Origin of the sequence: Bosea sp. (in: a-proteobacteria), from assembly GCA_023910605.1 — a bacterium.
Lineage (GTDB): Bacteria > Pseudomonadota > Alphaproteobacteria > Rhizobiales > Beijerinckiaceae > Allobosea.
This window is the reverse complement of the sequence record JAAVVV010000001.1, coordinates 1640362-1698032: the sequence shown is the minus strand read 5'-3', so window position 1 is coordinate 1698032 and position 57671 is coordinate 1640362. Positions and strand designations below refer to the sequence as shown.

At 66.9% G+C, this 57671-nt stretch carries 47 protein-coding genes and 1 pseudogene (2 of these 48 only partly in view); 14 read left to right on the top strand and 34 right to left on the bottom strand.

What is annotated here, in order from left to right; translation table 11 throughout:
* Positions 1-621: the end of an alanine--tRNA ligase gene (gene alaS, locus HEQ16_08215; GenBank protein MCO4054025.1), read on the top strand. The gene continues 2037 nt to the left of window position 1, outside the view; 621 of the gene's 2658 nt are visible here — the last part of the coding sequence; its start codon lies off the left edge, out of view; the stop codon is at positions 619-621.
* A 99-nt stretch (positions 622-720) separates the two neighbouring features.
* Here alaS and HEQ16_08210 read toward each other — a convergent pair whose 3' ends face one another.
* Positions 721-1935 carry an NADP-dependent isocitrate dehydrogenase gene (locus tag HEQ16_08210; protein MCO4054024.1) on the bottom strand — a complete coding sequence of 405 codons (1215 nt, stop codon included), beginning with the start codon at positions 1933-1935 and terminating at the stop codon, positions 721-723.
* A gap of 218 nt (positions 1936-2153) precedes the next feature.
* Here HEQ16_08210 and HEQ16_08205 point away from each other — a divergent pair, with 218 nt between their 5' ends.
* A complete protein-coding gene (locus HEQ16_08205) occupies positions 2154-2963 on the top strand; it encodes an RNA methyltransferase (GenBank protein ID MCO4054023.1) in 810 nt (269 codons plus the stop codon).
* Between the two features lie 74 nt (positions 2964-3037).
* On the top strand, positions 3038-3826 hold the full coding sequence (locus tag HEQ16_08200) for a 2-(1,2-epoxy-1,2-dihydrophenyl)acetyl-CoA isomerase (protein ID MCO4054022.1): 789 nt from the start codon (positions 3038-3040) through the stop codon (positions 3824-3826).
* 72 nt (positions 3827-3898) lie between these two features.
* On the opposite strand, the gene HEQ16_08195 is transcribed toward HEQ16_08200, so the two are convergent.
* From HEQ16_08195 to xdhA, 10 genes and pseudogenes are all read right to left on the bottom strand, one after another.
* The gene (locus HEQ16_08195; protein ID MCO4054021.1) at positions 3899-4768 is read right to left on the bottom strand and encodes an NAD(P)-dependent oxidoreductase; all 870 of its coding nucleotides are present in this window, start codon (positions 4766-4768) and stop codon (positions 3899-3901) included.
* An 832-nt stretch (positions 4769-5600) separates the two neighbouring features.
* Positions 5601-5894 (bottom strand): helix-turn-helix domain-containing protein, encoded by a 294-nt coding sequence (locus HEQ16_08190; GenBank protein MCO4054020.1) that lies wholly within the window; start codon positions 5892-5894, stop codon positions 5601-5603.
* Positions 5895-6537: 643 nt separating this feature from the next.
* A complete protein-coding gene (locus HEQ16_08185; GenBank protein ID MCO4054019.1) occupies positions 6538-8343 on the bottom strand; it encodes a hypothetical protein in 1806 nt (601 codons plus the stop codon).
* Positions 8344-8455: 112 nt separating this feature from the next.
* Entirely contained in the window at positions 8456-9106 is a 651-nt protein-coding gene (locus HEQ16_08180) for an ABC transporter permease subunit (protein ID MCO4054018.1), read from the bottom strand.
* Between the two features lie 62 nt (positions 9107-9168).
* The gene (locus HEQ16_08175; GenBank protein MCO4054017.1) at positions 9169-9894 is read right to left on the bottom strand and encodes an ABC transporter permease subunit; all 726 of its coding nucleotides are present in this window, start codon (positions 9892-9894) and stop codon (positions 9169-9171) included.
* A 158-nt stretch (positions 9895-10052) separates the two neighbouring features.
* Positions 10053-10826 (bottom strand): transporter substrate-binding domain-containing protein, encoded by a 774-nt coding sequence (locus HEQ16_08170; protein MCO4054016.1) that lies wholly within the window; start codon positions 10824-10826, stop codon positions 10053-10055.
* Between the two features lie 130 nt (positions 10827-10956).
* Complete coding sequence (xdhC, locus tag HEQ16_08165) at positions 10957-11835, bottom strand: xanthine dehydrogenase accessory protein XdhC (GenBank protein MCO4054015.1); 879 nt, start codon at positions 11833-11835, stop codon at positions 10957-10959.
* Between the two features lie 40 nt (positions 11836-11875).
* A complete protein-coding gene (gene xdhB, locus HEQ16_08160) occupies positions 11876-14221 on the bottom strand; it encodes a xanthine dehydrogenase molybdopterin binding subunit (protein ID MCO4054014.1) in 2346 nt (781 codons plus the stop codon).
* A 19-nt stretch (positions 14222-14240) separates the two neighbouring features.
* Positions 14241-14590: pseudogene (locus HEQ16_08155) on the bottom strand (GIY-YIG nuclease family protein).
* A 65-nt stretch (positions 14591-14655) separates the two neighbouring features.
* Entirely contained in the window at positions 14656-16134 is a 1479-nt protein-coding gene (gene xdhA / locus HEQ16_08150) for a xanthine dehydrogenase small subunit (protein MCO4054013.1), read from the bottom strand.
* Between the two features lie 197 nt (positions 16135-16331).
* Between xdhA and ade the strand changes: the two genes are divergently transcribed.
* Positions 16332-18089, top strand: coding sequence for an adenine deaminase (gene ade / locus HEQ16_08145; GenBank protein MCO4054012.1), 1758 nt, complete (start codon positions 16332-16334; stop codon positions 18087-18089).
* Positions 18090-18133: 44 nt separating this feature from the next.
* Here the strand turns inward: ade and HEQ16_08140 are convergent, their stop codons facing one another.
* The 7 genes from HEQ16_08140 to HEQ16_08110 all read right to left on the bottom strand — a co-directional run bounded on the left by HEQ16_08140 (position 18134) and on the right by HEQ16_08110 (position 24798).
* Positions 18134-19180: a DUF2336 domain-containing protein gene (locus HEQ16_08140; GenBank protein MCO4054011.1), complete on the bottom strand. Its 1047-nt coding sequence runs from the start codon at positions 19178-19180 to the stop codon at positions 18134-18136.
* A 126-nt stretch (positions 19181-19306) separates the two neighbouring features.
* Complete coding sequence (locus HEQ16_08135; protein MCO4054010.1) at positions 19307-20278, bottom strand: Ldh family oxidoreductase; 972 nt, start codon at positions 20276-20278, stop codon at positions 19307-19309.
* A gap of 125 nt (positions 20279-20403) precedes the next feature.
* Complete coding sequence (locus tag HEQ16_08130) at positions 20404-21336, bottom strand: hydroxyacid dehydrogenase (protein MCO4054009.1); 933 nt, start codon at positions 21334-21336, stop codon at positions 20404-20406.
* Positions 21337-21345: 9 nt separating this feature from the next.
* Entirely contained in the window at positions 21346-22371 is a 1026-nt protein-coding gene (locus HEQ16_08125) for a putative sulfate exporter family transporter (protein ID MCO4054008.1), read from the bottom strand.
* Between the two features lie 26 nt (positions 22372-22397).
* The gene (locus HEQ16_08120) at positions 22398-22955 is read right to left on the bottom strand and encodes a GNAT family N-acetyltransferase (protein ID MCO4054007.1); all 558 of its coding nucleotides are present in this window, start codon (positions 22953-22955) and stop codon (positions 22398-22400) included.
* Between the two features lie 103 nt (positions 22956-23058).
* The gene (locus tag HEQ16_08115) at positions 23059-24210 is read right to left on the bottom strand and encodes a UxaA family hydrolase (protein MCO4054006.1); all 1152 of its coding nucleotides are present in this window, start codon (positions 24208-24210) and stop codon (positions 23059-23061) included.
* Between the two features lie 300 nt (positions 24211-24510).
* The gene (locus HEQ16_08110) at positions 24511-24798 is read right to left on the bottom strand and encodes a UxaA family hydrolase (GenBank protein MCO4054005.1); all 288 of its coding nucleotides are present in this window, start codon (positions 24796-24798) and stop codon (positions 24511-24513) included.
* Between the two features lie 107 nt (positions 24799-24905).
* Between HEQ16_08110 and HEQ16_08105 the strand changes: the two genes are divergently transcribed.
* Positions 24906-25676, top strand: a complete 771-nt coding sequence (locus HEQ16_08105; GenBank protein ID MCO4054004.1) for a GntR family transcriptional regulator — start codon at positions 24906-24908, stop codon at positions 25674-25676.
* Positions 25677-25739: 63 nt separating this feature from the next.
* Entirely contained in the window at positions 25740-26738 is a 999-nt protein-coding gene (locus HEQ16_08100) for a tripartite tricarboxylate transporter substrate binding protein BugD (GenBank protein ID MCO4054003.1), read from the top strand.
* Between the two features lie 39 nt (positions 26739-26777).
* Here the strand turns inward: HEQ16_08100 and HEQ16_08095 are convergent, their stop codons facing one another.
* The 4 genes from HEQ16_08095 to HEQ16_08080 all read right to left on the bottom strand — a co-directional run bounded on the left by HEQ16_08095 (position 26778) and on the right by HEQ16_08080 (position 31459).
* The gene (locus HEQ16_08095; GenBank protein MCO4054002.1) at positions 26778-27995 is read right to left on the bottom strand and encodes a Gfo/Idh/MocA family oxidoreductase; all 1218 of its coding nucleotides are present in this window, start codon (positions 27993-27995) and stop codon (positions 26778-26780) included.
* Positions 27995-29392 (bottom strand): hypothetical protein, encoded by a 1398-nt coding sequence (locus HEQ16_08090; protein MCO4054001.1) that lies wholly within the window; start codon positions 29390-29392, stop codon positions 27995-27997. Before HEQ16_08090 ends, HEQ16_08095 begins: the two co-directional genes overlap by 1 nt.
* Before the next feature lie 148 nt (positions 29393-29540).
* Positions 29541-30572 (bottom strand): tagatose 1,6-diphosphate aldolase, encoded by a 1032-nt coding sequence (locus HEQ16_08085; protein ID MCO4054000.1) that lies wholly within the window; start codon positions 30570-30572, stop codon positions 29541-29543.
* Entirely contained in the window at positions 30569-31459 is an 891-nt protein-coding gene (locus HEQ16_08080) for a sugar kinase (GenBank protein MCO4053999.1), read from the bottom strand. Before HEQ16_08080 ends, HEQ16_08085 begins: the two co-directional genes overlap by 4 nt.
* 186 nt (positions 31460-31645) lie before the next feature.
* Between HEQ16_08080 and ugpC the strand changes: the two genes are divergently transcribed.
* The 4 genes from ugpC to HEQ16_08060 all read left to right on the top strand — a co-directional run bounded on the left by ugpC (position 31646) and on the right by HEQ16_08060 (position 35911).
* On the top strand, positions 31646-32722 hold the full coding sequence (gene ugpC / locus HEQ16_08075) for a sn-glycerol-3-phosphate ABC transporter ATP-binding protein UgpC (GenBank protein MCO4053998.1): 1077 nt from the start codon (positions 31646-31648) through the stop codon (positions 32720-32722).
* Between the two features lie 31 nt (positions 32723-32753).
* A complete protein-coding gene (locus HEQ16_08070) occupies positions 32754-34031 on the top strand; it encodes an ABC transporter substrate-binding protein (protein ID MCO4053997.1) in 1278 nt (425 codons plus the stop codon).
* Between the two features lie 109 nt (positions 34032-34140).
* Positions 34141-35046, top strand: a complete 906-nt coding sequence (locus tag HEQ16_08065) for a sugar ABC transporter permease (protein ID MCO4053996.1) — start codon at positions 34141-34143, stop codon at positions 35044-35046.
* Positions 35047-35080: 34 nt separating this feature from the next.
* Entirely contained in the window at positions 35081-35911 is an 831-nt protein-coding gene (locus tag HEQ16_08060; GenBank protein ID MCO4053995.1) for a carbohydrate ABC transporter permease, read from the top strand.
* 2 nt (positions 35912-35913) lie between these two features.
* Here the strand turns inward: HEQ16_08060 and HEQ16_08055 are convergent, their stop codons facing one another.
* Positions 35914-36954, bottom strand: a complete 1041-nt coding sequence (locus HEQ16_08055) for a galactose mutarotase (GenBank protein MCO4053994.1) — start codon at positions 36952-36954, stop codon at positions 35914-35916.
* A 114-nt stretch (positions 36955-37068) separates the two neighbouring features.
* Between HEQ16_08055 and HEQ16_08050 the strand changes: the two genes are divergently transcribed.
* Positions 37069-38286, top strand: coding sequence for an MFS transporter (locus HEQ16_08050; GenBank protein MCO4053993.1), 1218 nt, complete (start codon positions 37069-37071; stop codon positions 38284-38286).
* Positions 38287-38304: 18 nt separating this feature from the next.
* On the opposite strand, the gene HEQ16_08045 is transcribed toward HEQ16_08050, so the two are convergent.
* Positions 38305-38745, bottom strand: coding sequence for a lactoylglutathione lyase (locus HEQ16_08045; protein ID MCO4053992.1), 441 nt, complete (start codon positions 38743-38745; stop codon positions 38305-38307).
* A 788-nt stretch (positions 38746-39533) separates the two neighbouring features.
* Here HEQ16_08045 and HEQ16_08040 point away from each other — a divergent pair.
* From HEQ16_08040 to HEQ16_08030, 3 genes are all read left to right on the top strand, one after another.
* Positions 39534-40976 carry a cation-efflux pump gene (locus HEQ16_08040; GenBank protein ID MCO4053991.1) on the top strand — a complete coding sequence of 481 codons (1443 nt, stop codon included), beginning with the start codon at positions 39534-39536 and terminating at the stop codon, positions 40974-40976.
* A 130-nt stretch (positions 40977-41106) separates the two neighbouring features.
* Positions 41107-43743: an aminopeptidase N gene (pepN, locus tag HEQ16_08035; GenBank protein ID MCO4053990.1), complete on the top strand. Its 2637-nt coding sequence runs from the start codon at positions 41107-41109 to the stop codon at positions 43741-43743.
* A gap of 249 nt (positions 43744-43992) precedes the next feature.
* Positions 43993-46290: a PAS domain S-box protein gene (locus tag HEQ16_08030; GenBank protein MCO4053989.1), complete on the top strand. Its 2298-nt coding sequence runs from the start codon at positions 43993-43995 to the stop codon at positions 46288-46290.
* A 12-nt stretch (positions 46291-46302) separates the two neighbouring features.
* Here HEQ16_08030 and HEQ16_08025 read toward each other — a convergent pair whose 3' ends face one another.
* The 10 genes from HEQ16_08025 to HEQ16_07980 all read right to left on the bottom strand — a co-directional run.
* Entirely contained in the window at positions 46303-49251 is a 2949-nt protein-coding gene (locus tag HEQ16_08025) for a bifunctional [glutamine synthetase] adenylyltransferase/[glutamine synthetase]-adenylyl-L-tyrosine phosphorylase (protein ID MCO4053988.1), read from the bottom strand.
* Positions 49244-50596 carry a HAMP domain-containing protein gene (locus HEQ16_08020; GenBank protein ID MCO4053987.1) on the bottom strand — a complete coding sequence of 451 codons (1353 nt, stop codon included), beginning with the start codon at positions 50594-50596 and terminating at the stop codon, positions 49244-49246. The genes HEQ16_08025 and HEQ16_08020 overlap by 8 nt, the downstream gene beginning before the upstream one ends.
* A 107-nt stretch (positions 50597-50703) precedes the next feature.
* Positions 50704-51396, bottom strand: coding sequence for a response regulator transcription factor (locus tag HEQ16_08015; GenBank protein ID MCO4053986.1), 693 nt, complete (start codon positions 51394-51396; stop codon positions 50704-50706).
* An 84-nt stretch (positions 51397-51480) separates the two neighbouring features.
* Positions 51481-52650 carry a PDZ domain-containing protein gene (locus tag HEQ16_08010; GenBank protein MCO4053985.1) on the bottom strand — a complete coding sequence of 390 codons (1170 nt, stop codon included), beginning with the start codon at positions 52648-52650 and terminating at the stop codon, positions 51481-51483.
* 141 nt (positions 52651-52791) lie between these two features.
* A complete protein-coding gene (locus HEQ16_08005; protein ID MCO4053984.1) occupies positions 52792-53244 on the bottom strand; it encodes a cytochrome c-type biogenesis protein CcmH in 453 nt (150 codons plus the stop codon).
* 5 nt (positions 53245-53249) lie between these two features.
* Positions 53250-55259: a heme lyase CcmF/NrfE family subunit gene (locus HEQ16_08000; GenBank protein ID MCO4053983.1), complete on the bottom strand. Its 2010-nt coding sequence runs from the start codon at positions 55257-55259 to the stop codon at positions 53250-53252.
* A gap of 12 nt (positions 55260-55271) precedes the next feature.
* Complete coding sequence (gene ccmE, locus HEQ16_07995; GenBank protein MCO4053982.1) at positions 55272-55721, bottom strand: cytochrome c maturation protein CcmE; 450 nt, start codon at positions 55719-55721, stop codon at positions 55272-55274.
* Positions 55722-55746: 25 nt separating this feature from the next.
* The gene (gene ccmI, locus HEQ16_07990; GenBank protein MCO4053981.1) at positions 55747-56862 is read right to left on the bottom strand and encodes a c-type cytochrome biogenesis protein CcmI; all 1116 of its coding nucleotides are present in this window, start codon (positions 56860-56862) and stop codon (positions 55747-55749) included.
* Positions 56863-56951: 89 nt separating this feature from the next.
* On the bottom strand, positions 56952-57344 hold the full coding sequence (locus HEQ16_07985) for a hypothetical protein (GenBank protein ID MCO4053980.1): 393 nt from the start codon (positions 57342-57344) through the stop codon (positions 56952-56954).
* 57 nt (positions 57345-57401) lie between these two features.
* Positions 57402-57671, bottom strand: the end of a protein-coding gene (locus HEQ16_07980) for a sensor histidine kinase (GenBank protein MCO4053979.1). 1110 nt of this gene lie beyond the right edge of the window; the window shows 270 of its 1380 coding nt (coding positions 1111-1380); its start codon lies off the right edge, out of view; the stop codon is at positions 57402-57404.

Sequence of the window (57671 nt, the reverse complement as noted above, 5' to 3'; positions counted from 1 at the left end):
CACGCCGCCGCCACCGGCGACATCGGGCTCATCACCATCGTCAGCGAAGGCGCGGTCGCAGCCGGCGTGCGCCGCGTCGAAGCCATGACCGGCGAGGCTGCCCGCCGCCATCTTGCGGCGGAAAGCCGCCGTCTGCACGAGCTGGCGGGCCTGCTCAAGACCACGCCCGGCGAGGCGGCGGAGCGGCTGGGCACGATCATCGAGGAGCGGCGCAGGCTGGAGCGCGAGCTTTCCGAGGCGCGCAAGAAGCTGGCCATGGGCGGCGGCGCGGGCAGCGCGGATCCGGAGCGCGAGATTGCCGGGGTGCGTTTCATCGGCCGCGCCATCTCGGGCGTGGAGATGAAGGATCTCAAGAGCCTCGCCGATGCCGCCAAGGCTCAGCTCGGCTCCGGCGTCGTGGCCATTGTCGGTGTCGGCGCCGATGGCAAGGCCGGCGTCGTGGTGGGCGTGACGGACGATCTCGCCGAGCGCTTCGATGCCGTGGCGCTGGTGCGCGCCGCGGCGGAAGCGCTCGGCGGCAAGGGCGGCGGCGGCCGGCGCGACATGGCGCAGGCAGGCGGGCCGGAGGGCGCGAAGGCGCCCGAGGCCATCGCCGCCATCGAGGCCGCGCTCGGCGCCTGAGCAGGGCCGGCCTGGGAAAGGCTGTCAAACCATTGGCCTCACCTCATGAAAAAGGCCGGCTTCGCGCCGGCCTTTTCCAGTTCTGCCGCGTGAGGGCGATCAGGCCGCCATGGCGCGAGTCAGGTTCTCGGAGATCTTGTCAAGGAAGCCGGTTGTCGACAGCCAGCGCTGATCCGCGCCGACCAGCAGCGCGAGGTCCTTGGTCATGAAGCCGCTTTCCACTGTGTCGACGCAGACCTTCTCGAGGGTCTCGGCGAAGCGGGCGAGCTGGAGGTTGTTGTCCAGCTTGGCGCGATGCTTGAGCCCGCCGGTCCAGGCGTAGATCGAGGCGATGGAGTTGGTCGAGGTCTCCTTGCCCTTCTGATGCTCGCGATAGTGGCGCGTGACCGTGCCGTGCGCGGCCTCGGATTCAACGATCTTGCCATCCGGCGTCATCAGGACCGAGGTCATCAGGCCCAGCGAGCCGAAGCCCTGCGCAACGATGTCGGACTGCACGTCGCCGTCATAATTCTTTGTGGCCCAGACATAGCCGCCGGACCACTTGAGCGCCGACGCCACCATGTCGTCGATGAGGCGGTGCTCGTAGGTGAGTTTCAGCGCCTCGAACCTGGCCTTGAACTCGGTGGCGAACACCTCCTCGAAGATGTCCTTGAAGCGGCCGTCATAGGCCTTGAGGATCGTGTTCTTGGTGGACATGTAGACCGGCAGCTTGCGGTTCAGCCCATAATTCAGCGAGGCGCGGGCGAAGTCCCGGATCGAGTCATCGAGGTTGTACATCGCCATGGCGACGCCGGCGCCAGGGGACCTGAACACCTCGCGCTCGATGACCTGCCCATCCTCGCCGACGAACTTGATCGTCAGCGTGCCCTTGCCGGGGAAGCGGAAATCGGTGGCGCGATACTGGTCGCCGAAGGCATGGCGGCCGACGATGATGGGCTGGGTCCAGCCCGGCACCAGGCGCGGCACGTTCTTGCAGATGATCGGCTCACGGAAGATGACGCCGCCAAGGATGTTGCGGATCGTGCCATTGGGCGACTTCCACATCTGCTTGAGCTTGAATTCCTCGACGCGGGCCTCGTCAGGCGTGATGGTCGCACACTTGACGGCCACGCCATGCTTCCTGGTGGCGTTGGCCGCGTCGATCGTGACCTGATCGTCGGTTGCATCGCGGTGTTCGATGCCGAGGTCGTAATAGTCGAGCTTGATGTCGAGATAGGGGTGGATCAGCTTGTCCTTGATGTACTGCCAGATGATGCGGGTCATCTCGTCGCCGTCCATTTCGACGACGGTGCCTTCAACCTTGATCTTGTTCATGAGGAGCGACCTTCCCGGGGGCATGTGATTGGCTGTGTCAGGCGCGCGGCACGGGGACGCAAGCCGTTCAGCGCTGTCTAGCGCGCGCGCGCCATGGCCGGCAAGCACGGCTTTGGGCTCAAGGTTACAGCTTCTTCAATCTGTCACCATGTGTCCTTGCGGCGCGTCCAGCCCAGCCGCCTCTCGCCTTTGGCTGCGTGCTGCGCTATGCGCGGGCCATGACCGGCGCAGGCACGAACCACACATTGATCAGCCGCGAGGGGCCTTCCCCGGCCATCATCCTGGTGGAGCCGCAACTGGCCGAGAACATCGGCATGGTGGCGCGCGCCATGGCGAATTTCGGCCTCAGCGACCTGCGCCTCGTGAAGCCGCGCGATGGCTGGCCTACGGGCGGCGGGCTGCCCAAGGGCGCGCATCAGGCGGCTTCGGGCGCCGTGCATATCCTGCAATCGGCGCGGCTCTTCGCCGATGCGCGCTCCGCCATCGGCGATCTCAACCTCGTCTTCGCCACAACCGCCCGCAATCGCGGCCAGATGAAGCGGGTGTTCACGCCCGCCGAGATGATGCCCGAGGTGGCGAGCCGGGTGAGCGCAGGCCAGGGTGTCGGCATCCTGTTCGGGCGCGAGCGCACCGGGCTCGAGAATGAGGAGATCAGCCTGGCCGACGCGATCGTGACCTTTCCGGTCAACCCGCAGTTCGCCTCGCTCAACCTTGCGCAGGCGGTGCTGCTCATGGGCTATGAGTGGTTCCGTGCCGCGCATGGCGACATCAAGCCGTTCGATCCGGACGCGCAGCTCCCCGCGGCGCGCGAGATGATCGTGTCCCTGTTCGATTATCTGGAGGATGAGCTCGACCGGGGCGGCTTCTTTCCGCCCGACAAACGCGAGATCATGGCCCGCAACCTGCGCGACATCCTGCACCGTCTGGCCATGACCGAGCAGGATTGCCGCACGCTGCGCGGCGCTTTCCACGCGCTGGCGGAAGGGCGAAAGCGCCGCAGCAAGGACGGCCCGCCACCCGCAGACTGAGCGCCCGCTCCTTGGAAAACGGCAAGGCCTGGGGCATAGTTCATAACTAAACCAATAAGCCCGGAAACGCCGCCATGACCGATGCCGCCCTTTATGCCGCCGCGAATGGCGTCGCCACCATCACGCTCAACAGGCCTGAGAAGCTCAACGCCTTTTCGGCGCAGATGTTCGAGGGCATCCGGGCGGGGCTGGATGCCGCCGAAGCGGATGAGGCGGTGCGTGTCGTCGTGTTCACCGGCGCCGGCCGGGCGTTTTCATCCGGTCAGGATCTCACCGAGAAGCTGCCCATGGACGCCGACGGCAAGCTCGATCTCGGCCCGCCGCTTGAGCGCGACTACAACCCGCTGGCGCTGCGGCTGATCGACTATCCCAAGATCACCGTCGCGGCGATCAACGGGCCTGCCGTGGGCGCGGCCGCCAACCTCGTGCTCTCCTGCGATCTCGTGGTGGCGGCGCGCTCGGCCTATTTCCAGGAGGCCTTCGCAAGGATCGCGCTGCTGCCCGACGCCGGCGGCACCTGGCTGCTGCCGCGCATCGTGGGCATGAAGCGGGCGCTGGCGCTGTGCCTGACGGCCGACCGCGTGAGCGCCGAGGAAGGCCAGGCGATGGGCCTGATCTACAAGGTGTTCGACGACGCCAGCTTCGCCGGGGAAGTGGCCGCCTTCGTGAAGCCCTTCGCCACCGGCCCTGCCCTCGCCTACCGCATGATCAAGCAGGCGCTTGCCAGATCCCTCGACAACGACTTCGCCGCCCAGCTCCAGCTGGAAGCGGACCTGCAGCGCCAGGCCGGCCGCACCGACGATTTCCAGGAGGCGATCATGGCCTTCATGACGAAGCGGCCGCCAGCGTTCAAGGGACGGTGAGGTGATGACTGACGCGGCGCTTTTGGCCGCGCACGTCCATCACGGCCTTGCGCTGCGTCAGCCCCTGAGCCGTCACCTGTTGAGCCGCGCCATCAGGCTCGACGTGTCCCAACGCGCGCCGCCCATCTTCTGCACTTCGGCATAGAACTGGTCCACCAGCGCGGTGACTGGCAGGTTCGCGCCGTTGCGGCGGGCTTCGGCCAGCACGATGCCGAGGTCCTTGCGCATCCAGTCCACCGCGAAGCCAAAATCATATTTGCCGGCGTTCATGGTCTTGTGGCGGTTCTCCATCTGCCAGGAGCCGGCTGCGCCCTTGGAGATCACCTCCACCACAGCCTCGATGTCGAGCCCGGCGCGCTGGCCGAAATGCAGACCTTCGGAGAGGCCCTGCACCAGCCCGGCGATGCAGATCTGGTTGATCATCTTGGTGAGCTGGCCCGCGCCGCTTGGCCCCAGCAGCTTGCACATGCGCGCGAAGCTGGCGATCACCGGCTCGGCTCTGGCGTAAGGTGCCTCATCCCCGCCGCACATCACGGTGAGCACGCCATTGTGCGCGCCCGCCTGCCCGCCCGAGACGGGCGCATCAATGAAATCGAAGCCGCGCGCCTTGGCCGCCGCGTGAAGCTCGCGCGCGACATCCGCCGAGGCTGTGGTGTGGTCCACGAAGATCGTGCCCTTGCCCATGGCGGCAAAGGCGCCGCCCTCGCCGATGGTGACGGCGCGCAGATCGTCATCATTGCCCACGCAGGCGAAGACGATGTCCTGCCCGGCAGCGGCCTCGGCCGGCGTGCGGGCAGCTTTCCCGCCATGCTCCGCCACCCAGGCCTCCGCCTTGGCGAAGGTGCGGTTATAGACCGTGACGGCGTGACCGCCCTTGCGCAGCAGGTGACCTGCCATCGGATAGCCCATCACGCCAAGGCCAAGGAATGCGACGTTCATCAGGGTTCTCCGTGAAGCAGGAAAAAAGGCTTCCCGCACTAGCGCAACGGAACGCCCCGCGCCAGTGCGGCGCGCGCCCACGGGCTGTGCAGGCGCGGGCGCGATGACGCCGATTTGAGCGCAGGGAACCCCGCGCCGTCACCGTTTTGCTATTGGTTGTTAACCCGACTCACACCACCTTGTATCGGTCGGCAAAGTCGCCGGCTTTTTTCAGAAAGGAGGTGATCCAGTGTCTCATTGTCATCATTCGCGGTCTCAAAAGGGCTGGGTCCTCTCTGCAAAGAGGCTCGGCGTCTGATCGGGCTCGCGTTCGACAATGCCAACGAGATCGGAAAGGGGCGGCGCAAGCTGCCCCTTTTCATTTGGGGGCGGTGGCGCCGGCCATGCTCATCCTGCCGCCAGTCTGGCATCTTGCGAGCCGGGATCCTCCCCATGCGGATTTCCGCCAGTTCCGCGCGCCGCAGAGGTGCCTTAGGTCCACATCGCCACGACAGGCAGCGTCTGCCGGCGCTCCCCTGCTCCCCGGAGCCGCTGCTGGCGTTTCGCTGTCAACGGTCCGCGACTTTGAGAAGGGCCGTCGAACGCCCATTCCGGCCACCCTAAAGGCAATTGAAGCTGCCCTTGCCGTTCGAGGTATCGAGTTTCTTTCCAAGGACGGGAAGGCATGGGGCGTGGCCTGGAGCTTCAAACCTTGAAGCCAACTAGACGGACATCAACGTTTGTCATATGAATGGTGGACCGGAGGGGGATCGGACCCCTAGCGAGCCAGTGCAAACCCGACTGCTGGAACCATTCCCCGGCCCGAAAAGCCGCCCGTTTGGGCGGCTTTTCTATTTCAAATAGCGAGAGCTCGCTTTACCATCTCAGGGTCGCGGTCAATCAACGTCAGCAAAACGCGAGCGGTCGCATCTGGGCAACGTTTGTCTTGCTCCCAATTCCTCAACGTATCCAATTTCAAACCGAACCTCGCGGCAAACTGGCGCTGCGTCATCCCAAGCTTATCGCGCACCCGACGAACATCGATGCTTGTCGGAGCCTCCCATTTGAGAATGCGGGCGGCCGACTGATCACCCTCGGTCCAAGCGAGCACGTCATCGAGCCCCTCAATTATCTTGTGACCGTCGTTCATGGTTCTCTCCTCGTACATCTAAGCTTGCCGGTTTGGGACCCGGATAAATCCGGTGGACCAACACATTCGTTCTAAGACCAAGGCAACTTTTGCCTCGATTTGCCTGTAGTTCTCTCGGGTAAGGTCCATTTTTTGGCCCTTCGAATAAACAGCAAGCAAGAAAAGCGGGAAATTCAAGTCTCGGAAATAGTAAATGATCCTAGCGCCACCACGCTTTCCTTGACCTTTTGCCGTCCATCGGAGCTTGCGGAGGCCGCCAGTGCCACGGATGACAGCTCCTTTGTCTGGGTGAGCCGAAAGGTAGTTCACTAAACCAGTACATTCATCCGGCGACAAAACATTGGTACAGTCACGATCGAATGATTTGGTCATCACGAACTCGATAGGGTGTCCTTGAGCCCGAAACGGAATTACATTTTCGACTTTCTGCATTACCACCACCTGCAAAGCGCTCCCAAAGCACAGCTTGAGCCAGTGGCAATCGCTGCACAAAGCACCTGTAGGCCAATGGCCTACCTGTGTCAACGACCAACTTTGCGTTGGTGCATTTGCTACCTAATGCCGGAAATGCCCATGGCGGCATGCCAAGCGATCCCGAGGCCATCATCTCATGCACTTGCAGGGCGCTTCCCGCGGCCCCGCGTCACACCATCGGCTGAGCCCTGCCATCCGCTCCGGCGGCGTGGCGGGCGGCGGTTGCGTCGTTGAGCGGCTGCCGGCCTTCGTGCGTGATGTCCCTGTGTTTCAGCCTGAAGGACAGGCGCACGCGGAGCCGCAGGTATAGCTCGATGGAAGCGTGCATCACCCTCGGCAGGAGGGAGGCTCGCGCCGATCGCGCCAATGAGCCCGTGTACCAGCTTGACACCGTGCGCCGCGCCCGTTTGTCGACCAGATGGCGGAGAAGATCGCCGCTGGTCACGAGCGGAGCCAGATCCTTGGCGACCTCGTGCGTGACGCCGGCGTGGTGGGGGATCGCGCCATAGGCTTCCGCCTCCGCCGGGGTCGGCGACAGCCTGAAATGGCGGTGGGCATCGATGGCCGCCGCCTGAAGGGCGGCCTGCATCTCCTGCGCGCTGAACAGCTCCGGGTCCACAGCGCCCAGCAGATTGTCGACGAAACGCAGCGCCACCTCCTGCTGCACGAGGGCGCCCCATTCGATCAGAACGGTGTTTTCGCGGACGGGCGGCGAGCAGATCGGCTTGCCGTCCTGCGAGAAGGCGAAGCCCTTGACGCTGGTGTGATCCGCGGCGGCCATGACCTCCAGCAGGCCGACATTCCAGGGAATCTCGCTCGTCCATGCCTGATGGCTGTCGTTGGCGCCAAGCACGGGATTGTTGATGCCGATATAGTATCCATGCAGCTTCACGCGGCTTCCGAGCAGCTTCTGCATCCGCAGTTGCGTGGTCCCCCGCCACCCGAAATCGACGATGCAGGCTTCATCCGCATCCAGCAGCCCGGCCTCCCCGAGATAGCGCAGCGCGGGTTCCCGGGCCTCGCGCGCCCGGCCTTGCAGCGGCTCCAGGAGGGACGGCGCCAGCAGCGCGCCGACAAGGGCGCGCCGCTCCTCCGGCGAGAGCGATGCTGATGTCCGGCTCATCTCGAAGGGCAATTCTCCGGCAACCGATGCGATGTCCGCGGGGCTGTACTTCAGCACGGTGAGCGCTTCACCGAGCGTGACGACGTCATAGTAGGCCAGGGCCAGCGCCTCTTCGACGATGGCGGGGCTCTCCACCGGCAGCGCCGGCAGCAGGAAAGCCTGCCGCGATGCGTAGACATAGCGCACCTCGACATCGAGCTTGAGCCAGCGCACCAGCCGCTCGCAGATCCTGGCCAGGATCTGGCCGTCACGGGCGAGGAAATGGATGGCGCGGCCGCCGCGCTTCAAGACATCGAGCAGGACCCATAACGTGTAGGCCATGAACAGCGGCCCCCCGACGCTGGCAGACGCCGTCACGATGCCTTCCTTGCCTGACTCCGGCTGAGCCAGGCGCGCGGCCCGGGCAGAGCCTGCGATGGCGGAGGCCAGAAATTCGCCTTGGCCAGAGGCCGCCAGCATGCGCTCGCGCGTCGTTGGGTGCGATCCGGTGAAGAATTCGGCGCCCCGGCCCCGGGCATTGCGCACATCGGCGACGACATTGCTGCCCAGATGCCGGAAGGAGGACGGGGCAACGCCACGCTCCGCCGCGACCTCGTCATCGAGCGTCCCCTCGGACTTGCTCTTGCAGCGTTCGCTGGAGGCCCCGACCCGGCAGGGAGCATCGATGCCGGCTTGCCGAAGCAGCGAGGCGACGAAAACGGGCGTGCAGCAGGAGCTGATGCCTTGCCTGAGCAGCTTTCTGCCAACGATCAGGTGAAGGTCCTCGGGCGAATGCACCAGCCGGCACAGCGTCGTATCGAAGACATCGAAGGTGAAATGCGGCGGGTTGCCCAACGGAGCGCCCAAAGCCATAGCCTGCCTCCTTGCCTCGTGTGGAGATCGGATTACGCCATGAACTGGCTGGCAAATGGATCAAGACCCCGCAGACCTCGATCACTGTCTAGGCGGCGATTGTGGCGAAAGTCTATCTGACCACCACATGCCGCGTCAGCCTGCGCTCCATCACATCCCAGAGCCGGCGGATGATCTCCACCATCGCAAGGTAGAGGAGCGCTGCGTAGAGGTAGATGCTGAGATCGAAGGAGCGGGCGAAGGCGAGGCGCGTCGCGCCCATCAGATCGAACAGCGTGACCAGCGAGGCCACGGACGATGACTTGATCATCACGATCAGCTCGTTTCCCAGCGGGCGCAGCGCCACGATCATGGCCTGGGGCAGCACCACATGGCGCAGCGTGGCCCAGCGGTGCAGGCCGAGCGCGGCGGCGCCCTCGAACTGGCCCTTGCCAATGGACTGGATGGCGCCGCGCAGCACCTCCGCCTGATAGGCCGCCGTGTTGATGGTGAAGGTGAAGAGCGCGCAGTAATAGGGCTCGCGGAAGAACCACCACAGGCCGACATCCTGCCAGAAGGGCCGAAGCTGCCCGAGGCCGTAATAAACCAGGAAGAGCTGGCAGAGCAGCGGCGTGCCCCGGAAGAAGGTGGTGTAGCCGCCAACCAGCGCTCCCGACCAGCGCGGGCCGTAAAGCCGCGCCAGAGCGAGCCCGAGCCCGATGACGAAGCCCAGCGACACCGAGATGGCCACAAGCTGAAGCGTGATGCCGAGGCCCGTGGCCATGCGGCAGCCATAATTCTGCAAAACCTCGGAGCCCACCCAGTAGCCGGGATGATCGCACCACCTCACCGCAACTGCCCCCCGAAGGCGGCCTGGCCCCGGTTGGAGCGGCGCTCAAGCCGAACGAAGAGCCACGAGGAGATCAGCGAGAAGAACAGGTAGATCAGCGCTGCGGCGGTAAAGAACAGCAAGGGCTCCTTGGTGTTGGATGAGCCGCGCTGGGCGATGAACATGATGTCCTGCAAGGTGATGACGGAGACGAGCGAGGTCTCCTTCAGCAGCACCATCCAGTTGTTGCCGAGGCCCGGCAACGCCACGCGCATGAGCTGGGGAAAGACGATGAACCGGAAGACCTGCGCCTTCGACAGCCCCAGCGCCGCGCCGGCCTCGCGCTGGCCCTTCTGGATGGCGTTGAGCGCGCCAGACCAGACCTCGGACGAAAAGGCTGCGAGCACGATGCCGAGCGCCACCATGCCGGCCACGAAGGGGTGGATCGAGAAGCCCTTGATGCCGATGGTTTCCAGCATGCGCTGGACCACGATCTGCACTCCGAAATAGATGATGTAGAGCGTCAGCAACTCCGGCACACCGCGGAAAACCGTGGTGTAGACGGTGGCGAACCAGCGGGCCACGGCGCTTTGCGAGCGCGCCATGAGCGCGATGACGAGGCCCAGACCCAGCCCGAAGGGCAGCGTCGCCAGCGCGATCGAGATGGTGACGCCCGCCCCCTGCAGCAGAGCCCAGCCCCAGCCGCCATCGCCAAACCCGAGATAGTGGAGGTTGCTGAACATGGAGGGCGGAGGCTCCGGGATGGCGGATCGAAGCGGAAGGGAGGCGCCATGTCCGGACGCAGCGAGGCGGAGGGGAAGGGAACCCGGCGCCCTGACGGCTGGCCCGATACCCTTCCCGGCCCTTCAGGCCGCCGGGGGTGACGCCGTCTTTCGCGGCCTCACATCACGGGGAACTTGAACCACTTGGCGGCGATGCGGGCATGGGTGCCGTCAGCGAGGGACTCGGCGATGGCCTTGTTCAGCATGTCCTTGATGGCGGCGTCCTCCTTGCGCACCGCCATGCCGACGCCAGGGCCATGGATCTGCGGATCGCGCTGGATGTCGCCCACAAGGCGGCAGCAATCCTTGCCGCGGGCGGCGAGGAAGTCCTCGAGCGCGAGGCGATCGGCCACGATATAGTCGAGGCGGCCGTTCAAGAGGTCGAGGTTGGCATCCTCCTGCTTGGGATAGAGGCGGATGTTGGCGTCCTTGTAGTGCTTCTCCAGCCAGTTTGCGTGGATGGTGGAGCCCTGCGCGCCGATGGCCTTGCCCTTGAGGGCGGCGGGCGACATGTCGTTAGATGTCACAGACTTGGCGGTGATCATCGAGATCGGCGTGCGGGTGTAGACGGCGGTGAAGTCGACGCGCTTGGCGCGCTCTTCGGTGGCGTTCATGCCGGCGATGATGACGTCGTACTTCTTGGCGAGCAGCGCAGGGATGATGCCGTCCCAATCCTGCACCACCCAGGTGCACTTCACCTTCATCTTCTCGCACAGCGCGTTGCCGTAATCGATCTCGAAGCCGACAAGCTCCTTGTTGGCGTTCAGCGCGTTGAAGGGCGGATAATCGCCCTCGGTGCCAAGCCTGAGTTCAGTGATGGCCTGCGCCTGCACGCCCGCGGCGCCGGCAGCGAGGAAGGCCGCAGCGGCGGCCCATCTGGCGAATGATTGCATGTCGAAACCTCCCGTATTGTTCTGTCTCCTCCAGCGCTTGCGGCGGAACCCGCGCCAGCCGGGGATTGCCCGACAGCTTGCGCGACCGGTCGGCGGGCCGCAAGGGGGGTCCACCGCGATGCTGCCCGATTTATGGGCGGGGACGTGGAATGGCGGCATCAGCGCGCGTTGCCGCCCGGTGCTCCTCCATCACGGACAAAAGCTGCGCCGCAACGCTGGCAGCGATCACGGCGGGCTCCTTGCCTGCGATGCCGGGCAGTCCGATGGGGCACGCAAGGCCCGCGATGCGATGCTCGGTGAGGCCCAGTTCGCGCAGGCGGCGCTGGAAGCGCGCCCGCTTGGTGGCGGAGCCGATCAGCCCCACGAAGGGCAGATCATCGCGCGACAGCGCCGCGGCGGTGATGGCGAGATCCAGCGCATGGTCATGGGTCAGCACCAGCACGAAGCTGCCGGCCGGCAGCGCCGCCACGGCGGCGGGCGGATCGCCGGTCAGCATAGCCTCGGCATTGGCCGCCAGATGGGGGGGAAAGGCGTCGTCGCGCGAGTCGATCCAGCACAGGCGGAAGGGCAGCGGCGCCAATGCCAGCGCCAGCGCGCGGCCGACATGGCCCGCGCCGAAAAGGGCGAGGGGCTGCCGGCCATCGCGCGCCTCGGCCTCAAGGCGCAGCCGCGCGAGCTCCGCCGCATCGGCCGCGGTGAACACCCTCAGATCGAGGACAACGCGCCCGCCGCAGCACTGGCCAAGGTCGGGGCCCAGCGCGCGGTCGATGCGCCGGGTCAGGCCCTCGCCAGCCCTGGCCAGTTGCCGGGCCAGAACCTGCGCCTCCCATTCCAGCGCGCCGCCGCCGATGGTGCCGAGATAGCTGCCATCCCTGAGCACCGCCATCATCGCGCCGGGCTCGCGCGGGGCCGAACCTCTGGTGTCGGCCACAGTGACGAGCGTGGCCGCGCCATCGCGCGCCACGATGCCGGCGAGCCGCCCGAGCAACAAGGCAGCCGGTGTCGTCATGGTGCTGTCGCCCATGTGGTCCGGCGGGGCGGCTGCGGCTTCAACGCGCCCCTCCCATCGGCCGGCCCCTGACCGCTTCGCAGGCGCGCAATATGGCTTCGGGCGTGGCCGGCGCATCAAGCGGCACGCGCGCGGACGGGTTCAGCGCATGGACGGCATCGGCCAGCGCTGAAAACACGGCATTGGCCAGCATCACCGGAGGCTCGCCCACGGCCTTGCTCGCATGGACGACATCGGCGCGGTTGGCGTTGGGATAGAGCGCGACGCGAAAATCGGCCGGCACATCGCTGGCGACGGGGATCTTGTAGGTGGCGGGCGCGTGGGTCAGCAGCTTGCCCCTGGCATCGAACACCAGCTCCTCGGTGGTGAGCCAGCCCATGCCCTGCACGAAGCCGCCCTCGATCTGGCCGATGTCGATGGCCGGGTTCAGCGATTTTCCGACATCGTGCAGAATGTCGACGCGGCGCAGCCTGTTCTCGCCCGTCAGCGTGTCGATCTCGGCCTCGGCGCAGGCAGCGCCGAAGGCATAGTAAAGGAAGGGGTTGCCGTGCTTCTTCGCGCGATCCCAGGTGATGCCCGGCGTCGCATAGAAGCCCGCATGGGAGAGGTGGACACGGTCGAGATGCGCCTTCCTGGCGAGTTCGCCAAAACCCATCGACTCGTTGGCATGGAAGACGCGGTCATCACGGAAGGCGATCTCCGACGCCTCGCAGCCCCAGAGCGAGGCTGCATGGTCCGCCATCCGGCCCCTGATCGCCTCGGCGGCGTTCAGCGCCGCGCGGGCGTTGAGATCGGTGCCCGATGACGCAGCCGTGGGGCCGGTGTTCGGCACCTTCTCGGTGGTGGTGGCGGTGATGCGCACGCGGGCGATATCGACGCCAAAGCACTCGGCCACAACCTGGGCCACCTTCTGGTAGAGCCCCTGCCCCATCTCGGTGCCGCCATGGTTCAGCTGGATCGAGCCGTCCTGATAGACATGGACCAGCGCTCCCGCCTGGTTCAGCGCCTTCAGCGTGAAGGAGATGCCGAACTTCACCGGGGTGAGAGCAAGGCCTCGCTTGATGTGGCGGGATGCTTCGTTGAACGCCGCCACCTCGTTGCGCCGGGCGCGGTAATCGGCCCTCGCCTCCAGCTCACGGATCAGCGCGTGCATCGTGTCGAGTTCGGTCACGGTCTGCCCATAGGGCGTCACATCCTCGCCCGGCCGGTAAAGATTGGCATAGCGCACATCGAGCGGATCGCGCCCGAGGGCCCAGGCGATCTCGTCGATCATCCGCTCGGCCATCAGCATCCCCTGCGGGCCGCCGAAGCCGCGGAAGGCGGTGTTGCTCACCGTATTGGTGCGCAGCCGGCGCGTGTTGATGCGGGTGACCGGCAGCCAGTAGGACGAATCCGAATGGAACATGGCGCGGTCGACCACACCCTGGCTCAGATCCGCCGAATAGCCGCAACGTGCAAGATAATCGACATCATAGGCCTCGATGCGACCATCGCCATCGAAGCCGATGCGGTAATCGCAGCGGAAGTCATGGCGCTTGCCTGTGGTGGCGAAGTCATCATCCCGGTCGAGCCGGATCTTGCAGGGGCGCTTGAGCTTGTGCGCGGCCAGCGCCACGATGGCGGCCCATTGCGTGGCCTGGCTCTCCTTGCCGCCGAAGCCGCCGCCCATGCGCCGCACCTCGCAGATGACGAAGGCATCAGGCAGGCCCAGCACCTTGGCCACGACATGCTGCACCTCGGTGGGGTGCTGCGTGCTGGAATGGACGAGGACCTCGCCATCCTCCCTGGGGATGGCGAAAGCGGCCTGCCCTTCAAGATAGAAATGCTCCTGCCCGCCGATGCGGAAAACGCCCTCGACCCTGTGCTGCGCGTTCGCCAGCGCGCCCTCTATGTCGCCGCGCTCGAAGCTGTAATCGTCAAGCACCTTCTCCCCCGTCGGCCCGGCGTCGTCGACGGTGACCAGCGGCGTCTCGGGGTCGATCTCAATCCTGGCGAGACGGGCGGCCCGCCGGGCAGCGTCCCGCGTTGTGGCGGCCACGGCGAACAGCACCTGGCCATGGAACAGCACGCGGCGCTCGGCGAACATGGGATCACCCCCGATCGAGGGCGAGACGTCGTTGACGCCCGGCACATCCTCGGCGGTGAACACAGCGACGACGCCGGGATGTGCCAGCACGGGGGACAGATCCATGGCCTTGAGGTTGCCGCGCGCCACGGGCGAGAGCCCGCAGGCGAGATGCAGCGTGCCCTCCGGCTCGCGCAGATCGTCGACATAGGCCGCGGAGCCCTGCACATGCAGCGTGGCGCTGTCATGGGCAAGCGGCTGGTGCACATGGCGCAGCGGCTCGGGCGGCGCACCGGCAATGGTGCGGATGCTGGCATTCATGGGGTGAACCGCTCCGTCATCACGGGGCGGCGCGAGCGCGCCGGGCCTGTGATCCATGACCATAATCCCTGGTCCATTGCCGCGCCAGCTCCGGGAACAGATCCAGACAATCCGGGTCGTCCTTCTCGATCAGACTGATCTTCCACTGGCGCCGCCATTTCCTGATGTCCGTTTCGCGCGCGACCGCAGCGCGATGTCTTCGAAAACCCCGAACCAGACCAGACGCTTCACGACATAACTTGCCGTGAAGCCCCGGATCGGCGATTGCCGATGCAAGCTCGCCCGGCGAACGGCATCAAGGCTCACCCCGAGATAGAGCGTGCCGTGCCGGCCGCTGGCCATGAGATGGACATGACCGCCCCTCGCCATGGATCGTTGTCATGGTTTCCGGGCTCTGGCTGCGCCAGCCCCGGAATGAGGGAGTGCAGTGGCCTTCATCCTGCCGCCTCAAGCCTTTGCGCGATCAGCCGCATTCCGTCTTGGCCCGCGACCTCGCTCAACGCTTTCAGCAGGAGGTTGCGCGCCACGGTGGTGCGGTATGCGCTGGTGGCGCGCTGGTCGGTGAGCGGCTGGTAATCCTCCGTGATGGAAGCGAGCGCGGCTGCCCAGCCGGCTTCGTCCGAGACCGACACGTCCCTGAGCGCGGCCTCTGTCGCCGGGGCCCTTTTCGGTGTGCCGGCCATGCCGCCGAAGGCGATGCGCGCGCCGGCGATGCGGCCATCCGCGAGTGTCAGGCAGAAGGCGCCCATGACGGCCGAAATGTCCTCGTCGAAGCGTTTGGACACCTTGAACGCGCGAAATTGCTGCCCCTCGCCCAGTTTCGGCACGATGACGGCGCTGACATACTCCGCCTCGCGGCGGTCCTGCCTGCGATAGGCAATGAAGAAATCCTCGAGCGGCAGCGTGCGGACCTCGTCACCCCGCCGAAGCTCGACACTCGCGCCGAGCGCGATGAAGCAGGGGGCGAGATCGCCGATGGGCGAGCCATTGGCGATGTTGCCGCCCACAGTGCCCGACGCCCGCACCTGAGCGGAGCCGAAGCGGCGCATCACCTCGCCAAGGTCCGGGTCGATGGCGGCGAGCCTGGCGTGGGCATCCGCATGGCTGACGCCGGCACCGATCCGCAGTTCGCCATCCTGATCGGTGATGGCATCGAAGCCGTCGATCCGTCCGAGCCAGATGATCTTCGGCAGATCCATGAGCGCCTTGGTGATCCACAGCCCGACATCCGTGGCTCCGGCGAGCAGCGTCGCGTCAGGGTGCTGCGCGTAGAGCGCCGCCAGCGCGCCCTGTGTGCGCGGAATGGCGAAGAAGCCTTCATCCGCAGCGCCAGGGCCCACCATCACCGTGGCGGCGTCCGTCGCCAGCGCGGCCAGCATGGCTTCTGTGGCGGCGCGCGCGGCCACGAAGCGGTCTGCCGCCTCGGCCGCGCAGGCATCGAAGGCAGCGTCCACAATCGGACGATAGCCGGTGCAGCGGCACAGATTGCCCGCCAGCGCGTCGCAGATCGCCTCGCGCGTCACGGGGCGCGCGCCCTCATGATACAGCGCGAACAGGCTCATCACGATGCCGGGAGTGCAGAAGCCGCATTGCGAGCCATGATGCGTGACCATCGCCGCCTGCACCGGATGAAGCGCACCATCCCGGGCAAGGTCATCGATGGTTATGAGCTCGCAGCCATCGAGCTGGCCGAGCAGCAGGATGCAGGTGTTGACCGGCTCATAGACGAGGCGGCCCTGCTTCAGCCGGCCGATCACGGCCGTGCAGGCGCCGCAATCGCCCTCCGCGCAGCCCTCCTTGGCGCCGGTGAGGCGCATGTCCTCGCGCAGCCAATCCAGCACCGATCGGCGCGGCGAAAAGGCCCCCAGCGCGACCAGCCGGCCGCGATGCACGAAGCGGATGGCTTTTCGCAAGGATACGGGCATGCTGAAATCGTTCATGGACGGATCATGCCGCGATGCAGCGCGGAACGGAAGAGGGGCGAAGCCGTGTCGATGTGTAGCAAGCTGATCATTGACGGTCGCGATGGGGGGTCCGAACCGTTGCAAAGCCATCATGGCGAGCGCAGCGAAGCCCTGACCGGCGGCGGGCATGGGCCGAGGCGTTCAACATGATCTCGCCTGGCACCCTCGCTTCCCGCATCGCGGCCGGCACGGGCGATGCGCGCGCCGATCTCGTCATCACGAATGCGCGGCTCTTCTGCCTCGTTTCGGGCGCGCTGATCGACACCGACATCGCCATCATGGGCGACACCATCGTTGGCACGCATGGGCGCTATCAGGGCCACCGCAGCATCGACGCCGCGGGCCGCATTGCCGTGCCGGGCTTCATCGACACGCATTGCCATGTCGAATCGTCGCTCATCACGCCCTTTGAATTCGAACGCTGCGTGCTGCCGCACGGGGTCACCACGGCCATCTGCGATCCGCACGAGATCGCCAACGTGCTGGGCGCTGACGGCATCCGTTATTTCCTCGCCTGCGCCGAGCGGATGGTGATGGATCTGCGCGTGCAGCTCTCGTCCTGCGTGCCCGCCACGCATCTCGAGACGGCCGGCGCAGCGCTCTCGGCGGCCGACCTGGTGCCGTTCATGGATCATCCCAAGGTCATCGGGCTGGCCGAGTTCATGAATTTTCCGGGCGTGCTTCACCGTGATCCGGGCTGCCTCGACAAGCTGAGCGCCTTCTCGGAACGGCACGTCGACGGCCACGCGCCGCTGCTGCGCGGGCTGCGGCTCAACGGCTACCTCGCCGCCGGCATCCGCACGGACCACGAGACGACGAACGCCGACGAGGCGCGCGAGAAGCTCGCCAAGGGCATGCACATCCTGATCCGCGAGGGCTCCGTCTCGAAGGACCTGCACGCGCTGCTGGAGCTGATCGACAGGGACACCTCGCCGTTCCTCGCCTTCTGCACCGATGACCGCAACCCGCTCGACATCGCCGAGGAAGGCCATATCGACTACATGATCCGCACGGCCATCGCCCATGGCCGCGATCCGCTCGCGGTCTACCGCACGGCCACGCTCTCGGCGGCACGGGCCTTCGGGCTGAGCGACCGGGGCTTCATCGGGCCGGGCAAGCGCGCCGACATCGTGCTGCTCGACGATCTCGCCGACTGCCGCGTCTCGCTCACGCTGGCTGGCGGGAAGCTGGCGACAGACGAAGCCTTCGCGGCGCGAGGGCCGGTGGCCAGCGTCGGCAAGGGCAGCGTCAGGTCACGCAAGCTCGTCGCGCATGACTTCCATGTCGCGGCAGCCAGCGGAGAGACATCCGTCATCGGCGTCGTGCCAGGCAAGATCATCACGGAGCATCTGAAACGCTCGCTGCCAACCAGCAGCGTCGTCCCGGATGGCGCCGGAGGCGCCGGGGATCACAGCCGGAGCCTTGCCGCAATCGACCTGGCGCAGGACATCGTCAAGGTCAGCGTCATCGAGCGGCATGGCAGGACCAACGGCATCGCGACGGGCTTCGTGCACGGCTTCGGCATGAAGCGTGGCGCCATTGCCTCGTCGGTGGGCCATGACAGCCATAATCTGTGCGTGGTCGGCGTGGACGAGGCCTCGATGGCGGCGGCGGCGAACCGGCTTGTCGCACTCGGCGGCGGATTCTGCGTGGCGGATGAAGGCGCTGTGCTGGCCGAACTCGCCCTGCCCATAGCCGGCCTGATGAGCGATGGCAGCTTCGAGCAGGTGCATGACGCGCTGATCCCGCTGCGCGCCGCCGCCCAAGCCCTCGGCGTGGCGCTGGCCGAACCCTTCCTTCAGGTGGCGTTCCTGACCTTGCCGGTGATCCCGCACCTCAAGATCACCGACAAGGGGCTGGTGGACGTGGACCGCTTCGCGCTGGTGGAGGCCGGGCCGGGGTGACGCCGGCAAGGACGCCGCCATCGGCTGCGGCGAACCCGGCGTCTTCAGGTCGGCCTGGAGCCGTGTTCGGCCAGCAGCGAGGCAACCCGCCGCGCATCATCGACAGCCAGGCGCTGGAAATCGGCCTGCGAGCGCTCGAGGCGCGGGGTCACATGTCCTGCCGCATAGCGCTTCATCAGGAAGCGCAAGGTCGTGTCCCAGGTCAGCGGCACGGCCCGCGCGTAGGTGAGGAAGCCGCCATGGATGTCGAGAGAGAAGGCCTTGGCGACCGGCTGGACGTTGAAGCCAAGCTTATGGGCCAGCGCGCCAATCGCGGCGTCGATCTTGTCCTCGGCCAGCAATTCGCGCAGCAGCCGGTCGGTTTCCGGCACTTGAGGGCCAGAGCCTGCGCGCAGGGCGTCTGCCGGCTGAGGGGCGGGCCATTCGTCGCCCTCATGCGCCGCCGGCATGTGCGCCGATGGGATGAACCCAGCAGGCGTGGGCTGACCCTGCCAGAGGCCGGCTCCATCGCCAGCCTCCAGCCCATTGGCGAGGTCCTCGCGCTTCACGACCACATCATAAAGCCCGCCATCATCAAGCGCTGCCTCGGCGAGCTTCATGCGACCGCGCTCGGAGAACCGGGCGCCGGCATTGGCGGCCAGCGCCACCATGATCTCGCCGTTTGCGCGCGAAAGGATGACGTCTGTGACGCGGCTGGCCAGGCTGGCGCGCTCGCACATGGCGAGCAGATGGGCCGGGCTCTTCACCGTGGCGAGGGCCAGAAGGTGCTCGTCGAGCAACAGCGGCGACAGCCGGATCACCGGCCGGGCGACGAGAATGGAATCATCGAAGGCGAGGTGCCGGATCACCACGCCGGGCGCGCGCGGGTTAGGCGCGATGGCGTCCGAAAGATGCGCCTTGGCCTGCTCCGAGCAGACCGGGATGAGGGACACGAAGATCAAGCCGAAGGTGTCGACGCTGCCCTCATCGAGCAGATGCGACACGCCCTCGAACAGATCTGCGATCTTGACGAGGATGTCGTCGCGCCGCCCTTCGCCAGCCGCGGCGAGGCTAACCTTCAGTTCGCCCATGACTGCCGATGATTCGGTCATTGCGCCTTGCTCAGGGACCATCATCCGCCACGGCACGATAGCCGTTGCGGATCAAGCATGGCCGATTGTCAGCCGACGTCAAGTTGTGGTCAGAAACCCTGAACGAATTGCAAATACATGCGTATTTTAGTCAAATTCCGGCATTTTCATGCCGTCATTTTCGGATTTCATACGCAATAACGCGCGTCGTGAGCCGGGAAGGCGCGTGCCGGGCTGCCTCTCGATCGCTGCGGCGAGCGCAACCATCCGCGCGGCGAACCCGTCGCCGCCCATGGCGACGGGATCGATGGCGAGGATCAGCTGGCCGGTGCGGGACGGGCCGCCCTTGTCATCCATGAAGGACGAGGCCTCGAAGGCGAAGTTCGCGCCCACCAGCGCGGCGGCGAGGATCTCGACCATCATGGCGAGCGTGGCGCCCTTGGCGTCGCCGAGCGGCACCATGGTGCCCGCCAGCGCCTGGGCCGGATCGGTGGTGGGTTTGCCGCCGGCGTCGAGAGCCCATCCTTCGGGGATGCTCTCGCCCTTCTGCCTGGCCGCGATGATCGGCCCGCGCGCCACCTTGGACAGCGCCATGTCGATGACCACGGGCTCGCGGCCCTGAAGTGGCGCGGCGAAGGCGATGGGGTTGGTGCCGAAGACGGGGCGCGAGCCGCCCCAGGGCGCCATCGCGCCCGGCGTGTTGGCGAAGAGCAGGGCCACGAGGCCAGCATCGGCCAGCTTCTCGACATGCAGGCCGGCCGCGCCGCAATGGCTCGATCGGCTGATCGGGGCGATGGCGACGCCCTGCGCGCGGGCAACGGCCGGCAGCCGGTCGATGGCGAGATCGATGGCCGGATAGGCGAAGCCGTCCCTGGCATCGATGGCGAGCACGCCGGGCCGGGGCTGGGTCGCCACCGGCACGGCCTTGCCGTCGATCTTGCCGTTGCGGGCCATGGCGAGATAGCTCGGCACGCGCGAAAGGCCGTGACCCTTGAGGCCGTCAGCCTCGGCCATGACCAGCGCCGTCGCCACGGAGCGTGCATTGGCGGGGGACACGCCGGCCTGCGTGAAGAGGGCTGCGACATGGGCGATGGCGTCGGGGATCGAAAGCGTGGTCATGGCATCATCTCCAGTGTCATCCCGGCGACGCAGCGAGCATCGGGAAAGGGATCCGGTAAAGGGCGCGATGAGTCGGCAAGGGGTTCCCTTCCCGCGCCCCGGACAAGCCGGGGACAACAGCCCGGCTATCCGGCCAGCGCCCGCTTCACGTTCTCGACCGTAACCCAGCTGACGCGCACGTTGGATTCTTCCGTCACGCCGGCGATGTGGGGGGTAAGGATGAGGTTGGGGCAGCCTGCAAACAGCGCCGCCTGCTCGCCCTTCAGCGGCTCCACATCGAAAACATCGAGCGCCGCGCCCGCGATGACGCCGTCCTTCAGGGCAGAGACGAGCATGGGCTCGTCCACCACCCCGCCGCGCGCGGCGTTGATGAGGATGGCGCTGCGCTTCATCGAGGCAAGCGCGCCGGCGCCGATCATGCCGCGGGTGCGCTCGGTCAGCGGCACGTGCAGCGAGACGACATCGGCCTCGCGCAGCAGAGCGGGCAGCTCGGCCGGCGTGGCGCCGAGCCGGGCCCAGGCCGGATCATCCGCCCTCAGGAAAGGGTCATGCGCGACGACCTTCATGCCCAGCGCCCGCGCCCGCATCGCCGTCTCGCGGGCGATAGCGCCGAAGCCGACGAGGCCGAGCGTCTTGCCCGAGATCTCGCAGCCCATCAGGTCGTTGCGCGGCCACCCGCCATTCGCGACGCGGTCGGTGGCGAACCAGGCGCGGCGCAGCAGCACCAGCGCGGCGGTGATGACGTATTCCGCCACCGAAACGTCATTGGCGCCGGTTGCGGGATGGACCGCGATGGACCGGGCGGCGCAGGCCACCATGTCGATGTTGTCGAGCCCGACGCCGAGGCGGCCGACCACCTTCAGCTTCGGGGCTCCAGCCAGCAGCGGCTCGCGCACCTGGGTGCGGTTGCGCACGATGATGGCGCGCGCGTCCCCCAGAAGGCTCGCCAGTTCCTCGGGCTTGTCGACGAGCTTGGGGTCATAGACCACGTCATGCCCCTTGAGGCCTTCGGCGATCGCGGCCTCGTCCATGAATTCGGTGATGACGATGTCGGGCATGTCTGTCCCTCAGGCGAGAAGGCGAAGGCCCGCCAGGATGACGAGCAGGATGACCAGCGTGGCGCCCATGAACACGGCCATGTGGCGCCAGCCGATGGTGAGGATGGATTTGAGCGAGGTGCCGAGCCCGAGCGCGGCGATGGCGACCAGAAGGCCCCATTTGGAAGCCTCGCCAAGCACGGATTTGATGACGGGATACCCCACCGGAGCAGAGAGCGCAGGGCTCGCCATCATCACGCTGTTGAGCAGGCACAGGCCCAGGAAGACGAGCGCGAAGACGGGCACCGGCACCTTGGCCTCGCCGGTGGCCTCGCCTTGCCGTACGAAATACCAGCCGATGGCGAGCACCATCGGCAGCAGCAGGAAAACGCGGAAGAGCTTGACGATGACGGCTGTGTTGCCGACGCTCTCCGACACGGCATAGCCCGCGCCGACCACCTGCGCCATGTCATGGATTGTGGCGCCGAGCATGATGCCCGTGGTGCGCGCATCATGGCCCAGCCAGATGCAAAGCGGCGGATAGGCCAGCATCACGATGGTGGAGATCGCGTTCGCCATCACCACCGTGAAGGCGATGTCCGCGCTCTTGCGCTTGTAGTCGGGCACCACTGTCGCCGCCGCCAGCGTCGCGGATGCGCCGCAGACCGCATTGGCCGCACCCGCGAGCGCGCCGAAACCCACATCGCGGTCCAGCACCCTGGCGAGCCAGATGGCGGCCACGACCGTGAGGATCATCGAGGCCACGACCAGCATGGCCACACCGAGGCCGAGGCCAATGATGTCCCCCAGCGCGATGCGCAGGCCCAGCAGACCGATGGCCCAGCGCAGCAGCTTTTTCACACAGAAGGTCATGCCCGGCTCGAAGCGAGGCGTCATCACGGTGGAATGCAGCGCAATGCCGATGATCAGGGCGATCACCATGTCCGGTAGCGCGAGGCGACCGCCGGTCAGCGATTTGAGCAGCGGCGCGGCGAGATAGGACGCAATCGCCACCGCCAGCGACAGCAGCATGCCTGGGGCGAGCTTCCGGACCATGGCGGCGGATGGCAGGCTCAAGGTCGTCATGGCGCCAGATCGATCGTGTAACGCAGCTGCGGCCTGTCGCCGTAGTGCGGGTTGACGAACTCCTCTACGAAACGGCCGCCATGCCCTTCAATGATGCGACGGGAAGCTTCGTTGTCGGGATGGGTGGTGATCTCGACCTTCCCAAGCCCCACGGACCGCGCCTCGCAGAGGATCAGGCCGAGCGCAGCGGTCGCATGACCCATACGGCGTTTCCAGGGCACGACCGTATAGCCGACATGGCCTGCTACGTAGGGCGGCAGCGCGTCCGTGCCCTTCTGCCAGCGCAGGTTGACCGCCCCACAAAAATCGCCGTCCCACATCCAGCGCATCTTCATCGGCAGGCGCGGCCGGCTCGATCCGTCAGGCAGGGTGATGACGCCGCCCTCGACCCGGTTCTGGTCGAGGATGAACGCCTCGGCGTCCCTGCTGATCGCATCAAGATGCTCGCGGGACACGTCGCGCGCGGCGAAGGGCGACCAGCCTGTCCTGAGCGCCGCCGTGTAAGCATCCAGATGAGTGCGAGACGGCGCAACGAGTTGAAGCTGCGGTGTCATCACGCCAAACTGTCATTGCGAGCGCAGCGAAGCAATCCAGAACGGCGCTTGCCGCAGCTGGATTGCTTCGTCGCTTCGCTCCTCGCAATGACGATCATGGGCATCACGCGCTGCGATAGAGCTTGGTCATCGAGAATTCGCGATGACCAAGCGCCTCGGCTGCGGTGAGGCGGCCGTTCGAGGTGCGCACGATGTTGGCGATCAGGGCGTCGCCGGCTTCGGGGATGGTCATGTCGCGGCGCAGGATGCCTGACACATCCACGTCGATGTGCTCGGGCATGGTGCGCATGGTCTGCGGATTGCCGGTGATCTTGATCACGGGGACGATCGGGTTGCCGATGACGTTGCCCTGGCCGGTCGGGAAGGTGTGGACGACATAGCCGCCCGCCGCCATCAGGGTCACACATTCGGCAGCGGCCGAAGAGGTGTCCATGAAGTAAAGGCCGGGGCCCTTCTGCGGCGTCTCGGCTGGCTGGAGAATGTCGATGAACTTCGACTCGCGGCCGATCTTCTCGAGGTTGCCCAGCGCCTTTTCCTCAATGGTCGAGAGCCCACCCTTGATGTTGCCCTTGGTGGGCTGGCTGTCCGACAGGTCGGAGGTCTTGAACTGCTCGATCACGTCGGTCTGGTAGGCCTGCCACATCTTGTACCAGCGCTCTCCGACCTCCGGCGTGGCCGCACGCGCCTTGCACAGGTGCTCGGCGCCGGTGATCTCGGAGGTTTCGCCGAAGACGCCGTGGATGCCCTTGGGGAGCAACTTGTCATACATGTTGCCGACGGTGGGGCAGGACGACAGGCCCGTGGTGGTGTCGCTCTCGCCGCACTTGGTGGAGACCCAGAGATCGCCGATGTCGCACTTCTCGCGGGTGAGTTCGGAGGCCCACTGCACGAATTCCTTGGCGACATAGCTGGCCTTGGCAATGGTGCCGATGTCGCCCACGCCCTCGATGCCGAAGCCCACGACCGGCTTGCCGGTCCTGGCGATGCCGTCGACCACGATCTTGGTCCAGCCATCCTCGATGCCGATCACGACCACGGCGGCCACGTTCGGGTTCGAGCCCGCGCCGATCAGGGTGCGGAAGTGGATATCGAGATCCTCGCCGAACTGGAGCCGGCCATAGGCGTGGGGGATGGCGAGCGTGCCCTTGATGTTGTTGGCCACGGCCTCGCAGGCGCTGTTGGACAAATCATCGAGGGGCAGGATCAGCACATGGTTGCGCACGCCGACGCGGCCGTTCTCGCGGCGCCAGCCCATGAAGTTGTCATGCCTGGCCGAGGAGCGCTTCTTCAGCACCGGAGACTTGAAGCCCGGCACGTCGATCTTGCGGCCCTTGATGTTGGCCAGGCGGTTCTTGTTGAGTTCGAAATTGGCGACAATGGTCATGATGTCATCTTTCTCGTCAGGGAGCCGATGCCGCGTCATTCCGGGGCGACGCCTCGGCGTCGGGCCCGGAACCCATGAACACCGGTTGCTTGGGGCGGAACATAGGCTGAATGCAGGTGGTCCTCGGTTCCGGTCTCCGCCGCGCGGCCCCGGAATGATGGCGTGCCGCGCTCACCAGCGCTTGGTCTTGAGGTTGTGCACGTGCACGTAGTCCCCGACCTTGGCGGGGCCGACCATCTTGCCGATGTCCTGGCCATACTTGATGGCGGTGTCGCCGGCCTTGAGGTCCTTCAGCGCGACCTTGTGGCCGATCGGCACATCGGAATTCGCCGTCAGTTCGAAGGATGAATTGTCGTGGGTGACGACGCACAGCATCCTGACGCCGGCCTTCAGGCCTTCCACCACCACCACGCCGACATTGTCCTCACGCTCGTGCACGAGCAGATGCGGAGCAGACATTCATTCCTCCCGGTTTCATGTTTCATCCAGCGACCGCCCCGGTCCGCCGCGAACAATCCTTCGCGGCCCCCTCGACGGCTCCGATGTTTTGGTCTTATATAAGACATATGACTTCTGACAAGCCTGAAATCGACGATCATGGTTCGGGAGCGAGCGCAGCGGCGCCGGTCCCTGTCGGATTCCGGCCGCTCTACCGGCAGGTCAAGGACGCCTTCGTGAAGCGGATGGTGGACGGGGTCTGGCCCGCCGGCTTCCTGCTGCCAAGCGAGGGGCAGCTCGCCGCCGAGATCGGCGTCAGCCAGGGCACGGTGCGCAAGGCGCTGGACGAACTCGCTGGCGAGAACCTGCTGGTGCGCCAGCAGGGACGCGGCACCTTCGTGGCGCAGCACGACGAAAAGCGCATTCTCTTCCAGTTTTTCAAGCTGGTTCCGGATGACGGCATCGCGCGATTCCCCGAAAGCGTCGTGCTCGAGGCTGCGGTGCATACAGCCACCGCCACCGAGCGCGAGCAGCTCGGGCTCGAGGCGGGCGCCAAGGTGGCTCGCGTGCGCCGGATGCGCGCCATCGACAATGTGCCGATGATCATCGAGACGCTGTCCCTGCCCGATGCGATGTTCCCCCGCATCACGGACGATGCCGTGCCGAACAGCCTTTATGCGTTCTATGCAGAGCGATACGGCGTGACCATCGCCCATGCCCGCGAGAAGCTGAAGGCGGTGGCGCTGACCTCGCGCGACGCCGAGGCGCTGGGCAAGCCGCCGGGCCATCCCGCGCTCATGGTGCAGCGCCTGGCGCTGTCGCTCGATGCGCGACCCGTCGAATGGCGGGTGAGCCTGTGCCTCACCGATGATGCGCACTATCTTTCGTTCATGCGCTGACAAGCCATTCGCCGGGGTCTGATGATCCCGGCGTCCAGCAAAACGAACCTTGGGAGGGTACACATGTCACGAACCACCACATCCATCACGCTGACGGCTGCCGCTGCGGCCGGGCTTTGCCTGCTGGCCGCCGCGCCCGCCGCAGCGCAGGGCTTCCCCAACAAGCAGATCACGCTGATCGTGCCGTTCGCCGCCGGCGGGCCATCCGACGTGATCGGCCGGCTCGTCGCCGAGCACATGGGCCGCACGCTCGGCCAGCAGGTCATCGTCGAGAACGTGGCCGGCGCGGGCGGCACGGCCGGGGCCTCGCGCCTCGCCACTGCGGCGCCCGATGGCTACACCATCCTCATCCATCATCTGGCGCTGAAGGCGGCGCCCGCGCTCTACAACAACCTGCGCTACGACACCGCCACCGCCTTCGAGCCGCTGGGCATGATCAACACCGGCCCGATGGTCATCACCGGCAAAATGGCGCTGCCGCCGCAGAATGCGCGCGACTTCTTCGCCTATGCCAGGTCGCAGGGCGACAAGCTGACCATGGCCCATGCCGGCGTCGGCTCCAACTCGCACCTGTGCATCATCCTGATGAGCCAGGCCGTCGGGGCCAAGCCGACGCAGGTCGCCTATCGCGGCACGGGCCCGGCCATGAACGACCTCGTCGGCGGACAGGTGGATGCGCTGTGCGACCAGTCCACCACGGCCGTGCCGCAGGTCCAGGGCGGCAAGATCCGCGCCTATGCAGTGACCTCGGCCGAGCGGCTGGACGTCATCAAGGATGTGCCCACCTCCCGCGAGGCGGGCACACCGGTGGAGATGACCATCTGGCATGGCCTCTACGCGCCCAAAGGCACGCCGGCCGAGGCGATCGCCCGGCTCAGCACGGCGCTTCAGGCCGCGATGAAGGACCCGGCCGTGAACGAGCGTTTCGCCTCTTTCGGCACCACCTCCTTTCCCGAGTCCCAGCGGACGCCGGCAGCCCACAAGGCGGCCTTCGAGGGCGAGGTGGCGAAATGGGCCAAGGCGCTGCGCGAAGCGGGCGTCGCAGCCGGCGCGGTGAACTGACGTCAGGGTCGCCTGGCCGGGATCATCCCGGTCAGGCGCTCAATGCCCGGCCAGGCCAGATCCTTCCGGGCCAGATCCTTCCGGGCCAAAGCCTTCCGGCCCAAAGCGTTCCGGGCCAAAGCGTTCCGGGCCAAAGCGTTCCGCACCAAGGCCGCCACCGCCGCGCCAGAGAGCGACGGGCACGCTCTCGCGGATGGATCGCTCGGCGGCAAGGCCGATGCGAACCGCCATGAGCCCGTCAGCCATGGTGACCTCCACGGCGCCGCCCTGCCGCACCACGCGATTGAAGCCCATGTGCTGGTAGTAGGTTGAGCCGTGATGGTCGCCGGCCATCAGAATGGCCTCGTCAACATGCACCTGCCGGCGCACAGGGTTCTTGGGCTCGCGCGGCGACACCAGGATCTCGCTCGCCCGCTCGCCGCCGCCCGGCCAGAAGCGCGCCGGGCCCGGCACGAAGGCTTCGACCTTGCCAGCCGAGCCGGTCGCCGCAAGCTCTTCTTGCCAGTAGCTGCCCTCGGCAAACATGCACAAGTCGAGCATCGCCCTGATCCCTGAGCGGAAATCGACGATCACGAAGGCATTGTCGAGGATGTCGGGCACGCGCCCGCCATAGCTCTCGTCGCGATGGTTCACGTCGGCTGCGCCCGAGGCATAGACCCGCACCGGCTCGTCAGCCGCGACCAACCGCATCAGGTCGAAGAAATGGCAGCATTTCTCGACCAGCGTGCCCCCGGTGCGCTCGGTGAAGCGGTTCCAGTCGCCCACCTTCTTGAGGAAGGGAAAGCGGTGCTCGCGGATCGCGAACATCCTGAGCCGGCCCACCGTGCCGGCGCGGACCTCGCGCAGCAGCTCGGCCACGGGCGGCATGTAGCGGTATTCCATCGCCACCCAGATCGGCGCGCCATAGGCGGCGGCGGCCCGCTCCAGTCCATCGCAGTCGGCCAGCGTCGTGCAGACAGGCTTTTCCACCAGGATCGGCAGGGCCTTCGGCGCTGCGAAGATGTCCCCGAGGATGGCCATGTGCGTGTCGTTGGGGCTGGCGATGACCAGCGCGTCGACGAGGCCTGACTCAAGCAGATCGCGGTGATCGGCGAAGGGCTTCGCGCCGCCGGCCGCCGCAGCCGACATGGCGCGCTGGTCAGCGTCGGGATCGGAGACGGCAGTCACGACCGCGCCGGGCACCAGCGCCAGGTTGCGGATATGCTCGCGCCCCATCATGCCGGCGCCGACCAGACCATAGCGAACAATGTCCGTCATCACGCCAGCTCCACCACGGGCAGGCCCATTTCCTCGCCCAACGCCCTGAGCGTGCCCCGATGCTCGCCATAGACGATCGCGACATGGTGCTCGAGGCCGAACTCCATCATGGCCTCCATCACATCATCCGCGGCGCGGTCGAAGCGCACGACGCCGGAGGTTCCGGTGAAGCTCATCGGCGCGCGCAGCATCTCCCCGCCCGCGAGGATCATGCTGGTGCGCCCCTTCGCCTGGCTGATGCGGCAGATGGTGACGCGGCCGGGCTTGAGGGTGAACTCCTGCAAGAGCGGCATCTTGCGGTTGGTGTGTATCTGGGCGCGGGGCCTCACCTCGGGATCGGCCATGGAGAGCGGCGCGGAGCCGCAATGCCAGAACACGGCCGTGTCGTCCTTGCCGTCAAAGTCCACGACATCGACCAGCCAGGCCGGGGCGCCCGACACTTCCTGAAGGATCATGCCGGTCAGCGCGCCGTAGACATCGGCCTCGCAGGCGCAAGGCGTCTTGCCCTCGGTGAGCAGGCCCATGGGGCCGCAGGCGGCGCAGCCATGATCGGTGAACAGCTCGGGCCAGCAGCGCACCGCCATGGCCGAACAGCCCTTCGCATCCCGCAATGCGCCGAGCGCGTGGTAGACGCCGAGGCTGCGCTCGAGCTGGGGCTGATCCACGGCGTCGAGCCCGTCGAGCCGGGCCGCGACCATGGCGCGCGTGGCCGCGATGGCGTCGGCCGGCACGGCGCGCGCCGTCTCGAACAGTTCGGGCAACGCAATGCGCCGGACATCGACGCCGGCCAGCGCCGCAAGGCGCGCCGGATCATAGGCGCAGGTGTCGAAGCCTGCGGGATGCTCGCCGACAAGGCCGATCGACTGGCCCGAAAGGGCCTTCATCACGCGCCTGGCCTGCTCGCGCTCCACCAGCGAGGGCGCAGGCCCGGCCGTGAAGGCCACATCGCGCTCCTCGCCGACCACCAGTCCGCCAATCGCGTCACCGATCATGGGCGCGTCGGGCGCGCTGTAGAGCCAGCGCAGCGGCACGCCGGCAAGGCCGAGCGCATGGGCCGCGAGGTTGAGGCCGCAGAAGGCGTTGAGCCGGAGCCGCCCGCCCGCGCGCGGCTCCGGCATCGCCCAGATGGCGAGCGGCGCAAGCTGCTCCCTGGCGATGCGCACCGTCATGGAGGCATCGGTGAAGGTGACCTGCAGGATCAGCAGAAGGTCGATCTTCTGCATCCTGAGCTCCGCAAGGGCGGCTTCCGTCGCCGCCGCGTCGAAGAGCAGGGCGCGGGAGCCGATGATCATGTGGCCGGTGGCCTCCAGCGCCTTGAAGCAGGCTGCGGCCATCTCCTCGGCATAGGGCACATCGAAGGTGGGCCGGGCCAGGGGCAGGATGCCGATCACGGGCATGGGTTGAACCTCTTCTCGCGCCTTGATGTCATCCCCGGCCGGAGCGCTGCGGAGGGGATGGGGATGCATTTGCCTGCGGCCGGCGGCCCCACCTTGTCGGCCCTGCTGGCCGGCGGGGATGACACCGGCATTTTTCGGCGTCCGGACATCAGCCTGCCTTGTAGTGCAGCCGGAAGCTGTCATCGGCATGTTCGACGGCAGCCTTGCCGCCATAGAGCGGGTGATCGAACCAGGCGGTGCCCTTCCGGTCGGTCAACGCATTCAGTTCGGCCATGTAGGGGACGGAACGGCTGCGCAGGCCATCGCGGATCGCGTCCCAGTCGGGGAAAGCCCTGAACGGCTCCGCCCAGATGGCGCGGCCCGCGAGATAGCCCGAGGCGCCGGCGGCGTAGGCGTGCTCCATGACGATCCTGAACTCGGCCATGGAGGCGCCGGCCGAGAGCATCACCCAGGGGCGGCCGCTGAGCGCGCCCATCTCGTTGAAGAGCGCCTGCGTGGCGGCGCGGTCGGCAGCATCGATGCCCTTGGCCGGCACCGGACTCTCGAGCTTGAAGACATCGATGCCGTAATCGGGCCTGGCGAATTCGCGGACGCTGTCGAGCACGTGCCCAGCGTGCTTGCCCTGCATCTCGACATAATCTGTGGTCTGGTGCTCGTCCTTCGCCAGCGGATAGACCAGCAATTCGAACAGGAAGGGAATGTCGCAGCGGGCGCAGGCCTCGCCGATGGCCTTGGTGAAATCCTGCTGGGCGCGGTTGACGGCCACATCGGCATCGGGGCGATACCAGGCCAGGACCTTCACGGCGTCGGCGCCTGTGCGCTTGATCTTCTCGACGGACCAGTGGTCGATCTGGGACGACAGCCGCCCGCCCGGCGTCTCGCGGAAGATCGAATCCTCCAGCGTCACGATCAGGCCCTTGGCGGGCGAGAGCAGGGAGAGCCCCCTCGGCAGGGCGAAATGCGGATCGAGCAGCATGGCCGAGGCATGGGCCTGCAATTCCTCGACGAGCATGAGCTTGAAGCCGGCCACATCATCATAGGGCGCCTCGGCGGCGCCGCGCGCGGCCTTGATCGGGTTCTTGATCGGCGGGCGCTGGTCCACCGCCACCATCTTGAACAGGCCAGCCGCGTCGGCCATCCGGCGCAGGCCCCAGAGCTTGCCGGGCGAGAGCGTTGTCATGAGCGTTCCTTCAGGAAGAGTTCGACTTCGGCGCGTGCCGGCGCGCCTTTCCGCCCGCCGAAGCGGGTGCACTTGATGGCTGCGGCCGCATTGGCGAAGCGGACGGCCTGCATTTCCGGCCGGCCTTCCGCCAGCGCCAGCGCGAAAGCGCCGTGCCAGACATCGCCGGCCGCGAGCGTGTCCACGGCCTGTATGGGAAAGGCCTCGACATGGGTGATGCTCCCGCCCTCGCGGACCCAGACGCCGCGCTCGCCAGCAGTGACGGCCAGCCAGCGCGCGTCGGCCTTGACGCCGAGGAGCGCACGGGCAGGATCATCAAGCCCGGTGAGTTCCTTCAGCCCCACCTCGCTGAAGGCGATGTGGCTGGCGGCATCGAGAAGCGCGGGGTCCATCGGCTTGCGGTCGCCATCGAGAAGGGCGGGCACGCCAGCGCTCCTCGCCAGGCGGAACAGGTGCAGCGCGCCCTCCTCCCAGCGGGTGTCGCCCAGCAAGCAGCCGACCCCTGCGGGCAGGGCGGCGGGCAACCATTCGGGCATAGCCGGCAGGGCGGCGTCGGAATAGGATACGATCATGCGCTCGCCGCCGCGATCGACCATCACGGCGCTTACGGGCGAGCGTCCCCCCGCCAACGGGCGGCACAGGTCCAGATCGACATGCTCATCGGCAAGGCCGGCCCGGATCGCATCGCCAGCGATGTCGTCGCCAAGGCGGGTCACAAGCGAGGCTCGCCCGTCCAGCCGGGCCACGGCCACGGCTGCATTGGCCGCGATGCCGCCGCCAAGCACCTCAAGCGCGGCGGCGCGATACTTCCGGCCCTCGGTCGGCAGGCTTTCGACGCCATAAATGTAATCAAGCGTCGCAATTCCGACGCACAGGACGCTCGCCATGCCTGAACCTGATGGATCTCCGAGGGTGGACCGAAGGCCCGGTTTAGACCCGGACCACGAAAACCTCAAGGGTCTTGTGTCTTATATAAGACTTGGGCATAAAGGGAACTCTGGCGTTTCGGACGTCAGCAAGGCACGATCAGGCGAAGGCGCCCGTCAGAGGCAGTCATTCCAGGGGAGAGACGCGTGGCAGCGGTGACCATCCGCAAGGTCCGCAAGGTTTTCGGCAAGGCCGAGGTGATCCACGGCATTGACCTGAGCTTCGGCGATGGCGAGTTCGTGGTGCTGGTCGGCCCGTCCGGCTGCGGAAAATCGACCCTGTTGCGCATGATCGCGGGCCTCGAGTCCGTGACCGGCGGAGAGATCGACATCGGCGGCACGGTGGTGAACGACCTGGCCCCGCGCGAGCGCGACATCGCCATGGTGTTCCAGGATTATGCGCTCTATCCGCACAAGAGCGTCTACGACAACATGGCCTTCGGGCTGAAGATGCGGGGCGCAGCGCCCCAGGAGATCGCCGAGCGCGTCAAGGAAGCGTCGGAGGTGTTGCAGATCGGCCACCTGCTCGACCGCAGGCCGGGGCAGCTCTCGGGCGGGCAGCGCCAGCGCGTGGCCATGGGCCGCGCCATCGTGCGCCGCCCGCGCGTTTTCCTTTTCGACGAGCCGTTGTCGAATCTCGACGCCCAGCTGCGTGCCGAGGTGCGCATCGAGATCAAGAAGCTGCACCAGCGCTTCGGCACTTCGATCGTCTACGTCACGCATGACCAGGTCGAGGCGATGACGCTGGCGGACCGCATCGCAGTGCTGCGCGCGGGCCATCTCGAACAGTTCGCGACGCCGGACGACATCTACAACAAGCCGGCCTCCAGGTTCGTCGCGGGCTTCATGGGCTCCCCGCCGATGAGCTTCGCAAGGCTCACCGCGAGCGCTGACGCCCGGATGCTGGCCATGCCGTCGGGGCTCGCCTTGCCGGCGCGCGCGGGGCTGAGGCCAGGCGCGCGCTATGATGCGGGCTTCAGGCCCGAGCATGTGAAGCTGGGGCCCGACGCCCTGCCCGGCGGCGTCAACGCCAAGGCGCGGGTCGAGATCCTGGAGCCTCTGGGCGCGGAGACGCTGGCGCTGCTCAGCATCGGCGGCGCCACGCTCACGGGCCGCTTTCCGCCGCAGTCCGGCGTCAAACCCGGCGACGAGGTCACCGTCTCGCTGGGCGCCAGCGACATGCATCTGTTCGACACTGAAACCGGCGGGGCGCTCGCCGCCTGAAGCCACAACCTGTCCAAGGGAGGACAAATCCATGAAGAAGCGGACTTTCCTGAACCTGTCGCTGGGCGCCACGCTCGGCTTCGCCCTGAGCGTCGGCGTGTCCAGCCTCGCCATGGCGCAGACGACCCTGCGCATCTTCACCGGCGGGCAGCAGCGCCCCGACGTGATGCGCAAGATCGCCGATGAATACGAGAAGCGCACGCCCGGCGTGAAGATCGAGGTCGAGGTCGGCGGCGCCACCTCCGAGCAGCAGCAGCAATACCTCAACACCGTGCTGGCCTCGAAGGATTCCGCGCTCGACGTGATCCTGATCGACGTGATCCGGCCGGCGCAGTGGGCCGCCGCACAGTGGGCCGAGCCGCTCGACCAGTTCCTGGGCGCCGACAGGGACAAGATCATGGCGCGCTATCTGCCCGCCTATCGCGAGGCCAACATCGTGGGCGGCCGCGTCATCGCCCTGCCCTACTTCGCGGATGCGCAGTTCCTCTACTACCGCAAGGACCTGCTCGAGAAGCATGGCGTGCAGCCGCCAAAGACCTGGGCCGAGCTTCAGGCCGGCGCCGAGAAGATCATGAAGGCCGAGGGCAACCCGAACCTTTCGGGCTTCCAGACCGCGGGCGCGCCGATCGAAGGCACCGTCTGCACCTATCTTGTGCCAATGTGGGGGGCCGGAGGCTCGCTCACCAACGCGCAGGGCCAACTCAACCTCGGCTCGGCGGAAGCGCGCCGCCCGTTCCAGCTCTGGGCTGACATGAAGGCTGCGAATGTGACGCCGCCGAACCTCGCCGAAATTCCGACCGACCGCATCCGCCAGAATTTCCAGGCAGGCAATCTCCTGTTCGCCATGAACTGGGGTTATGTCTGGCAGCGCACCCAGAACGATGCCGACAGCCAGATCAAGGACAAGGTCGGCGTGGTGCCGCTGCCCGGATTTACGGCCGACAGGGCCGCAACCTGCATCGGCGGCTGGCAGCTTGCCGTCTCGGCGTTCTCGAAGAACAAGAAAGCAGCCTTCGATTTCGCGATGTATCTGTCCTCGCCGGAAGTGGCTAAAGCACAGGCCATTGCCGCATCGCACCTGCCGGTGTTTGCAGAGACCTACAGCGATCCGGACGTACTGAAGGCCAACCCCTGGTTCGCGCAGGCGCTGCCTGTGGTGCAGACCGCGCGCTCGCGCCCGGTGACGCCAGCCTATCCGCGCGTGTCGGAGATCATCCGCACCAACATGAACGCCTTCCTCGCCGGCTCGAAGAGCGCCGACGCGGCGCTCGCGGACATGACGCGCGACCTCAGCCAGGTCATTCGCTGACCGCCTGAACCACATTGAAGGGCGCGGGGCCGCTGGCCCCCGCCCGCCCCTGCAGCGACGCGCATCCCATCCGCCTCCGCGGGCCAGGGCGCAGGACGGAGGCACGCCCATGACGCCGAAACTCTCCTCGCTGGAACGCGCCGAGCGCCGGCTCGGCATCGCCCTGCTGGCGCCGGCCTTCCTGCTGCTGGCTGGCGTGGTGCTCTATCCCATCGCCACGCTGATCCGCTCGTCCTTCACCACCAACAAGCTGACCGAGCCCTGGATGGCCCGGCCCTGGGTCGGCTTCGAGAACTATGTCACGGCGCTGGGCGACCACCGGCTTTGGGAAGCCACCTGGCACACGGTGCTTTACGTCATCGTCACGGTGCCGGGCGCGGTCGCGCTCGGGCTCGGGCTTGCCCTGCTGGCCAATCAGCCCTTCCGCGTCAAATGGCCTGTAAGGCTGGGGCTGCTGCTGCCCTGGGCGCTGCCTCTGGTCTTCGCCGGGCTCATCTTCCGCTGGTTCTTCGAATACCAGCAGGGCCTCGTGAACAATGCGCTGATCTGGATCGGGCTCTCGCCGGTCAACTGGCTGACCCAGGAGGGACCGGCCTTCTTCGCCATCTGCGTCGCCATCATCTGGAAGACATCGAGCTTCGCGGCGCTGGTGCTGCTCGCGGGGCTGCAGACCATCCCGAAATCGCTCTACGAGGCGGCCGAGGTCGATGGCGCCTCGAAATGGAACCAGTTCATCGAGATCACCCTGCCGATGCTCAAGCCCGCGATCATCGTGGCGCTGATCTTCCGCACCATCACCGCGATCCAGACCTTCGACATCCCCAAGGCCATGACCGATGGCGGACCGGGCAACGCCACCGAGACGCTGGCCATGTACATCCACAAGACCACGATCGACAGCCTCGACTTCGGCTATGGCTCGACGCTGGCGGTGCTCATGTTCATCGTCTCGGCCATCCTGACCTCGGTGTATCTGCGCCACACGCGGCGCGACCCCAGCGGCGGGCGGCACTGATGGAACCGGCGCCCGCAACCACAGGACCGCAGCCATGATGAAGTTTCCGTCTTCTCGCAAGATGACGCTGATCGCCGGCGCTGTCGTCGCCATCAACGGCTTCTTCCCGGCGCTCTGGATCCTGTTCACCTCGCTCAAGACCGAGAGCGAGTTGATGCGACTGCCGATCACGATCTGGCCCGACGCGCCGACGCTTGGCAATTATACCCGCGTCTTCACCGACCAGCCGATCATGCTCTTCATGTGGAACAGCTTCGTCGTGGCCGCCTTGTCCACCCTGCTGTGCGTGGTCGTGTCCGCGCTGGCGGCCTATGCGCTGGTCAGGCTGCGGATTCCGGCGCCGAACCTCATCCTGTCTGTGCTGCTGGCGGTGGCGATGTTCCCGCTGATCTCGCTGATGGTGCCGCTGTTCTCGGTGATGCGGGACCTGTCATTGCTCAACACCTGGTGGGCGCTGGTCTTCCCCTATGCGGTGCTGTCCATGCCGGTGTGCACGCTGGTGCTGATCTCCTTCTTTCAGGACATTCCGCGCGACCTCGAGAACGCGGCCATGATCGACGGCTGCTCGCGGCTGGGCGCGCTGTGGCATGTGGTGATTCCGCTCACGGCTCCGGGCGTGTTCACCGCCGGCATCCTCGCCTTCGTCAATGCCTGGGATGAGTTCCTGCTCGCGCTCACGCTGGCGCCGCGCGTGGCCAGCCGCACGCTCCCCGTCGGCATCACGCTCTACCAGGGCGAGTTCTCGTTCCCCTGGCCGATCATCTCGGCTGCGCTGATCATCGCCATCGTGCCGATCTGCATCATCATCGCCGTCTTCCAGGAGCGCGTGGTGGGCGGGCTGACCTCGGGCGGGGTGAAGGGGTAGCCTCACCCGAACCGATACTCCGTCACCTGTCGGTAGACCTCGCCGGGCCTCAGCACGGTGCTGGGGAAATGCGGCAGGTTGGGGCTGTCCGGCACGTGTTGCGGCTCCAGGCACAGCCCTGCGGCGGCGCCATAGGGCGCGCCGGTCAGGCCCGGCACGGGCGTGCCCATCTTGAAGCCGTCATAGAGCTGGATGGCGGGCTCGGTGGTCCAGACCTGCATGGCGAGCCCGTTTCTCAGGCTGCGCAGCGTGGCGGCATGGGCCACTTCCAGCCCCGGCATGCTGGAGGCCTCGCGGCGGTCGCGGCGCAGGATGAAGTTGTGGTCGTACCAATGCCGCGAGCCATCCGGATTGAGGCGGCGCACCGGGCGCGGCTTGCGGAAATCGAAGGGCGTTGCGGCGACGGAGGCGACTTCCCCGCTGGGGATCAGGTCGCCATCCACCGGCGTCATCAGGTTGGCGCGCAGCTCAAGCTCGTGGTCGAGGATGTCGGCCGAGCCGTCGAGGTTGAAGTAGGAGTGATGGCACAGGTTGACGATCGTGGGGGCGTCGGTGGTGGCCGTGAGTTCGACGCGCAGCGTGGCCGGCTCCGCCAGCGTGTAGCGGCACAGCACCGTCAGCGCGCCGGGATAGCCATGGTCACCATCGGGCGAGAGCAGAGCCAGCGTCACGGAGGCGGCGTCATGATGCAGGATGGTCCAGGGCCGCTTGCCGAAGCCATCGCCGCCGCCATGGAGAGAATGGCGCCCATCCTGATTGAGCTTGAGCTGGTGCGGCTGGCCGTCGAGCGTGAAGCGCCCGCCCTCGATGCGGTTGGCGAAGCGCCCGGCGATGGCGCCGAAATGCGGCGAATGCCTGAGGTAGTGATCCAGCGTCTCGAAGCCCAGCACCACGCGCTGCGGCTTGCCATCCGCCGGCACGCTCATGTCGCGCACCACCGCGCCCCACTCCATGATCGTGGCGGAGGCGCCGGCCGCCGAGCGGATGGTGACCTCGCGGATTGGGTGGCCGTCTACGAGTTTGCCAAGAAGGGTGAGTGTCATCGGAAGGTCCATTCCAGGTGCATGCTCGCGCACCTTTCCGCGCCGCGCGCCGGCGCGTCAATCTCGCGATCGTCATCAAACCATCATGCGGCTAGCCTAGCGGCGCATGACGCCATGACTGCAGTCACCCGCATCTCCCTGTCCGCCATTGCCGGCGGCCTCAACGACCGCACGATCCTCGCCATGGGCCTGACCCAGACGATCGGATACGGCACGCTCTACTACGCCTATGGCGTGCTGGCCCCGGCCATAGCGCGCGAGTTCGGGGTCGGCCTCGACTGGCTCTTCGGCGCCTTCACGCTCGGGCTGCTGCTGGGCGGGCTGGTGGCCCCGATTGTCGGGCGCGAGCTCGACCGGCGCGGCGCGCGGCAGGTGATGAGCTTCGGCTCTGTCATGGCAGCGGCCGGCCTCGCCGCCTGCGCGCTCGCGCCGAATTTCTGGGCCTTCTCGGTCGCCGTGATTCTCACCGAGGCTGCGACCTGCCTCGTGGTCTATGAGGCGGCCTTCGCCGGGCTGACCCAGATCTACCGCCACGAGGCGCGGCGCGGCATCACGCTGGTCACGCTGATGGCGGGGTTCGCCTCAACGATCTTCTGGCCGCTGACCCAGTGGATGCTTGGCGCCTTCGACTGGCGCTGGACGCTGGGCGCATTCGCGATCGTTCATCTCCTGGTGTGCGCGCCGCTCCACCTCACGGTGCTGCGCCGCGCCATGCCGGCCAGCCATGCAGCGAGGCAGGAGGCGCCGGCCAACGAGCCGCCGATGCATCTGGGCGACGAACGCCGACGGGCGTTGATCCTGTTCGCGCTGGCCATCGTGGTGTCCGGCATCGTCACCTCGGCCTTTCCCGTGCACATGCTCAGGATCATCGAGAACGAGGGATTCAGCCCGCATGCCGCGGCGCTTATCGCGATGGTCATGGGGCCGGCGCAGGTCCTTGCGCGCTTTGTGGAGGTGCTCGGCGGCCACCGCTTCGATCCGCTGATGACCGGGCGCGTGGCGCTTGGCGCGCTCGTGGCTTCGGTGGCGATCCTTCTCGCCCTGCCAGCCTCTCTGGGCACGGCGGTTGCCTTCGCCGCGCTTTACGGCGCGGCCCAGGGCCTTGTGACGATCGCGCGGGCGACCGTGCCGCTTCAGCTCTTCGGCGCGGCCGGCTACGGCACGCTCATGGGGCGGATCACGGGCCTGCGCTTCCTCGCCAATGCGGCCAGCCCGTTCCTCTTCGCCTTCGCCATGACGCATCTGGGCACCGACGCCGCCCTGTCGGCCAGCGGCGTCATCGCGTCAATCGCCTTTGGCCTGTTCCTGATGCTCAGGCCGCCCCGGCGCTGAACCGGCCGGCCCGGCGCCTCACCAGCTGCCGGTGTTGGGCATCGAGGCCCAGGGCTCGCTCTTCTGCAGCGGCTCGCCCTTCTGCAGCAGTTCGATGGAGATGCCGTCGGGCGAGCGCACGAAGGCCATGTAGCCATCACGCGGCGGGCGGTTGATGGTGACGCCGGCCTTCATCAGCCGGTCGCAGATCTGGTAGATGTCGTCGACGCGGTAGGCGAGATGGCCGAAATTGCGCCCGCCGGTGTAGTCATGCTCATCCCAGTTGTAGGTCAGTTCGACCAGGGGCGCTTTCGTTTCGGCGGCCCGGGCCGCGTCGCCGGGGGCGGCGAGGAACACCAGCGTGTACTTGCCCTCTGGCCTATCGATGCGGCGGACCTCGACGAGGCCGAGCTTGTTCACATAGAAATCGAGCGCGGCCTCCAGATTGCCCACGCGCACCATGGTGTGCAGAAATTCCAAAACACGCTCTCCTGTTTTTTTTCATAGCGATTTCAACTACTTAGCGAATACTGTACCACGCAACTCCTATGTAGAAAAGAAATATCGGTGTCAGATAATTCTTGACATAAATCTAGGTATATATTCTTATTCTTGCAGTCTCGCTGCGGCGCTGAAAGTAGAAGCGCGCGGTTGCTGAAAAACGACCCACCTATGCTATAGTCTGCTTGTTTAAGGCGGTGGGATAGCAGGAGTAACGCCCTGCCAGCGAGATTATTATTTTAACTTAAAGTATGCTAGAATTAAACCGCAAACAGCTATTATAGTACCAATAACCCATTTCCATTCCTTTGAGAGAAAATCTATAATTGCGCGCGCAAGTTTTGCCGTCCAATGCCGCTTGTGGTGCCCACCCATTACGACAATGCTGCCGTCGTCATAGGCTGGATAAGTGACAAACTCGCCTCGATACCACGCCTTCACAGCACTCTTGAACCGCTTGAGCATCTGCCCTCCTATGGCAAGAAACTGGCAAGTTTCGAGTCCCACGCAAGTCCTACGCAGGCTGCGCAATCATATGCATCGCTACCCGACTTTAGAGCCAAAAACTGCCCGAAACAGCCCGTTATCCACGCCCTTAACCGCTATGCACCGCTAAAACGCACCGTGTGCAGAAATTCCATGTCATTGCTCCTTCTGGCCGCCTGATTGATCGGCACGGTTGATCTTCAAGCCTAGATCGGGGCAGACAGGGCCCCAATGCAAGGGCCAGCGACGGGCTTTTGCGCAGCCCCAACCCCGTGTGATGCATGAACGGCATGATTTCCGGCGAGACGCCAGCCCAGCGGGTCAACCGCATGAAGGAACGCGCGGCCATCGTCTCGGTGGGCGCCAGCGTGGTGCTGACGCTCGGCAAGGCCTTCGCGGCCTATGTTTCAGGCTCGCTGGCGCTGTATTCGGAGGCCGCGCACGGGCTCATCGACATCGCCGCCACGCTGACCACCTGGTTCGCCATCCGCGCCGCCGACAAGCCCGCCGATGACGAGCATCATTACGGCCACGGCAAGATCGAGTCGCTGGCCGCGCTGGCGGAATGCGCGCTGCTGCTGGCGCTGGCCGGGGCGGTGGCCTGGGAGGCCGGCAGCCGGCTCTGGTCGGGGGTGCATCCGCCGGTCGAGGTCACGCCTGTCGTCATTGGCGTGCTCGTGGTGGCGATCCTCATAGACGGCACCCGCTGGCGGGCGCTGCACCTCATCGCCAAGGCGACCCATTCCGAAGCGCTCGCGGCCGATGCCCTTCACTTCGCGTCAGACCTCGTATCCTCGGCCCTTACGCTCATCGGCCTGCTGATGGTGCTTGCAGGCTATGCGCATGGCGACACAGCGGCGGCGCTGGGCGTTTCGCTCTTCATCTTCAGCGCGGCGATCAAGCTCGCCCTGCGCACCATCGGCACGCTGGTCGACACCGCGCCAAAGGGCATGCGCGAACGGCTGGAGGAAACGGCGCTGGCCGTGCCGGGCGTGGCGGAGGTGGAGTGGCTGAGGCTCAGGCCCGGCGGGGGACGCATGCAGGGCGAGCTGGGGGTGAAAGTCTCGCGCACGCTGGGCCTGGAGCAGGTTTCGGCGATCAAGCAGGATCTGGCCGGCGCGCTCGCCGTGGCCGCGCCCAACGCCGACATCACCATCACCGCCAACCCGATGCAGACAGAGGATGAGAACGCGCTTGAGCGGGTGATGATGATCGCCGCCCGCCTCAGGGTTCCGGTCCACCACTTCACCTTGCAGAAGGTGGGCGAGCGCAATTGCATCAGCCTCGACATGGAGGTGGATGCGCGCATGCCGCTCGCCGCCGCACATCAGCTCGCGACGCATCTCGAGGCAGCCATACGGGCAGATTTCGGCCCCCTGACCGAGGTCGAGACCCATGTCGAGCCCCTGGCCATGACAGCTGGTGATGGCGAGGATGCAGCGCCTGCCATCGTGGCGGAAGTCGCGGCCATGCTCGCCGGCGCCTGCGGCGACGGGGCGGTGCGCGACATTCACAATGTGCGGGTGCGCACCACCGAAGCCGGGCTGATCGTCAATTTCCATTGCCGCGCCGATGGCGCGATGGACGTCGCGGCCGTGCATGTGGCTGTGGACGAGATCGAGCGCGCACTGCGCCAGAGCCGCAGCGACATCGCGCGCGTCGTTGGCCATGCCGAGCCGCTGCAGCCCGGCGGCGCCACGGCGGCCGGGGCCGCTCCCGCCTGAGCGGCGCCAGAGGCGGCTGGGGCGGCGGAGGCGGCGGAGGGGACAAATTCGCGCGAGCGTGAGCGGCACGCTTGCCAGAGGCCGCAAAGCCATGACTTTGCTTCGGGCCATGCGCACGGACGATTCACACATGACCCGCGATTCCCAGACGATCCGCCTCGAGGACTACCGCCCGTCCGATTATCTGATCGACACGGTGAACCTCGACATCCGGCTGGACTCCACCGACACGCTGGTGCGCTCGCTGCTCAGCATCCGGCCCAATCCGGCCGGCCAGCCTGGCGCGCCGCTGCGGCTCGATGGCGACGAGCTCCGGCTCGGCAAGCTGCTGCTGGACGGGGCCGAGCCTGATGCGGGCGCGTTCGTGGTGGCGGCTGACGGCCTGACGCTGCTGCAACCGCCATCCCGGCCCTTCACGTTGACGATCGAGACGCGCATCAACCCCTCGGCGAACACGAAACTGATGGGGCTTTATCGCTCCAGCGGCGTCTACTGCACACAGTGCGAGGCCGACGGCTTTCGCCGCATCAGCTATTTCCTCGACCGGCCCGATGTCCTGTCGGTCTACACGGTGCGGCTAGAGGCCCCGAAGACCGAGGCGCCGATCCTGCTCGCCAACGGCAACCCCATCGCCACAGGCGACGTTCCGGGCACGGACCGGCATTTCGCGCTGTGGCAGGACCCCTGGCCGAAGCCTGCCTATCTGTTCGCGCTCGTCGGCGGGGATCTCGGCGCGGTGCATGACAGCTTCGTCACCGCCAGCGGCCGCAAGGTGGCGCTCGGCGTCTATGTCGAGAAGGGCAAGGAAGGCCGTGCGGGCTATGCGATGGACGCGATCAAGCGCTCAATGGCGTGGGATGAGAGCGTGTTCGGGCGCGAATATGATCTCGACGTGTTCAACGTCGTCGCCGTGTCGGACTTCAACATGGGCGCGATGGAGAACAAGGGCCTCAACATCTTCAACGACAAGTATGTCCTGGCCAGCCCGGACGCCGCGACCGATGGCGACTACGCCAACATCGAGGGCATCATAGCCCACGAGTATTTCCACAACTGGACGGGCAACCGCATCACCTGCCGCGACTGGTTCCAGCTTTGCCTGAAGGAAGGGCTGACGGTCTATCGCGATCAGGAGTTCACCGCCGATGAGCGCTCGCGCCCCGTCAAGCGCATCGCCGATGTGGTGCGGCTGAGGCTGACCCAGTTCGTCGAGGATTCAGGGCCGCTGGCGCACAATGTCAGGCCGCGCGCCTACAAGGAGATCAACAACTTCTATACGGCGACGGTCTATGAAAAGGGCGCCGAGCTCATCCGCATGCTGAAGGTCCTGATCGGCGATGGGGCGTTCCGCTCGGGCATGACCCTGTTCTTCGACCGGCATGACGGCACCGCAGCGACGATCGAGGAGTTCATCGCCTGCTTCGCGGACGTGTCGGGGCAGGATCTTGCCCATTTCGCGAAATGGTATGACCAGGCCGGCACGCCGCAACTTGTGGCATCGGGCCGCTATGACGCCGCGGCCCGCCGCTACACGCTCGATCTGGCGCAGAAAACTGCGCCGACGCCGGGGCAGGACGAGAAGCATCCACTGGTGATCCCGATCCGGCTGGGGCTGGTGGGGCAGGCTGGCGACCTGCCGCTCAGGGCCAGCGGCGAGATCAGGCTCGACGGCGACGTGCTGATCCTGGAACGGACCGCAGCAAGCGTCACCTTCGAGGATGTCCCCGAAGCGCCGGCTCTTTCGCTGCTGCGCGGCTTCTCCGCGCCGGTGCGCCTCGAGACGCAGCTGGGCACCGCCGAGTTGCTGCGCCTTGCGCGCGTCGACAGCGATCCGTTCAATCGCTGGCAGTCGCTGCGCAGCGTCATGACGAACGAGCTTTGCGCAGCGGCGGGCGCGCTGCGCAAGGGCCGCGCCGCCAGTTTCGATCCGGCGCTCATCGAAGCGATCGGCGTCGCGCTCGAAGGAGCCCAGGAGCCGGCCTACATCGCCCAGCTCATCAGCCTGCCCACGGCAGGCGATATCGCCCGCGAGATCGCCACCGATGTCGATCCCGACGCCATCCAGCAGGCTCTGGCCATGCTGGCGCGCATGAACGGCGCCGCGTTGTCCCAGGCTCTGGCGGCGGTCCGCGAGCGTCTGGCGACAGAAGCGCCCTACAGCCCCGATGCCGCCAGCGCGGGCGCGCGCGCGCTGCGGAACACGGCGCTGAGCTATCTGTGCCATGGGCTCGGCGGCGAAGGGGCCAGGCTCGCGCTGACCCAGTTCGAAAGCGCCGGCAACATGACCGATCGGCTGGCGGCGCTGAGCGCGCTCACCCATGCGCCTGGCGTGGAACTGACCCAGGCGCTCGCCGCCTTCGAGGAGCGGCACAGGGATGATCCGCTGGTGCTCGACAAATGGTTCGCGCTGCAGGCGACCATGCCCGGGCGGGAGACGCTGGGGCGCGTCAAGTCGCTGCTCGATCACCCCAGGTTCTCGCTGCGCACGCCCAACCGGGTCTATGCGCTGTTGTCCTCGTTTGCCCATGCCAATCCGAGCGAATTCCACCGCCCGGATGGGGCCGGATATGACTTCGTGAGCGACATCGTGGTGGCCGTGGACCGCATCAACCCGCAGGTCGCTTCGCGCCTTATGTCCTCGTTCCGCACCTGGAAAACGCTTGAGCCGGGCCGCCAGGCGCTGGCGCTGGCCGCGATCAGGCGGGTCGCCGACATGCCCGGCCTGTCGCGCGACATAGCCGACATAGCCGAGCGCGCGCTCGGCTGAGAAGGCTTGAAGAGAGCTTTCGGTTGCCTTTCAGAACGGCAGGCCTGCGGCGTTCCGGAGAAGGTTAACAGAACATTGCGCGCATAGGATTCGCGGCTTTTGGCCATGCGCGTAAAGGTTGTAAAAATCCATGCAGACTCACTTAAGGTCTAGACAGCGGGATTCCCTCGGATTCATAGTGAAGTCGATTCGGGAGGGGCAGAGCGTTCTCCCGCAAGTCGCGTCAAATGAAACCGGGAGGAGCCATCCATGGCGCGTGCAAACGCAGCCAGTGATTCTGCGCGCGTGGACACGATCATGGGCGTCGCCCGGTCCGTGTCGCATCCGCTCCAGATTGCGCTGCACCGCTCGGAGCCATGGCTCAAGCTCGCGATACCTGTTCTTGTCGGCGTCTTTGCCGCAATGCTCGGCCTTGCCGGCGCGCTCTTCGTCGCGGCCAGCCAGCGCGACACGCTTGAGGACTCCGCCAATGATCTCGACGTGATCGCTACGCTCGTAGCGCGCGAGATCGGCGCCTCGCCTGCCCTCCAGAGCCGGATCTCAGGGTCCAGCCTTCAGATCGGCGGGCTTCACGCCGTCACCTTCGCCATGGGCCGCCAGCTCATCGTCACCAACGCCGACGGCGCGATCGCCGCGAGCGAGCCGCGCGTGCTGCCGGGCCAGACCAGCCTGCTCGATGTGCTGGGCATCAGCCAGCCGCTCACCACCTTCGCCGACAAGGCCGGCGTGATCGCGCTGACGACGCCGGCCGGGCCGGTGCTCGCCACGGTGCGCAACCTGTCGGCTCCGCTCGGCCAGATGGCCATGATCCAGCCCGTCGGCGCAGCGATGCAGACCGCGCAGCGGCGCAGCCATCTCGTGCTGCTGCTGCTGGGCGCCTCTGTGCTGGTGCTCGGGGCGCTCACGGTGGCCTTCCTGATGCAGACCGGGCGGGCCCGCGCCGCCGACCGCGACTGTGACCGCGTGCGCCAGCGCATCGACGCTGCGCTGAACAGCGGTCGCTGCGGGCTCTGGGACTGGGATCTCGGCCGGGGCACGATCTACTGGTCAAATTCCATGTATGCCCTGCTCGGCTACGAGCGCACCGGCGAATTTCTCTCCTTTGGAGAGGTCAATACGCTGGTCCATCCCGAGGACGCCGATTTCTACGAAATCGCCAACCTGCTCTCCGAAGGCCGCGAGAACGAGATCGCCCATGATTTCCGCCTGCGGTCGTCCTCCGGCGACTGGATCTGGATGCGGGCGCGCGCCGAGATGGTTCTGGACACGGCGAGTGCCGGCAAACACCTCGTCGGCATCGCCGTCGACATAACCGAGGAACGGCGCATCGCGGAGCAATCGGCCACCGCCGACATGCGCCTGTGGGATGCGATCGAGACCCTGCCGGAAGCCTTCGTGCTGTGGGATGCAGAGCAGCGGCTGGTGACCTGCAATTCGCGCTTCCAGAAGCTGCACCAACTGCCCGACCACGCCATCCGGCGCGGCCTGTCCTATGACGAGGTGATGGCCCATGCGACGCCGCCGGTGATCGCAGAGGACATCCTGCGCCAGAACAATCTCGAAAACCGATCGCGCCTGAGCGAGGTGAAGCTGGCGGATGGGCGTTGGCTGCAAATCAGCGAGCGCCGCACCAAGGATGGCGGTTCGGTGTCCGTCGGCACGGACATCACCATCATCAAGGAACATGAGCACAAGCTGATGGACAGCGAGCGCCGGCTGCTCGCCACCATCACCGACCTCAAGTCCTCGCGTCGCCAGCTCGAAGCGCAGGCGCAGCAGCTCACCGACCTCGCCGAGCGCTACTATGACCAGAAGGCCGAGGCGGAAATCGCCAGCCGCGTCAAGACCGAGTTCCTCGCCAACATGAGCCATGATCTGCGCACCCCGCTCAACGCCATAATCGGCTTTTCCGAAGTGATGCAGAGCGGCATGTTCGGCTCGCTCGGCTGCGAGCGGCACATGACCTACTGCCGTGACATCAAGACGAGCGGCGAGCACCTGCTCTCGATCGTCGACGACATCCTCGAAATGTCCCGCATCGAGACGGGCAAGGTGCAGATCGCGCCGCAGAGGCTTTCGGTCCTGCCGCTCATCAGCGCGGCTGTCGCCAGCACGCGCCCGAGCTTCGAGAGCAAGGACATCGAGCTGATCTATGACATCGCCGATGAGCTGTCGGCCATGGCGGACGCCTCCGCCATCAAGCAGGTGATCGGCAACCTGCTGCAGAACGCCGCGAAGTTCACGCCCGAGGGAGGCTCGGTCTCGCTGAAGGCGCGCGCCGCCGGCGACAGGCTGCACATTTTCGTCGCCGACAACGGCATCGGCATCCCGGCGGAGCGGCTCAGCCGCATCGGCAGGCCGTTCGAGCAGGTCGAGGGCGGCGAGACGGCCCGCTCGCACAAGGGTTCGGGCCTGGGCCTCGCCATCGCGCGCTCGCTGTGCGAACTGCATGGCGGGGCGCTCAGGATCCGTTCGCAGGTTGGCGTCGGGACGGTGGTGATGGTGAGCGTGCCGGTGGCGAAGGACGAACCGGCGCTGATGCACTGAGCCCCTGCGGGATCAGCCGAGAAGCCGCTCGAAGGCGGCGCGGATGGCTGCACGACTATCGCGCAGCATCGATTCCAGCACCTTCGCATCGGGAGCGTTGGCGGCGCGCGCGATGAGGCGCATCACGGGACAGGGCACGGCGGCCGGGTCGAAGGCGCCGTCAATCGTCAGCCGCTGCCAGTGGATGACATCGTTCATCAGCCTGTGGCCGGCGGCGAAGCTGTCTGCATCGGCAAGCGGCAGCAGGTTTCTCCGCGCCGCTTCGGCGAAGAGCCCGGCCATGCCCAGCGTCGCAAGGTCGGGATGGTCCGCAGCATGGGCCAGCACGAGCGCCTCGGCCGCGAAATCGATATCGGTCAGCCCGCCGGCCGCGAGCTTCAGATCCCAGGGCTGGGCGTCGCCTTTGGAAGCCGCGATCAGCTTGCGCATGGCCTTCACGTCGCGGCGCACCTGCGCAGGGTCGCGACGCCGCGTCAGCACAGCGCGCACGATCTCCATGGCCCGCGCGCCCAGTGCCTCGTCGCCAGCCACGAAGCGGGCCTTGGTGAGGGCCATGTGCTCCCACAGTTCCGCTTCCTCTGTCTGGTAAGCGAGGAAGCTCGACAGGCGCACGGCCAGAGGGCCCTTGCCGCCGGAAGGACGAAGCCTGAGATCAACCTCGTAAAGGCTGCCTCTGCGGGTCGGAACCGTCAGGGCCGTGACGAGGCGCTGGGCAAGGCGTTGCGCCCAGGTCACCGCATCGAGCGGGCGACGGCCATCGCTTCGCGCCTCGAAATCCGGCGCGTCATACACGATCACCAGATCAAGATCGGATGAGGCGGTCAGGTCGCGCGCGCCGAGCCGGCCCAGCCCCAGCACCGCGACAGCAAGCTCGGGAATGTCGCCATGAGCGGCTGCCAGATCACGCCGCGCTTCCTCCATGGCCACGCCGATGACGCCGTCGGCCACCTTGGCATAGGCGAGGCCGGCGCGCTCGGGCGAATAGACATGGGAGAGCAGCCGCGCGCCAACGAGGAATGTCTCCTGCCGGCCTGCGTCGCGCAGCCTGTCCAGCGCCTCCTCAAGGCTGGGCTCGGGCCCCACCACCGCACGGATCCGCTCGCGTATGACCTGCCGATCGATGTCGGCATGGGTGAAGGCGGGGTCGATCACGCCATCGAGCACATGGGGGTTGGTGGCCACGATGCGCGCCAGGCGGGGCGCGCTGCCCAGGATGGTCGCGAAGAGCGCCAGCAGCGCCTCGTGGCTGAGCAGGATCGACAGCAGCTCCACCGCCGCCGGCAGGCGCCCGAAGGCATTGTCCAGTGCGTTGAGCGCGGCGTCCGGATCGCCCGAGCGCCCGAAAGCGACAAGGAGGGCGGGCGTGAGCTCGGTCAGCGCTTCCCTTGCGCGGGCGCTGGTGACCGCGCTGCGCCGGCCGAAATGCCAGCCGCGAACGATCTCTGCCGCCTGCGCGGGATCACGGAAGCCAAGACGGCCCAGCGTCTCCAGGGTGGCCGGGTCAGCCTCCGCGCCGGTGAAACTGAGCGTGCCCGCCTCCGCCGCCAGCGAAGGGCCTTCCTCAAACAGCAGGGCATAATGGGCCTCCACGCGCCGGGCATGGCGAGTGAAGGCAGCGGTGAAACTGGCGGTGCCGGAATAGCCCGCAAAACGAGAGAAAGCCGCCAGATCATCGGCGTCAATGGGCAGGCGCTGGGTCTGCTCGTCATGGCGCATCTGCAGTCGATGCTCGATGCCGCGCAGGAAGCGGTAGGATTCACCAAGCTCATCGCGCGCCGCGGCGGTGATCCAGCCCTCGTCGGTGAGCGCGCCCAGCATGTCCAGCGTGCGGCTGCCGCGCAACACCGGGCGCCGCCCGCCGAAGACGAGCTGCTGGGTCTGCACGAAGAACTCGATCTCGCGGATGCCGCCGCGGCCAAGCTTCACGTCATGGCCGGCCACGGCGATGGCCTCATGACCCTTCACCGCCTGGATCTGACGCTTCATGGCGTGAATGTCGGCGATGGCGGCGAAATCGAAATACTTGCGCCAGATGAAAGGCCTGAGCTCGCCCAGGAAGCTCAAGCCGCGCGCGATGTCGCCGGCGATCGGGCGGGCCTTGATCATGGCCGCCCGCTCCCAGTTCTGGCCCACGCTTTCGTAATAGGCATAGGCGGCATTGGTGGAGACGGCCGCCTGGGTCGAGGCGGGGTCGGGCCTGAGCCGCAGATCGACGCGGAAGACATAGCCCTCGGCCGTCCGCTCCTGAAGGATGCGCGAGAGGTCACGCGCAAGACGCACGAAGAAGCTGGCGGGTTCCGCGATGCCTGCCGCCTCTGCGAGCTCGGCATCGTAGAACAGCACGATGTCGATGTCGGACGAGTAGTTGAGTTCGCCCGCGCCGTGCTTGCCGAGCGCAAGCACGATGAGACCGGAGCCCTCGCCCGGCGCGTCCGGATCGGTCGGCTGATAAGCGCCGCGCTCCGCAGCCTTGCGCAGGATGAAATCGACCGTGGCCTGGACCGCGACATCAGCGGTGCACGAGAGCGCCGCGATGGCCTCCTCGACGCCCCAGACGCCGCCGCAATCGGCGAGCGCGATCAGCAGCGCGGCCCGCGCCTTGAGCGCACGCAAGGCCGACATGACCTCGTCGGCCGCTTGCGCCGCGCGGCAGGCGCGGATGGCTTCATCCAGCCAGGTTTCGTGAAGCGTCTCTGGCTCGGCCTCCAGCGCCTGTGCAAGCCAGAGCGGATTGCGGCGCATGATCTGAGCAAGGAAGGGTGAGTGCGCTGCAACGCCCGCAACCAGCCCGGCCGCAGCCTCCCCTGCCAGCGCCGCATCCAGCGCGGCGCGCTCCTCGGCATCGAGCCGCTCCAGCACGTGCCGCTGAAGCGCGGCCTGCGGCGTGTGGCGCGGCATGAGCAGCGGAGCGGTTACGATCCGGTGCTTGAGGGCTTTGTTCTGCGCGGGACGATCAACCATGTGCCGAGGCCTGTTTCGCGGCGGGGATAGTGAGCCGCACCAGCAATCCGGGCGCGTTGTCGCCCAGCTCCAGCGTGCCGTCATGAATGTTGGCGACCGCCTTGACAAGGCTCAGGCCAAGTCCGAATCCGGGGTGCGACCGGCTGGCGTCAAGCCGGCCGAAGCGTTCCAGAGCGCGCGCCCTGTCCTCCGGCGCGATGCCCGGCCCCCTGTCCGAAACGGAAAAGACGACGTTTGTCCCTTCCCTGCGCACAGAAAGGCGCACATCGGCCGGCGAGCCATCAGCCGGCTGCCCGTATTTCAGCGCATTGTCGAGCATGTTCGACAGGGCCTGCCCCACAAGTTCGCGGCTGCCGAAGGCGCTGGCGCCGGCCTCGACATCGCTGACCAGCACCGCCCCCGCCTCCTCGGCCAACGCATCGTAAAGCTCAGTCACACCTGATGCGGCGGCGCTGGCATCGAAAGGCGCCATGCTTTCGCGCGCCTGGCCGGCCTCAAGGCGGGCGATCATCAGCAGCGCGTTGAAGACGCGGATCAGGTTGTCGGCATCCTCCGTCACGCCCTCCAGCGCGCGGCGCATGTCCTCGGGCGAGGCGTTGGCGCGCAGGGCCCCATCGGCGCGGTTGCGCAGGCGGGTCAGCGGGGTCTTGAGGTCATGGGCGATATTGTCGGAGACCTGCCGCAGGCCGCCCATCAGCACGGTGATCCGGTCCAGCATGGCGTTGAGGTTGATGGCGAGCCGATCCAGCTCGTCGCCATTGCCGCGCACGGGCAGGCGATCCTTCAGGTCATTGCTCATGATCGAGGCCGTCATCTCGCTCATCCCGTCCACGCGCTTGAGGATGCGCCGGGCGATGACGAAGCCGCCCACCAGGCCGAGCACGAGCACGACAGCGAGAGCCCACCCACCGGCGCGGCGCACCACCGCGCGCAGCCGGTCGCGTTCGCTCGCATCGCGCCCCACCAGGACCCTGAAGCCGCCCGGCAGCACATAGACCCTGACGATGGCGAAGGTGGGCCGCATCCCGCCTGCCTCGTCGCCCGAGCGCGAGAACGGGATCTCGCTTTCGCCGGGCCGGTCCAGCAGGCCCTTGGGCACCTGCTCGACATTGCCGGCCAGCCTTTCGCCGAAGGGCGTCGTCACGAGATAGAGCGAGGCGCCGGGGCCGCGGGCTCGCTGTTCGATGACCATGATGAGCCGGCGCACGCCGCCCTGACGGAACTGCTCCGAGAGGCCCGTGATCTCCGCATCGATGGTCTGCCGGATCTGGTCCTCGATGAGGCGGCGGGCATTCCACGCCACATAGCCCAGCGCGGCAGCGGCGAAGATGGCGAAGACGCCCATGTAGAGCAGCGTCAGGCGGAAGGCCGTCGAGCGGAACAGGCGGGAGCGGGCGAGGCCCGGCCGGCCTGGCGCGGCATCCGACGCCGGCGAGGCCGCCTCAGGGGCGCTCACCTCGCCTCCGCGCGCAGGCAGTAACCGGCGCCGCGGACGGTGTGCAGCAAGGGACCGGCCGCGCTGCGGCCCTTGTCGATCTTGGCGCGAAGGCGTGAGACATGCACATCGATGACATTGGTCTGCGGATCGAAATGATAATCCCAGACATTCTCCAGCAGCATGGTCCGCGTCACGACCTGGCCCGCGTTTCGCATGAGATATTCCAGCAGGCGGAACTCGCGCGGCTGAAGCGCTATCTCCTCGCCGGCGCGAACGACGCGGCGGGTGAGCCGGTCCATCTCGAGATCGGCGACGCGGTAGACAGTGGGCTCGGCGGAGGCGGAGGCGGCACGGCGGCGCGACAGCACCTCGACGCGAGCCAGCAGCTCCGAGAAGGCATAGGGTTTGGGGAGATAGTCATCGCCTCCGGCCCGCAGACCCTTCACCCGGTCATCGACCTGGCCGAGCGCGGACAGGATCAGCACGGGCGTCGCGTCCTTCTGCTCGCGCAGGGCCCGGATCAGAGAAAGCCCATCCATGCGCGGCAGCATCCGGTCGACCACCAGCACGTCATAGCCCCCGCCTTCCGCCATGGCGTAGCCGGTCAGGCCGTCGGCGGCGTGGTCGGCGACATGCCCCTCCTCGCGAAAGGCCTTCACGAGATAGGCGGCGGAGTCCGAATCGTCTTCGACAATCAGCAGACGCATGGGGCTTCACTACCATAATCGCGGCCGGGTGTGCGCACCCGGCCGCCGGGGAAGAAGACCGACAGGGCCAGGGCGGCCGGTGCATCAGGCCGCTGGCTGGCGCCCCACCTGCAGGGAGATCGAACGCTCCCGGCCCTCGCGCCAGATCGTGACCTTGACGCTGTCGCCCGGCTTCACCTCCGCGATGCGGCGGGTGAGGTCGCGCGCATCCTTCACCGGCCTGCCGTCGATGGCGGTGATGGTGTCGCCCCGGCGAATGCCGGCGCGCGAGGCCGGACCATCCCCGGTCGCGTCCGCCACGAGCGCGCCCGATGCCTGCCGCAGACCGATCGCATCGGCGATCTCGGCGGTGACGGGCTGGATCTGCACGCCGATGAAGCCGCGGGAGACGCTGCCCTTCTCGCGCAGGTCACTGATGACCTTCTCCACAGTGCTGGCGGGCACGGCGAAGGCGATGCCGACATTGCCGCCCGAGGGCGACACGATGGCTGTGTTGACGCCGATCACCTCGCCGGCGGCGTTGAAGGTGGGCCCGCCCGAATTGCCCCGATTCACGGCAGCGTCGATCTGGAGATAGTCATCATAAGGGCCTGCGCCGAGATCGCGGTTGCGGGCCGACAGGATGCCGGCCGTGACCGTTCCGCCAAGGCCGAAGGGATTGCCCACGGCGATCACCCAGTCACCGATGCGCGGCTGAGCCGAGGCGAGGCGAACGAAGGGGAAGGATCCGCCCTCGCTCACCTTCAGCAGCGCAAGATCAGTGCGCGGATCAGTGCCCACCACACGGGCCTCGACCGTGCGTCCGTCATCCAGCACGAGCTGGACCTCGACAGCGTTGGCGACGACATGATGATTGGTCACGACGAAGCCATCGGCGGAGATGAAGAAACCCGAGCCTTGCGACATTTGCACGGGGCGGCCGGGCTGGGCGCCGCCGCGATTGCGAGCGCCCCCCTCGAAGTCACGGAAGAAGCGCTCCATGCCGGGCGGCAGGCCCTCGGGCAGGGCCTCGCGGCCGGACATGGCCTCGGCACGGGCCTTGACGCGGACGGACACGACCGAGCCCTTCACGTGATCCACGACATCGGCGAAGGAGGGCGGGCCTGCGAACTGGCGCACGGCCTGCGCTGCAGCCGGGCCAGGGCCGGGGCTGACCGTGGCGCCCAGGCCCGCGACGAGGCCGACCGACAGCGCGGCCGCTCCGGCAAGCAGAGCCGCGCGGCGCAGGGGGGACGGGGAAACAGCATGCGTCATAGACAATCTCCAGCATTCTTGGCGGCAATTCGCCAGGATCGGACCAGAGAATGACCAGCCGAAGCTTACGCCGCGATGAGGCATGGATGAAAACTTGGTAAGGTTTACGACGGACCAGCCGTCGCCCGGCAAGCGCCGAAGTCAGCGCTTCTCCAGGATGCGTGCCAGCTCCAGCCGCTCGGCGTCGCTCAACGCATCGCCGACATGGCCGGTGTGGCGACGGCGCATCCGCCAGAGCCCGAAGGCGCCGGCCATGAACAGCAGGGCCGGCCCTGCCCAGAGGAGCGCGGTGTGCAGGCCGAAGGGCGGACGCAACAGCACATATTCGCCGTAACGCGCCACGACGAAGCTCGTGACCTCGGTGTTGCTGTCTCCCGCCTTGATGCGGTCGCGCACGAGGACGCGCAGATCGCGCGCGAGCGGCGCTTCCGAGTCGTCGATGGACTGGTTCTGGCAGACGAGGCAGCGAAGGCCGGCCGAAACCTGCCGCGCGCGCTGCTCCAGCGCCGGATCGGCGAGCCTTTCCTGCGGCGTCACCGCTGCGGCTGGCAGGCTGGCCAACATGAGTCCGACCAGTGCGAGGATGCGCAGCATGGGCCTCACTCCGCAGGTTGTGGCGCAGGGCCGCCGCGCGAGCCGGCCCCCGGCCGGGGACTGCGCGCCTTGGCCGGGGCGGCAACGCGGAAGCGCCGGTCAGTCATGGAGATCACGCCGCCCAGCGCCATGATGATGGAGCCGATCCAGATCAGAAGCATGAAGGGCTTGAGATAGAGCCTTACGCCCACCGAACCGTCAGGCTGGACCTCGCCAAGACTGACATAGACCTGGCTGACGCCGAAGGTGCGGATGCCAGCCTCGGTGGTCTGCATGTTGTTGCGCGTGATGAAGGTGCGCTTGGTTGATTCGACAACGCCGTGCGGCTGGCCGTTGATCTCCACGGTGAAGCGTCCCACCAGCTCGCGGAAGTTGGCGCCGGTGCGCGGGAAGGTCTGCTGCAGGATGATGGCGGTGTTGCCATTGGCCAGTCGGTCGCCCGGCTTCATGATGGCGATGTCCTCGGTGGCCCAGGCCGTCGCGGCGATGCCGATGACGGTGACGCCGACGCCTGCATGGGCCATGGCCGAGCCATAGGCGGAACGCGGCAGTCCCACGGCGCGCGACCAGATGGCCCTGGCGCCCGAGGCGCGGCCGATGACGCGCTCGCCCAGATCCCAGATCGCGCTCGTCACAAGAAAGACCCCGAGGCCGATCCCGAGCGGTGCAGCCACGGGCCCGCCATAGGTGGCGGCGAAGACCATGACCGTCATCACCACGCCGATGATGATGGATGTGGCGAGGCGCTGCGCCGTGCCGAGCAGGTCGCCGCGCTTCCAGGCCATGGACTGGCCGAAAGGCAGCAGGAGCAGCAGCGGCACGAGAAGCGGCAGGAATGTGGCGTTGAAGAAGGGCGGGCCAACCGAGATCTTGGCCCCGGTGAGGCCCTCGAGCGCCAGAGGATAGAGCGTGCCGATGAAGACGGCGCCGCAAGCGGCCGCCAGGAACAGGTTGTTGACGACGAGCGCGCCCTCGCGGCTGACGGGGGCGAACAACCCGCCCTGCTTCAGAAGCGGCGCACGCCAGGCGAAGAGCGCCAGCGAGCCGCCGATGAAGATCATCAGGATGATGAGGATGAACAGCCCACGCGAGGGGTCTGTGGCGAAGGTGTGCACCGAAGTGAGCACGCCCGAACGCACGAGGAAGGTGCCGAGCAGCGACAGCGAGAAGGTCAGGATCGCCAGCAGGATGGTCCAGACCTTCAGCGAGTCGCGCTTCTCCATCACGATGGTGGAATGGATCAGCGCTGTGCCTGCCAGCCAGGGCATGAGGGAGGCGTTCTCGACCGGATCCCAGAACCACCAGCCGCCCCAGCCCAGCTCGTAATAGGCCCAGTAGGAGCCCATGGAGATGCCGAGCGTGAGGAAGAGCCAGGCTGCAAGCGTCCATGGACGGACAGCGCGCGCCCAGACCGCGTCGATGCGCCCGTCGATCAGCGCCGCGATTGCGAAGGCATAGGTGATGGAGAAGCCGACATAGCCAATGTAGAGCAGCGGCGGGTGGATCGCGAGACCGAGATCCTGCAGGAGGGGGTTGAGGTCATTGCCCTCCGGGGGAGCGGGATCGAGCCTGTTGAAGGGGTTCGACGTCAACAGGATGAAGAGAAGGAAAGCGACCGTGACCGAAGCCTGCGCGGCAAGCGTGCCAGCGCGTAGCCGCTCCGGCAGGGACTTGCGGGCGATGGCCACCAGAGCGCCGAACAGCGACATGATCAGCACCCAGAGCAGCATGGAGCCCTCGTGATTGCCCCAGGTGCCGGTCAGCTTGTAGATGAATGGCTTGGCCGAGTGTGAGTTCTCCGCCACGTTCTGGACGGAGAAGTCCGAGACCGCATAGGCATGCATCAGCACGCCGAAGGCGAAGAGGAGCAGGACGAACACCCCGATCGCGGCCGGCTCCCCGACCCGCGCCAGCGCCATGTCATTGTGGCGCACGCCCCAGATGGGGATCACCATCTGCACGAGCGACAACGCCAGCGCCATGGCCAGTGTGAAATGGGCGATCTCGACAAGCATCGTGCGTGCGCCTCAGGACTGCGGTTTCGCTGCCGGCGGCTGCCAGTGACCCTGCTTCTTCAGCGAGTCGGCGACCTCCCGCGGCATGTAGTTTTCATCGTGGCGGGCCAGCACGCTGTCGGCCTTGAACAGGCCGCCTGCCTGCAGCACGCCCTCGGTCACGACGCCCTGCCCCTCGCGGAACAGATCGGGCAGGATGCCGGTGTAGGTGACGCGCACCTCACGGTTGCGGTCAGTGACATTGAAGGAGATGGTCTGGCCCTCGCGCAGCACAGAGCCTTCCTTGACCAGCCCACCCAGGCGGAAGCGGGTTCCCGGCGACACGGCCTTATCCAGCACATCGGTGGGCCCGTGGAAGAACACGATGTTGTCGCGCATGGCGAAGAGCACGAGCCCGGCCGCCAGCGCCAGCACGGCGCCACAGGATGCGATGATGGTGAGCCTGCGCTGCTTGCGGGTCATGCTCGGTCTCTCATCGGGAGCGCTCTCATTGCGGCGGCGGCGACAGGCCGCTCTCGCGGGCGGCGGCCTCCACGGCGGCGAGGCCGGCTGGATCGGAGCCCAGGGCGGCGCGCGCCCTTGCGAGGGCTGCCTCGGCCAGAGGCCGCTCGCCCATAACGGCACGCGCCCGGATCAGGCGCGACCATTCCTCGGCAGAGCCGCCCTGCGCGGCGAGGCGCGTGGCAAGGCCTTCCACCATGCCGCGGATGGCGGCGGCGCGCTCGGCCGGAGCCAGCGCCGCTATGCTTTCGCCGCCGGCGGGCACGGCTGGCGCGCCCTCCATGCGGGCGATGCGCTCGTTGACGACGCCGGCCCAGTCGGCGCCAGGCGGCGCGGTGGCCAGCAATGCCTTGAGATCGGCGATGGCGTCGGCCTTGTCGCCGTCCTGCTCGCGCGCGATGGCGAGATAGAAGCGCCCCTTGGGATTGAGCGGCGCGAGCTTGCGGGCCTCCTCGAAGGCGGCGCGTGCATCGGCGGTCACCACGCCCCCGGCCGCCAGCGCGCGGGCCTCGCCCACGTCGACCATGCGCTCCATGGTGGGGCCGAGGTGGATGGCGGCGTTGGCGTATGCACGCGCGGCGTCGTCATAGCGGCCGGCGCGGAGGTAAATCGGCGCGAGGATCTCCCATCCCCGGCCATCGGTCGGATTGAGTTGCAGATGGTTCTCGACGCGCGTCAGGGCCACGGCGAGGTCCATCTGGCCCGGATCGGTGGACAGGCGCGCCGCGAGGGGCCGCGCTTCCAGATGCGGCGAGCCCTTCACGCCATAGAGCGACAACGCCACAAGCGGAATGGTGGAGAGGATGATGGCCGAAGCGGCGCGGCGGCGGCGATAGGTGACCTCGCTTACCGCGCTGGCCACAGCGTCGGTTTCAGACTCGGCGCGGATGAGGCGCCGGGCGACCTCGGCCCTCGCCAGCTCGGCGTCGGCCTCGGAGATCAGCCCGCGATCGAGGTCACGGGCGATGTCGCCCATCTGCGCCTCGTACATGGCATGAGCGTCGGCAGCCCCGATGGGGCGGGCGGAGCGGCGTGCGAGCGGCATCATCGCCGCGATGACCGCAGCGCCTGTAATCCCGGCGATGATGATCCAGATCAGCATGCGTCGTCTCTACCTTGAAACAGCCGGCGCTTCATCATCTGCGCTGGCGACAAACCGTCACGCGCGGCTCCCTGACGCCATGATCGCAATCAATCCGCCAACATCCAGGCGCCGCTGGACGTGCGGCAGGCCGAACCCTCGCCGCGCTGGGCGCGGCCGTCGATGTAGATCGCGTGGCTGAAGCTGCGGCACGGCCCGCTGGCTCCCTGCTTCTCCGGGCCCGGCTCGACGAAGCCGAAATGGCCTCTCGCGCTGCGCCATGAGGCGCGCTGGCCCGTCTCGGCGGCGCTGAGCTGGGCTGCGAAGGCACGCTCGCGATCCGGCGCGTCGAGCAGTTGGCCCACAGGGCCGGCGAGCCAGCCCGTGACAGGGGGCGGGCCGGCGGGAGCGGTCGGCGCCGAGGCGACGGGAGCGGCGGCCGGCATGCAGCCAGCCAGCGCTGCACAGACGGCAAGGCAGACGGCAAGGATGGAAAGACGCATCGGGAAGTCCGGAGAAACAACAATGATCTGATACCGTTGCACGAGTGGCGCGGCAGTTCAAACGGCCGGCAGCAACAGCACGCAACGCAAGCCGCCGCTTGGCGCCTCCTCGAGCGTGAGATTGCCCGTGTAGAGCTTGGCCAGATCCACCACGATGGACAGGCCAAGCCCCGAGCCGGGCATGGATTCATCAAGGCGACGGCCGCGCTTCAAGACATCGATGCGCTCGCTTTCGGTGAGGCCGGGGCCGTTATCCTCGACCATAAAGCGGAGCATGCCGCGCCCTGCGCCCACGACACGCTCCACCGACAGCGACACCTCGTCGTC

Bases quoted from the DNA above. Each gene is read 5' to 3' on its own strand.
- HEQ16_08185 (MCO4054019.1), bottom strand. From the start codon at position 8,343: ATGGCTTTGGGCGCTCCGTTGGGCAACCCGCCGCATTTCACCTTCGAT.
- HEQ16_08060 (MCO4053995.1), top strand. From the start codon at position 35,081: ATGATGAAGTTTCCGTCTTCTCGCAAGATGACGCTGATCGCCGGCGCT.
- HEQ16_08050 (MCO4053993.1), top strand. From the start codon at position 37,069: ATGACTGCAGTCACCCGCATCTCCCTGTCCGCCATTGCCGGCGGCCTC.
- HEQ16_08020 (MCO4053987.1), bottom strand. From the start codon at position 50,596: ATGGGCGTCTTCGCCATCTTCGCCGCTGCCGCGCTGGGCTATGTGGCG.
- xdhB (MCO4054014.1), bottom strand. From the start codon at position 14,221: ATGAATGCCAGCATCCGCACCATTGCCGGTGCGCCGCCCGAGCCGCTG.
- HEQ16_08095 (MCO4054002.1), bottom strand. From the start codon at position 27,995: ATGACGGACATTGTTCGCTATGGTCTGGTCGGCGCCGGCATGATGGGG.
- HEQ16_08210 (MCO4054024.1), bottom strand. From the start codon at position 1,935: ATGAACAAGATCAAGGTTGAAGGCACCGTCGTCGAAATGGACGGCGAC.
- HEQ16_08100 (MCO4054003.1), top strand. From the start codon at position 25,740: ATGTCACGAACCACCACATCCATCACGCTGACGGCTGCCGCTGCGGCC.
- HEQ16_08110 (MCO4054005.1), bottom strand. From the start codon at position 24,798: ATGTCTGCTCCGCATCTGCTCGTGCACGAGCGTGAGGACAATGTCGGC.
- HEQ16_08085 (MCO4054000.1), bottom strand. From the start codon at position 30,572: ATGACAACGCTCTCGCCCGGCAAGCTCTGGGGCCTGCGCCGGATGGCC.
- HEQ16_08140 (MCO4054011.1), bottom strand. From the start codon at position 19,180: ATGACCGAATCATCGGCAGTCATGGGCGAACTGAAGGTTAGCCTCGCC.
- HEQ16_08105 (MCO4054004.1), top strand. From the start codon at position 24,906: ATGACTTCTGACAAGCCTGAAATCGACGATCATGGTTCGGGAGCGAGC.
- HEQ16_08015 (MCO4053986.1), bottom strand. From the start codon at position 51,396: ATGCGTCTGCTGATTGTCGAAGACGATTCGGACTCCGCCGCCTATCTC.
- HEQ16_08025 (MCO4053988.1), bottom strand. From the start codon at position 49,251: ATGGTTGATCGTCCCGCGCAGAACAAAGCCCTCAAGCACCGGATCGTA.
- HEQ16_08000 (MCO4053983.1), bottom strand. From the start codon at position 55,259: ATGCTTGTCGAGATCGCCCATTTCACACTGGCCATGGCGCTGGCGTTG.
- HEQ16_08070 (MCO4053997.1), top strand. From the start codon at position 32,754: ATGAAGAAGCGGACTTTCCTGAACCTGTCGCTGGGCGCCACGCTCGGC.
- HEQ16_08065 (MCO4053996.1), top strand. From the start codon at position 34,141: ATGACGCCGAAACTCTCCTCGCTGGAACGCGCCGAGCGCCGGCTCGGC.
- pepN (MCO4053990.1), top strand. From the start codon at position 41,107: ATGACCCGCGATTCCCAGACGATCCGCCTCGAGGACTACCGCCCGTCC.
- ccmE (MCO4053982.1), bottom strand. From the start codon at position 55,721: ATGACCCGCAAGCAGCGCAGGCTCACCATCATCGCATCCTGTGGCGCC.
- HEQ16_08180 (MCO4054018.1), bottom strand. From the start codon at position 9,106: ATGGCCACGGGCCTCGGCATCACGCTTCAGCTTGTGGCCATCTCGGTG.
- HEQ16_08090 (MCO4054001.1), bottom strand. From the start codon at position 29,392: ATGCCCGTGATCGGCATCCTGCCCCTGGCCCGGCCCACCTTCGATGTG.
- xdhC (MCO4054015.1), bottom strand. From the start codon at position 11,835: ATGACGACACCGGCTGCCTTGTTGCTCGGGCGGCTCGCCGGCATCGTG.
- HEQ16_08120 (MCO4054007.1), bottom strand. From the start codon at position 22,955: ATGACACCGCAGCTTCAACTCGTTGCGCCGTCTCGCACTCATCTGGAT.
- HEQ16_08175 (MCO4054017.1), bottom strand. From the start codon at position 9,894: ATGTTCAGCAACCTCCACTATCTCGGGTTTGGCGATGGCGGCTGGGGC.
- HEQ16_08115 (MCO4054006.1), bottom strand. From the start codon at position 24,210: ATGGGCTGGCGCCGCGAGAACGGCCGCGTCGGCGTGCGCAACCATGTG.
- HEQ16_08125 (MCO4054008.1), bottom strand. From the start codon at position 22,371: ATGGTCCGGAAGCTCGCCCCAGGCATGCTGCTGTCGCTGGCGGTGGCG.
- ccmI (MCO4053981.1), bottom strand. From the start codon at position 56,862: ATGCTGATCTGGATCATCATCGCCGGGATTACAGGCGCTGCGGTCATC.
- HEQ16_07985 (MCO4053980.1), bottom strand. From the start codon at position 57,344: ATGCGTCTTTCCATCCTTGCCGTCTGCCTTGCCGTCTGTGCAGCGCTG.
- HEQ16_08170 (MCO4054016.1), bottom strand. From the start codon at position 10,826: ATGCAATCATTCGCCAGATGGGCCGCCGCTGCGGCCTTCCTCGCTGCC.
- HEQ16_08205 (MCO4054023.1), top strand. From the start codon at position 2,154: ATGACCGGCGCAGGCACGAACCACACATTGATCAGCCGCGAGGGGCCT.
- HEQ16_08200 (MCO4054022.1), top strand. From the start codon at position 3,038: ATGACCGATGCCGCCCTTTATGCCGCCGCGAATGGCGTCGCCACCATC.
- HEQ16_08040 (MCO4053991.1), top strand. From the start codon at position 39,534: ATGAACGGCATGATTTCCGGCGAGACGCCAGCCCAGCGGGTCAACCGC.
- HEQ16_08080 (MCO4053999.1), bottom strand. From the start codon at position 31,459: ATGGCGAGCGTCCTGTGCGTCGGAATTGCGACGCTTGATTACATTTAT.
- HEQ16_08190 (MCO4054020.1), bottom strand. From the start codon at position 5,894: ATGAACGACGGTCACAAGATAATTGAGGGGCTCGATGACGTGCTCGCT.
- HEQ16_08005 (MCO4053984.1), bottom strand. From the start codon at position 53,244: ATGCTGCGCATCCTCGCACTGGTCGGACTCATGTTGGCCAGCCTGCCA.
- ade (MCO4054012.1), top strand. From the start codon at position 16,332: ATGATCTCGCCTGGCACCCTCGCTTCCCGCATCGCGGCCGGCACGGGC.
- HEQ16_08030 (MCO4053989.1), top strand. From the start codon at position 43,993: ATGGCGCGTGCAAACGCAGCCAGTGATTCTGCGCGCGTGGACACGATC.
- HEQ16_08130 (MCO4054009.1), bottom strand. From the start codon at position 21,336: ATGCCCGACATCGTCATCACCGAATTCATGGACGAGGCCGCGATCGCC.
- HEQ16_08135 (MCO4054010.1), bottom strand. From the start codon at position 20,278: ATGACCACGCTTTCGATCCCCGACGCCATCGCCCATGTCGCAGCCCTC.
- HEQ16_08055 (MCO4053994.1), bottom strand. From the start codon at position 36,954: ATGACACTCACCCTTCTTGGCAAACTCGTAGACGGCCACCCAATCCGC.
- HEQ16_08010 (MCO4053985.1), bottom strand. From the start codon at position 52,650: ATGACGCATGCTGTTTCCCCGTCCCCCCTGCGCCGCGCGGCTCTGCTT.